Source organism: Synechococcus sp. LTW-G (assembly GCF_054459035.1).
Genome location: NZ_JBTKYW010000001.1, coordinates 272,223 through 327,377, shown reverse-complemented (window position 1 = coordinate 327,377; position 55,155 = coordinate 272,223). Strand labels below are relative to the sequence as shown.

54 protein-coding genes, 1 tRNA gene and 1 pseudogene (2 of these 56 running past the window's edge) are annotated in these 55,155 nt (G+C 62.6%); 30 read left to right on the top strand and 26 right to left on the bottom strand.

Annotated features, from left to right (window positions below):
- The 4 genes from trpS to ACXIQ9_RS01755 all read right to left on the bottom strand — a co-directional run.
- Positions 1–924: the 5' portion of a tryptophan--tRNA ligase gene (gene trpS, locus ACXIQ9_RS01770; RefSeq protein WP_459015215.1), read on the bottom strand. The gene continues 105 nt to the left of window position 1, outside the view; 924 of the gene's 1,029 nt are visible here — the first part of the coding sequence; it begins with the start codon at positions 922–924; its stop codon lies off the left edge, out of view.
- A 61-nt stretch (positions 925–985) separates the two neighbouring features.
- Positions 986–1,429, bottom strand: coding sequence for a hypothetical protein (locus ACXIQ9_RS01765; protein WP_459015213.1), 444 nt, complete (start codon positions 1,427–1,429; stop codon positions 986–988).
- Between the two features lie 19 nt (positions 1,430–1,448).
- The gene (locus ACXIQ9_RS01760) at positions 1,449–1,961 is read right to left on the bottom strand and encodes a hypothetical protein (RefSeq protein WP_247478085.1); all 513 of its coding nucleotides are present in this window, start codon (positions 1,959–1,961) and stop codon (positions 1,449–1,451) included.
- Positions 1,954–2,883 carry a cation diffusion facilitator family transporter gene (locus ACXIQ9_RS01755; RefSeq protein ID WP_010316761.1) on the bottom strand — a complete coding sequence of 310 codons (930 nt, stop codon included), beginning with the start codon at positions 2,881–2,883 and terminating at the stop codon, positions 1,954–1,956. Before ACXIQ9_RS01755 ends, ACXIQ9_RS01760 begins: the two co-directional genes overlap by 8 nt.
- A gap of 191 nt (positions 2,884–3,074) precedes the next feature.
- Here ACXIQ9_RS01755 and ACXIQ9_RS01750 point away from each other — a divergent pair, with 191 nt between their 5' ends.
- The 3 genes from ACXIQ9_RS01750 to ACXIQ9_RS01740 all read left to right on the top strand — a co-directional run bounded on the left by ACXIQ9_RS01750 (position 3,075) and on the right by ACXIQ9_RS01740 (position 6,593).
- Entirely contained in the window at positions 3,075–4,394 is a 1,320-nt protein-coding gene (locus tag ACXIQ9_RS01750) for a YcjF family protein (RefSeq protein ID WP_459015211.1), read from the top strand.
- Positions 4,395–4,580: 186 nt separating this feature from the next.
- Positions 4,581–5,657, top strand: a complete 1,077-nt coding sequence (psbA, locus tag ACXIQ9_RS01745) for a photosystem II q(b) protein (RefSeq protein WP_010316763.1) — start codon at positions 4,581–4,583, stop codon at positions 5,655–5,657.
- 102 nt (positions 5,658–5,759) lie between these two features.
- A complete protein-coding gene (locus ACXIQ9_RS01740) occupies positions 5,760–6,593 on the top strand; it encodes a PfkB family carbohydrate kinase (RefSeq protein ID WP_459015781.1) in 834 nt (277 codons plus the stop codon).
- Positions 6,594–6,734: 141 nt separating this feature from the next.
- Here the strand turns inward: ACXIQ9_RS01740 and ACXIQ9_RS01735 are convergent, their stop codons facing one another.
- Entirely contained in the window at positions 6,735–7,028 is a 294-nt protein-coding gene (locus tag ACXIQ9_RS01735; RefSeq protein ID WP_010316767.1) for a cell division protein SepF, read from the bottom strand.
- A gap of 87 nt (positions 7,029–7,115) precedes the next feature.
- Between ACXIQ9_RS01735 and zupT the strand changes: the two genes are divergently transcribed.
- Positions 7,116–7,991 carry a zinc transporter ZupT gene (gene zupT / locus ACXIQ9_RS01730; RefSeq protein ID WP_459015208.1) on the top strand — a complete coding sequence of 292 codons (876 nt, stop codon included), beginning with the start codon at positions 7,116–7,118 and terminating at the stop codon, positions 7,989–7,991.
- Between the two features lie 269 nt (positions 7,992–8,260).
- On the opposite strand, the gene ACXIQ9_RS01725 is transcribed toward zupT, so the two are convergent.
- Positions 8,261–13,519: an Ig-like domain-containing protein gene (locus tag ACXIQ9_RS01725; RefSeq protein WP_459015206.1), complete on the bottom strand. Its 5,259-nt coding sequence runs from the start codon at positions 13,517–13,519 to the stop codon at positions 8,261–8,263.
- 296 nt (positions 13,520–13,815) lie between these two features.
- On the opposite strand from ACXIQ9_RS01725, the gene ACXIQ9_RS01720 reads away from it, so the two are divergent.
- Positions 13,816–15,003, top strand: coding sequence for a DUF4336 domain-containing protein (locus tag ACXIQ9_RS01720; protein WP_459015204.1), 1,188 nt, complete (start codon positions 13,816–13,818; stop codon positions 15,001–15,003).
- Here the strand turns inward: ACXIQ9_RS01720 and ACXIQ9_RS01715 are convergent.
- A complete protein-coding gene (locus ACXIQ9_RS01715; protein ID WP_010316770.1) occupies positions 15,000–15,347 on the bottom strand; it encodes a DUF760 domain-containing protein in 348 nt (115 codons plus the stop codon). The genes ACXIQ9_RS01720 and ACXIQ9_RS01715 overlap by 4 nt on opposite strands.
- 29 nt (positions 15,348–15,376) lie before the next feature.
- Positions 15,377–15,958, bottom strand: a complete 582-nt coding sequence (lepB, locus tag ACXIQ9_RS01710; protein WP_459015202.1) for a signal peptidase I — start codon at positions 15,956–15,958, stop codon at positions 15,377–15,379.
- 53 nt (positions 15,959–16,011) lie between these two features.
- Between lepB and menD the strand changes: the two genes are divergently transcribed.
- The 6 genes from menD to ACXIQ9_RS01680 all read left to right on the top strand — a co-directional run bounded on the left by menD (position 16,012) and on the right by ACXIQ9_RS01680 (position 22,963).
- On the top strand, positions 16,012–17,790 hold the full coding sequence (menD, locus tag ACXIQ9_RS01705; protein ID WP_459015200.1) for a 2-succinyl-5-enolpyruvyl-6-hydroxy-3-cyclohexene-1-carboxylic-acid synthase: 1,779 nt from the start codon (positions 16,012–16,014) through the stop codon (positions 17,788–17,790).
- 7 nt (positions 17,791–17,797) lie between these two features.
- Positions 17,798–18,628, top strand: coding sequence for a 1,4-dihydroxy-2-naphthoyl-CoA synthase (menB, locus tag ACXIQ9_RS01700; RefSeq protein ID WP_459015198.1), 831 nt, complete (start codon positions 17,798–17,800; stop codon positions 18,626–18,628).
- A gap of 49 nt (positions 18,629–18,677) precedes the next feature.
- Positions 18,678–19,283 carry a L,D-transpeptidase gene (locus tag ACXIQ9_RS01695; RefSeq protein ID WP_247478096.1) on the top strand — a complete coding sequence of 202 codons (606 nt, stop codon included), beginning with the start codon at positions 18,678–18,680 and terminating at the stop codon, positions 19,281–19,283.
- 41 nt (positions 19,284–19,324) lie between these two features.
- Positions 19,325–20,851 (top strand): glycogen synthase GlgA, encoded by a 1,527-nt coding sequence (glgA, locus tag ACXIQ9_RS01690; RefSeq protein ID WP_459015195.1) that lies wholly within the window; start codon positions 19,325–19,327, stop codon positions 20,849–20,851.
- A 101-nt stretch (positions 20,852–20,952) separates the two neighbouring features.
- A complete protein-coding gene (locus ACXIQ9_RS01685) occupies positions 20,953–21,600 on the top strand; it encodes a hypothetical protein (RefSeq protein WP_459015193.1) in 648 nt (215 codons plus the stop codon).
- A gap of 4 nt (positions 21,601–21,604) precedes the next feature.
- Complete coding sequence (locus ACXIQ9_RS01680) at positions 21,605–22,963, top strand: UDP-N-acetylmuramoyl-tripeptide--D-alanyl-D-alanine ligase (protein ID WP_459015191.1); 1,359 nt, start codon at positions 21,605–21,607, stop codon at positions 22,961–22,963.
- A 19-nt stretch (positions 22,964–22,982) separates the two neighbouring features.
- Here the strand turns inward: ACXIQ9_RS01680 and glmU are convergent, their stop codons facing one another.
- The 3 genes and pseudogenes from glmU to aroA all read right to left on the bottom strand — a co-directional run bounded on the left by glmU (position 22,983) and on the right by aroA (position 26,535).
- The gene (gene glmU / locus ACXIQ9_RS01675; RefSeq protein ID WP_296420509.1) at positions 22,983–24,323 is read right to left on the bottom strand and encodes a bifunctional UDP-N-acetylglucosamine diphosphorylase/glucosamine-1-phosphate N-acetyltransferase GlmU; all 1,341 of its coding nucleotides are present in this window, start codon (positions 24,321–24,323) and stop codon (positions 22,983–22,985) included.
- Positions 24,324–24,656: 333 nt separating this feature from the next.
- Positions 24,657–24,875, bottom strand: a pseudogene (locus ACXIQ9_RS01670) (MnmC family methyltransferase); the annotation flags it as partial.
- Positions 24,876–25,227: 352 nt separating this feature from the next.
- Positions 25,228–26,535, bottom strand: coding sequence for a 3-phosphoshikimate 1-carboxyvinyltransferase (gene aroA / locus ACXIQ9_RS01665; protein WP_459015189.1), 1,308 nt, complete (start codon positions 26,533–26,535; stop codon positions 25,228–25,230).
- An 87-nt stretch (positions 26,536–26,622) separates the two neighbouring features.
- Here aroA and ACXIQ9_RS01660 point away from each other — a divergent pair, with 87 nt between their 5' ends.
- Positions 26,623–26,874: a Nif11-like leader peptide family natural product precursor gene (locus ACXIQ9_RS01660; protein WP_010316784.1), complete on the top strand. Its 252-nt coding sequence runs from the start codon at positions 26,623–26,625 to the stop codon at positions 26,872–26,874.
- Here the strand turns inward: ACXIQ9_RS01660 and ACXIQ9_RS01655 are convergent.
- Positions 26,871–27,305, bottom strand: coding sequence for an Rrf2 family transcriptional regulator (locus ACXIQ9_RS01655; protein WP_010316786.1), 435 nt, complete (start codon positions 27,303–27,305; stop codon positions 26,871–26,873). The genes ACXIQ9_RS01660 and ACXIQ9_RS01655 overlap by 4 nt on opposite strands.
- A gap of 3 nt (positions 27,306–27,308) precedes the next feature.
- Positions 27,309–28,874, bottom strand: a complete 1,566-nt coding sequence (locus ACXIQ9_RS01650; protein WP_459015187.1) for a UbiD family decarboxylase — start codon at positions 28,872–28,874, stop codon at positions 27,309–27,311.
- 63 nt (positions 28,875–28,937) lie between these two features.
- On the opposite strand from ACXIQ9_RS01650, the gene ACXIQ9_RS01645 reads away from it, so the two are divergent.
- Genes ACXIQ9_RS01645 through sds form a run of 5 tightly spaced genes read left to right on the top strand, consistent with a single transcriptional unit; the run spans position 28,938 to position 33,529 of the window.
- Positions 28,938–29,693, top strand: a complete 756-nt coding sequence (locus ACXIQ9_RS01645) for a 2-phosphosulfolactate phosphatase family protein (RefSeq protein WP_010316788.1) — start codon at positions 28,938–28,940, stop codon at positions 29,691–29,693.
- Between the two features lie 36 nt (positions 29,694–29,729).
- Entirely contained in the window at positions 29,730–30,548 is an 819-nt protein-coding gene (locus ACXIQ9_RS01640; protein ID WP_296420504.1) for a carbon-nitrogen hydrolase family protein, read from the top strand.
- A 46-nt stretch (positions 30,549–30,594) separates the two neighbouring features.
- Positions 30,595–31,674: an N-acetylmuramoyl-L-alanine amidase gene (locus ACXIQ9_RS01635; RefSeq protein WP_459015184.1), complete on the top strand. Its 1,080-nt coding sequence runs from the start codon at positions 30,595–30,597 to the stop codon at positions 31,672–31,674.
- Positions 31,671–32,507 (top strand): glutamate racemase, encoded by an 837-nt coding sequence (gene murI / locus ACXIQ9_RS01630; RefSeq protein WP_459015182.1) that lies wholly within the window; start codon positions 31,671–31,673, stop codon positions 32,505–32,507. The genes ACXIQ9_RS01635 and murI overlap by 4 nt, the downstream gene beginning before the upstream one ends.
- Positions 32,508–32,557: 50 nt before the next feature.
- Complete coding sequence (sds, locus tag ACXIQ9_RS01625; RefSeq protein WP_010316792.1) at positions 32,558–33,529, top strand: solanesyl diphosphate synthase; 972 nt, start codon at positions 32,558–32,560, stop codon at positions 33,527–33,529.
- A 3-nt stretch (positions 33,530–33,532) separates the two neighbouring features.
- Here sds and ACXIQ9_RS01620 read toward each other — a convergent pair whose 3' ends face one another.
- On the bottom strand, positions 33,533–34,195 hold the full coding sequence (locus ACXIQ9_RS01620; RefSeq protein ID WP_296415868.1) for an HAD family hydrolase: 663 nt from the start codon (positions 34,193–34,195) through the stop codon (positions 33,533–33,535).
- A gap of 90 nt (positions 34,196–34,285) precedes the next feature.
- Here ACXIQ9_RS01620 and acs point away from each other — a divergent pair, with 90 nt between their 5' ends.
- Positions 34,286–36,256, top strand: coding sequence for an acetate--CoA ligase (gene acs / locus ACXIQ9_RS01615; protein WP_459015179.1), 1,971 nt, complete (start codon positions 34,286–34,288; stop codon positions 36,254–36,256).
- Here acs and ACXIQ9_RS01610 read toward each other — a convergent pair.
- Both ACXIQ9_RS01610 and ACXIQ9_RS01605 read right to left on the bottom strand, forming a co-directional pair.
- Entirely contained in the window at positions 36,241–36,966 is a 726-nt protein-coding gene (locus tag ACXIQ9_RS01610; RefSeq protein ID WP_459015177.1) for a DUF1350 family protein, read from the bottom strand. The genes acs and ACXIQ9_RS01610 overlap by 16 nt on opposite strands.
- Positions 36,963–37,427, bottom strand: a complete 465-nt coding sequence (locus ACXIQ9_RS01605) for a peroxiredoxin (protein WP_247478151.1) — start codon at positions 37,425–37,427, stop codon at positions 36,963–36,965. Before ACXIQ9_RS01605 ends, ACXIQ9_RS01610 begins: the two co-directional genes overlap by 4 nt.
- Before the next feature lie 77 nt (positions 37,428–37,504).
- Between ACXIQ9_RS01605 and ACXIQ9_RS01600 the strand changes: the two genes are divergently transcribed.
- Both ACXIQ9_RS01600 and ACXIQ9_RS01595 read left to right on the top strand, forming a co-directional pair.
- Positions 37,505–38,413: a 3'-5' exonuclease gene (locus ACXIQ9_RS01600; protein WP_459015174.1), complete on the top strand. Its 909-nt coding sequence runs from the start codon at positions 37,505–37,507 to the stop codon at positions 38,411–38,413.
- A gap of 89 nt (positions 38,414–38,502) precedes the next feature.
- Positions 38,503–38,766 (top strand): hypothetical protein, encoded by a 264-nt coding sequence (locus tag ACXIQ9_RS01595; RefSeq protein ID WP_010316799.1) that lies wholly within the window; start codon positions 38,503–38,505, stop codon positions 38,764–38,766.
- Between the two features lie 77 nt (positions 38,767–38,843).
- Here the strand turns inward: ACXIQ9_RS01595 and ACXIQ9_RS01590 are convergent.
- The 7 genes from ACXIQ9_RS01590 to ACXIQ9_RS01560 form a co-directional block, all read right to left on the bottom strand.
- Positions 38,844–38,917, bottom strand: a tRNA-Pro gene (locus ACXIQ9_RS01590).
- A gap of 15 nt (positions 38,918–38,932) precedes the next feature.
- Positions 38,933–39,319, bottom strand: coding sequence for a hypothetical protein (locus ACXIQ9_RS01585; protein ID WP_363155066.1), 387 nt, complete (start codon positions 39,317–39,319; stop codon positions 38,933–38,935).
- A 42-nt stretch (positions 39,320–39,361) separates the two neighbouring features.
- Positions 39,362–39,544: a hypothetical protein gene (locus tag ACXIQ9_RS01580; RefSeq protein WP_247478182.1), complete on the bottom strand. Its 183-nt coding sequence runs from the start codon at positions 39,542–39,544 to the stop codon at positions 39,362–39,364.
- Positions 39,544–39,804, bottom strand: a complete 261-nt coding sequence (locus tag ACXIQ9_RS01575; RefSeq protein WP_459015171.1) for a hypothetical protein — start codon at positions 39,802–39,804, stop codon at positions 39,544–39,546. Before ACXIQ9_RS01575 ends, ACXIQ9_RS01580 begins: the two co-directional genes overlap by 1 nt.
- A 32-nt stretch (positions 39,805–39,836) precedes the next feature.
- Positions 39,837–40,574 (bottom strand): peptide-methionine (S)-S-oxide reductase MsrA, encoded by a 738-nt coding sequence (msrA, locus tag ACXIQ9_RS01570; protein ID WP_371820546.1) that lies wholly within the window; start codon positions 40,572–40,574, stop codon positions 39,837–39,839.
- A gap of 55 nt (positions 40,575–40,629) precedes the next feature.
- On the bottom strand, positions 40,630–40,884 hold the full coding sequence (locus tag ACXIQ9_RS01565) for a hypothetical protein (RefSeq protein WP_010316804.1): 255 nt from the start codon (positions 40,882–40,884) through the stop codon (positions 40,630–40,632).
- A gap of 83 nt (positions 40,885–40,967) precedes the next feature.
- The gene (locus ACXIQ9_RS01560; RefSeq protein WP_296415860.1) at positions 40,968–42,728 is read right to left on the bottom strand and encodes an ABC transporter ATP-binding protein; all 1,761 of its coding nucleotides are present in this window, start codon (positions 42,726–42,728) and stop codon (positions 40,968–40,970) included.
- Between the two features lie 89 nt (positions 42,729–42,817).
- On the opposite strand from ACXIQ9_RS01560, the gene ACXIQ9_RS01555 reads away from it, so the two are divergent.
- From ACXIQ9_RS01555 to ACXIQ9_RS01515, 9 genes are all read left to right on the top strand, one after another.
- On the top strand, positions 42,818–43,132 hold the full coding sequence (locus tag ACXIQ9_RS01555; RefSeq protein WP_010316806.1) for a DUF3288 family protein: 315 nt from the start codon (positions 42,818–42,820) through the stop codon (positions 43,130–43,132).
- A gap of 41 nt (positions 43,133–43,173) precedes the next feature.
- Positions 43,174–44,202 carry an anthranilate phosphoribosyltransferase gene (gene trpD, locus ACXIQ9_RS01550; protein WP_459015168.1) on the top strand — a complete coding sequence of 343 codons (1,029 nt, stop codon included), beginning with the start codon at positions 43,174–43,176 and terminating at the stop codon, positions 44,200–44,202.
- A gap of 25 nt (positions 44,203–44,227) precedes the next feature.
- Positions 44,228–45,373 (top strand): glutamine-hydrolyzing carbamoyl-phosphate synthase small subunit, encoded by a 1,146-nt coding sequence (gene carA / locus ACXIQ9_RS01545; protein WP_459015166.1) that lies wholly within the window; start codon positions 44,228–44,230, stop codon positions 45,371–45,373.
- 101 nt (positions 45,374–45,474) lie between these two features.
- Positions 45,475–45,822 (top strand): STAS domain-containing protein, encoded by a 348-nt coding sequence (locus tag ACXIQ9_RS01540; RefSeq protein WP_010316811.1) that lies wholly within the window; start codon positions 45,475–45,477, stop codon positions 45,820–45,822.
- A 49-nt stretch (positions 45,823–45,871) separates the two neighbouring features.
- Entirely contained in the window at positions 45,872–46,228 is a 357-nt protein-coding gene (locus tag ACXIQ9_RS01535; protein ID WP_010316812.1) for a Mini-ribonuclease 3, read from the top strand.
- Between the two features lie 18 nt (positions 46,229–46,246).
- Positions 46,247–47,896, top strand: coding sequence for a 23S rRNA (guanosine(2251)-2'-O)-methyltransferase RlmB (gene rlmB, locus ACXIQ9_RS01530; protein WP_459015163.1), 1,650 nt, complete (start codon positions 46,247–46,249; stop codon positions 47,894–47,896).
- A gap of 53 nt (positions 47,897–47,949) precedes the next feature.
- On the top strand, positions 47,950–48,195 hold the full coding sequence (locus tag ACXIQ9_RS01525) for a DUF1816 domain-containing protein (RefSeq protein WP_459015161.1): 246 nt from the start codon (positions 47,950–47,952) through the stop codon (positions 48,193–48,195).
- Positions 48,196–48,243: 48 nt separating this feature from the next.
- Entirely contained in the window at positions 48,244–49,704 is a 1,461-nt protein-coding gene (gene gatA / locus ACXIQ9_RS01520; RefSeq protein ID WP_459015159.1) for an Asp-tRNA(Asn)/Glu-tRNA(Gln) amidotransferase subunit GatA, read from the top strand.
- 106 nt (positions 49,705–49,810) lie between these two features.
- Positions 49,811–53,350, top strand: coding sequence for a DNA polymerase III subunit alpha (locus ACXIQ9_RS01515; RefSeq protein WP_459015157.1), 3,540 nt, complete (start codon positions 49,811–49,813; stop codon positions 53,348–53,350).
- Here ACXIQ9_RS01515 and ACXIQ9_RS01510 read toward each other — a convergent pair.
- The 3 genes from ACXIQ9_RS01510 to ruvA all read right to left on the bottom strand — a co-directional run bounded on the left by ACXIQ9_RS01510 (position 53,325) and on the right by ruvA (position 54,743).
- Entirely contained in the window at positions 53,325–53,756 is a 432-nt protein-coding gene (locus tag ACXIQ9_RS01510; RefSeq protein ID WP_247478217.1) for a PAM68 family protein, read from the bottom strand. The two genes, ACXIQ9_RS01515 and ACXIQ9_RS01510, sit on opposite strands and share 26 nt — an antisense overlap.
- Position 53,757: 1 nt before the next feature.
- On the bottom strand, positions 53,758–54,027 hold the full coding sequence (rpsO, locus tag ACXIQ9_RS01505; protein ID WP_010316819.1) for a 30S ribosomal protein S15: 270 nt from the start codon (positions 54,025–54,027) through the stop codon (positions 53,758–53,760).
- Between the two features lie 62 nt (positions 54,028–54,089).
- Positions 54,090–54,743 (bottom strand): Holliday junction branch migration protein RuvA, encoded by a 654-nt coding sequence (ruvA, locus tag ACXIQ9_RS01500; RefSeq protein WP_029626278.1) that lies wholly within the window; start codon positions 54,741–54,743, stop codon positions 54,090–54,092.
- 22 nt (positions 54,744–54,765) lie between these two features.
- On the opposite strand from ruvA, the gene ACXIQ9_RS01495 reads away from it, so the two are divergent.
- On the top strand, positions 54,766–55,155 hold the 5' portion of the coding sequence (locus ACXIQ9_RS01495; protein WP_296415852.1) for a hypothetical protein. 90 nt of this gene lie beyond the right edge of the window; only the first 390 of its 480 coding nucleotides appear in the window; it begins with the start codon at positions 54,766–54,768; its stop codon lies off the right edge, out of view.

Sequence of the window (55,155 nt, the reverse complement as noted above, 5' to 3'; positions counted from 1 at the left end):
GGCGGGATCAGCGCTCAGGTCGTTGTAGCGCTCTTGAATGGGGCGCAGCGCTTCGACCAGCGTCTCGGCCAGTAGGGGCTTGAAGGTTCCCCAGCCCATCGCGGCACACTCAGTCGCGGCGGCCTCACGACCTTTGCCGCTCAGCAGGGCATAGAGCCCCAAGAGGTTGTCGGTTTCGGGGCGCTCTGGGTTGCCAAATTCGAGGCCCATCACGGGATCGGTTTTGGCGCGCTTGACCTTCTTGGTGATCACCTCAGGCGAATCCAGCAAATTGACGCGGGATCCTTCGTTGGGGTCGCTCTTGCTCATCTTGCTGCGCCCGTCGGTCAGGCTCATTACGCGGGCACCCTCCTTGAGGATGAGCGGCTCGGGCACCTTCAGGACGGGGATGGGCTCGCCTTCGGCATCCCGCGGGGCAAAGCGAGCGTTGATTCGCTGCTGGGCGATGTCTCGGGCCAGCTCCAGGTGCTGTTTCTGGTCCTCGCCAACGGGCACGAGGTCAGCGTCATACAGAAGGATGTCCGCCGCCATCAACACGGGGTAGTCCAGAAGGCCAACGGAGACTTGGTCCCCCTGTTTGACGGCCTTCTCCTTGAACTGGATCATCCGCTCCAACCAGTTGAGCGGTGTGACGCAGTTCAGGAGCCAACAGAGCTCGCTGTGGGCTGAGACATGGCTCTGGACAAAAACCGTCGCTTTCTCAGGATCGATTCCGCAGGCGAGATAGAGGGCGGCGGTGTTGCGCGTGTCATGGGCCAGGGCGGCCGCGTCATGGGGCACGGTGATCGCGTGCAGGTCCACGACACAGAAAAAGGTGTCGTGGGTCTCCTGCAGTCCGACCCAGTTGCGGATGGCTCCGAGCCAATTGCCCAAATGCAAGGCGCCAGTGGGCTGAACTCCGGACAGGACCCTGGCGCGTTGCATGCGAGCTGGCGAAATGTTCGCCGGATTCTGCCTGGAGGCAGGACCCGGCAGCGGCCTCGAATCAGGCCTCGGTGGTCTCTTCGGTGGTGGTTTGCTCTGCTGCCACTTCGGTGGTTTCCGACGAGGCTTCCTCGCTCACGGTCTCCTCTTGAGGGACGGCGGCTGCTGGTTTGGCGGGACGGGCAAACGGATTGGGGCGGTTGCCAGGGCGCTCATTGCGCTCGCCACGACGGTCACCGCGCTCGCCCCGTCCCCGGGAACCGGCACTGGCCTTCTGCTGGGCAACGATGTCGTCAATCCGGCCCTCTTCGATCAGCTGGGCCACGGTGCGCAGGGACAGGCCCAGGGCTGCCACGGTGGAACGGACGCCAAAAGCCTCTTGCACGGCGCGGGCGGCGCGCATCTCGTTATCGCTCAGGCGAATGCGGAACCCGCCACCTTCGCGAGGACCGGGGTTGCCTTGGGACTGCTCGCCCGAATTCCGCTGGAAATCACCGTCGGCCATGGCCGCACACCTGAAGAAGTCAGCGGCAAGTGTGCCCTACCGACAGTGAGGCCGGCCAGTGCCAAATCAGGCGATGGTGTTCTGGACTGCCTGCTCGTGCCAAGACCAGTACCGGCAAAGGATTTGGTCCCTCCGATTCGATGCTGCTTCGGTAGCGCGAGAGCAGGTCGAGGTAGGCCTGCAGCGTCCAGCCATGGCAACCCTGATCTTGTGCGGCCCAAAAGCGTTGGAGCGCCTCGGAGCAGGCCACCTTCCCGAACTCATCCCAACATTGCTCTTCCGCTTCTGCGCTCGAGAAACCGGCGCGGATCAGGTTGCGGAAGCGAATTAACTCTGGGGCTTCACCACTGTTGTCGGGTGGTAAAACCGCGCTGAGCCTGCTGATGGGCAGGATCTGCAGCCGCAACCAGCAGCGCTCGAGCAGGGCAATGGGCCGATCGCCATCCCAGCGAGCCAACAGTTGTTGGCGGTCACTGAGATCGGCCAAGAGCTGCTGCTGATGGGGGGTCAGCCAGCGCAGGAGCTCAGCCATGGGTCCCCTGGAAGGTGATGGTGGATTCCGCGTACTCCCGTGGTTCCAGGTGGATTGTGCAGCGAACGGGTCCAAAGCGCCGCTCGAGATGCTCCTCCACGAGCTCGGTAATCCGATGGGCTTTTGGCAGGTCATCGGCATCCACCACCATGTGGAGCTCAATGAACACGCGCTGACCCAGAACCCCGCGGCTGGCGATGTCATGGACGTTGAGGACTCCAGGGACGCCCATCGCCGTCTCGTGGATGGATTCCGGTGCAATGGCGATTTGATCGACCAACCAGGGCAAGTTGGTCTTCAGCACCTGCCAGCAGACACGGATCAAGAGGACGCAGAGCGGGATGGCCATCGCCACGTCCAGCCAGGTCTGCTTGAACAGAACGACCCCACAGAGACCGACCAGGACCACAACGGTGGTCCAGATGTCGCTGGTGGTGTGTTTGGCATCGGCTAACAGCAGCTGGTTGCCCAGGCGTCTGCCCTCACTGCGCTCGTATCCGGCAAGCAGCAGATTGCAGCCCAGGACGATGAGGAGCAGCAGCAGCTCCTGGCCATCCAGGCGGATTGGTGGCAGGCCCGAGCTGATGCGCTCGAGGGCTGTGCGCACGATCTCAAAGGCCGTCAAGCAAATGAAGCCCGCAATCGCTAGGGCTCCGACCGCTTCGTATTTGTCATGGCCGTAGGGGTGATCGCGGTCCGGCTTGGGGTCCGAGAGGCCATTGGTGATCAGCCCCAGGAGGCTGGACAAGCCATCGGTGGCGCTGTGCATGGCATCCGCCAAGAGCGCAAGGGATCCGCTCAAGAGACCAATGATCAGCTTGAGCAGCGTCATCGCCACGTTGACCCCGAGGGCCACCAGCAGGACCCTCTGGACCTCGGACCGGCGGTCGGCCCGCTCGTTGGTTTGGCCAGCAAGACCCATGGCCAAGAAGGCTCATTGAGTTCCTCCCACGCTATTGGGTCTGGGCATGGGTTAATAGCTGAGCTAAAGAGTTGGCGCGGCCGCCGAATTCAGGCTCCCCATTGACGGTTCCTCAGGTCTCAGCTGAATCCCCATCGCCGAGGCCCGTCTCACTGGGGGAGGAGCTCAAAGCGCAGGTTCTGCGCCAGGGAATGCGGCATTGGCCCTGGCTTGCGGCAGCAGGCGGCGGCTGGATGGTGCTGGAGTCCCTCCATGGGCCCCTCTCCTCGCTGATGGGCTTGGGTGCCGCAGGGGTCGGCCTCTGGTTGCTTGGCGGGCGCATGCATCCAAGCGGTCAGCACCTGCCTCAGTCCTCCGAGGGTTGGCTTGAGCGCTGTGAGGCGGTTCTTGAGCAGTTCCAAGTGCTGCAGGCAGCCAGCACTGAGGAGGGTCGTGCTCAGGCCAAGACCTTTGAGCTCCACCAGACTCAGCGCCGCTCTCAGCTGGAGCTGTTGCGTCAGCGCCAAGAGGAGACCTGCATTCAGCTGGCCCTGGTGGGGACCGCAGCGTGGAGCGCTTCCGAGCAGGAGCAGCTGTTGTGTCACTGCCCCTCTGTGCATCCACTTCGGGTGCATCGCAGTCACGCCCTGCCCTTGTCTCCTCAGTCCTGGCAGTGGCCGGAGGTGTTTCGCCACTGCGAGCTGCTGCTGTATCGACTCGATCTGCCCCTGACGGCGGCTGACTTGCGCTGGCTTGAAGCCCTGCCAGAGCAGCAACGGGTGGGAATTCTGGTGCGCACGAAACTGGAGCTCGAGAGTTCCGCCCAGCTCCAGCAACTCGAGCAGCAGCTTCCCGTTCATCTGCGCGGGCGCTGTTGGCCGCTTGCGGCCCAGGAGGCCAGTGGCTGGCGAGACCTCACCTCCTGGTTCGCGGAATCCACACCGCTGAGCCGGGAGCGCAACCAACAACGCTGCCTGCAGGAGTTGCATGCGTCTTGGCAGCTTGAACTCGAGGGCCTGCGCCGCCAGCACTGGTCCCGTTTGCTGCAACGCACCCAGTGGACCGTGGCGGCGGGCGTCGTTGTGGCGCCGCTTCCCAGCTTGGATCTGTTGGTGCTGGCCGCTGCCAATGGCTTGATGCTGCAGGAGATGGCCAGGCTTTGGAATTGCCCTTGGTCCCTTGAGCAACTGCAAGCCTCGGCGTCTGAGTTGGGCAAGGCGGCGCTGAGTCTGGGGGTTGTCGAGTGGAGCTCTCAAGCCATGGCGTCGGTGGTGAAGTGGCACGGTCCGACATGGCTTGTGGGGGGTGCCATGCAGGCCCTCAGTGCCGCCTATCTGACCAGGGTTGTGGGCCGGGCGATGGCTGACTACATGGCTTTGGCCGCCGGCGTTCCCGAAGCGGAGTTGGATGCTCTCTTGCAGCGCCAAGCTCCCCTGTTGGTTGCCCGCGCGGCGGACGAGGAGAAACTGGACTGGAGCGCGTTTTTGGTATCTGCGCAGCAGTGGCTCAAAGAACAATCGGCCCCCGCCTAATCGCCAGGCCGCACAGACTCGAGCGCTATACATAGCTTCATGAAGCCTTCATGAAGCTCTTCATGAACATTTTGGTTCTTTCCTGAATTTAATTTTTGCTCCAGGAAATGTTTTCTAGGGGCTCCTAGGTTTTGCAGGCTGCATCTGCGGCATTCGTACTCATTTGGCTCGATTGGGCCTTCCCCTATGACCACTGCTCTTCGTAAGAGCGGCTCCAGTTCTTGGACGCAGTTTTGCGAGTGGGTCACCAGCACCGACAACCGCATTTATGTGGGTTGGTTCGGCGTCCTGATGATTCCCTGCCTGCTGGCCGCCACCATTTGCTTCATCGTTGCCTTCATCGCCGCCCCGACGGTGGATATCGATGGCATCCGTGAACCTGTTGCCGGATCCCTGATCTACGGCAACAACATCATCTCTGGCGCTGTCATCCCCAGCAGCAATGCCATTGGTCTGCACTTCTATCCCATCTGGGAAGCCGCCAGCCTCGACGAGTGGCTGTACAACGGCGGTCCGTATCAGTTGGTGGTTTTTCACTTCCTGATCGGCATCTCCTGCTACATGGGCCGTCAGTGGGAACTCTCCTACCGCCTCGGCATGCGCCCCTGGATCTGCGTGGCCTATAGCGCTCCGCTGTCTGCTGCTTTTGCAGTGTTCCTGGTGTATCCCTTCGGTCAGGGCTCCTTCTCCGATGGCATGCCCCTGGGCATTTCTGGAACCTTCAACTTCATGTTGGTGTTCCAGGCTGAGCACAACATCCTGATGCACCCCTTCCACATGCTTGGTGTGGCTGGTGTCTTCGGTGGTTCCCTGTTCTCCGCCATGCACGGCTCCCTGGTGACCTCCTCCCTGGTGCGTGAAACCACCGAGAGCGAGTCCCAGAACTACGGCTACAAGTTCGGCCAAGAGGAAGAGACCTACAACATCGTGGCTGCCCACGGTTACTTCGGTCGCCTGATCTTCCAATACGCCTCCTTCAACAACAGCCGCAGCCTCCACTTCTTCCTGGGTGCTTGGCCTGTTGTCGGCATCTGGTTTACGTCCATGGGCGTGAGCACCATGGCCTTCAACCTGAACGGCTTCAACTTCAACCAGTCGATCCTGGATTCCCAGGGTCGTGTGCTGAACACCTGGGCTGACGTGCTGAACCGCGCCAACCTCGGTATGGAAGTGATGCACGAGCGCAACGCTCACAACTTCCCCCTCGACCTGGCTGCGTCCGAGATCACCCCGGTGGCTCTGACTGCACCGTCGATTGGTTGATCTCAACCACTGGCTGATTTCAGCCAAACCTGGAGCCCCCGCTTTGGCGGGGGCTTTTTCGTTGCCGTTGAGGGGTTTTGATGGGACAGCAGCTGTCTTGGACTGCCGTTGTCTTCCTCTTCAGCCCTGCCTCCCCTCCGCCTAGCCGTGGTCGGCCACGTCGAGTGGGTGCAATTCCTGGCGGTTGATCAACTACCTCGACCGGGTGCCATTGGCCATGCGCTCCGCAGCCTGGAGGAGCCCGCCGGTGGTGGCGCGGTCGTGGCGGTCCAGATGGCGCGGCTGACCCAACAACCCGTTCAGTTCTTCACGGCCCTGGGGCGGGATGCGGTTGGGGAGGCCTGCGTGCAACGCCTCCAAGCCTTGGGTCTTGAGCTTCATGTGGCCTGGAGGGATGCTCCGACCCGGCGGGGCCTGAGCCTGGTGGATCTCGGAGGGGATCGGGCGATCACGGTGATCGGAGACCGCCTGAGCCCGTCCCTCAGTGATCCGTTGCCGTGGGAGGACCTGGCGGACTGCGATGGACTCTTCGTCACGGCGGCTGATGCGCTGCTCCTGCGCGCCTGCCGCGCCTCCAAGGTTCTGGCGGCCACACCGCGGGTCCGTCTACCCGTGCTGCAGGAGGCCGCTGTTCCCTTGGATGCCCTCATTGGCAGTGGCCTGGATCCTGGAGAGGCGGTGGATCCCACACAACTCACACCCGCGCCCCGGGCCTTGATCCGCACCGAGGGAGCCGCCGGAGGCCACAGCGTTCCAGGCGGCCGGTACGACGCGGCTCCGCTTCCAGGGCCCCTGGTGGAGAGCTATGGCTGCGGCGATAGTTTTGCGGCAGGTGTCGTCACGGGCCTTGCGGCCCAGCGGTCGCTGGCTGATTCCATCAGGCTGGGCGCCCAGTGCGGAGCAGCTTGTGCCACACGCTTTGGTCCCTATGGCTAACCGACTTGGTCGCCTGGCCCTGCGGGTCCTCAGGGTGACGGCAAGCACCGCCTCGATCATTGAGCTTCTGCGCTCTGATTGGACCGGAGGTGTCTCGGCTGGGCTGGCCTGGCTGTTGTTCGTGCAGTTGGAGCGCCGGGTTCAGGCCGGTTCGACGCATGATTCCGAGGAGCCGCTGAGCTGACTGACGCCGACCCCGGCCGGTGCACAGAGGTAGGTCCCATCACCCACACGCTCCATTTGGCCGTCCAGGGCATGGACGGCGCCGGCCACGAAATCGAGGATTCTCTGCGCTTCGCTGGGCTCCATTCCTTCGAGTTGCAGCACGACGCATTGGCGCTCCCGCACCGCTTCGACGGCATCGCTGGCCTGCTCGAACTGCCGGCAGCGCAGCACCGTGACCTGCGGGAGCCAGATCCCAAATGGCGTCTGCATGGCCCGCTCGTGCAGCGATGTCTGTGTTCTGCCCCATGTGGGGGCATCTGTCTAGGCGTTGCGGGTCGAGCCCGGGATTGTTGAAACGTGCCTGGATCGGCCGATTCGCCCACCAAGGGCCTCCTGGCCTGCGATTATCGAACTACCTTTGCCGAGGAGCCGGGCTTGGAAGCGCTGGACCACCAGGTACTGCCGGCCTTCCTGCTGACCCTCGGCGCAGGCCTCTCGACAGGGATCGGCAGTTGGCTTGGCGTGCTCAGCCGGCGCTTTAGCCCGGGATTACTGACGAGTGCCCTGAGCTTTTCTGCCGGGGTCATGATCTTTGTCTCCTTCGTGGAGATCTTCCCGAAGGCCCGCCAGTCCCTGACGCCTGCCCTGGGCACCAGCACGGCCTATCTCGTCACGGTTCTGGCCTTTTTTGCCGGGATGCTGGCTCTGGCGCTGATTGATCGCTTGCTCCCTTCGCACGAGTTGGCGATTTTGCCTTTGCGCGAAGGCTCCGATTCCTCTGCACTGATGCGCACTGGGCTGTTTTCGGCCCTGGCCATCGCGATTCACAACTTTCCCGAGGGGTTGGCGACCTTTGTGGCGGCGCTTTCTGAACCCCGGCTTGGCATTGGGATTGCCATCGCCATTGCCATTCACAACATCCCGGAGGGGCTCGCGGTCTCAGCGCCCGTCTATTACGCCACCGGTAGCCGAAGCAAGGCGTTCTGGATTTCCTTTGCCTCGGGCTTGGCGGAACCACTCGGAGCGCTGATCGGCTACGTCTTTCTGCGGACCTTTCTCAATGACGTGGTTCTGGGCCTGGTGTTTTCCAGCGTCGGCGGAATCATGGTCTACATCTGCTTCGACGAGTTGCTCCCGGCGGCCCAACGCACGGGCGCTAAGCACCACCTGATGATGTTTGGGGTCACTGCGGGGATGCTCGTGATGAGCATCAGCCTGGTGCTGCTGACCTGAAGCGCTCGATGGTTTCCGCTTCCGACCAGCGCTGGTGTTGTGGTCGCGGTTTCTTACAAGTCTCAGTGGCTACAATTGGTTTGAAGTGCCTCCCTTACCAGTTATTCCCTTGTATGTTGTGATCGCTGGGGTCGCTATAATTGGAATTGACCAGAGTGATACTTAGCAAAGGAAGCGTGAGTTTTCCCGAAAAGGTTATCTCGTTGACGTGATTAATCCTCAGCTGAGCGTGGTCTGATTTCGGTTTTCTTGATCGCTGAGAAATGAGATCATGTGGTGAACATATTCTTGAATGTAAATCCTATAATAAGGTCATCATAGTCGAGGTCCCCACCGCCGATGGTGTCCTCTAGGCCGAATAAATTGTCGCCTAAAGTTTTGAAGTGTGAGAGCCCATCGGGATTGGCGCCGGGATAGGCGAAAAATATGTTGCCGTTTACTTTTGTGTATGGCGCTAGATGGCTAAACTCGGTGAGTTCAAAGTCAGCGGTTTTAACTTGATTGTCGGCAACAGTTATATTGTCTATCGTGGTTACTATATTGGAGTCGAGCAATGCGGCCGCTGCATATCCGTCTTCGCCTGGAGCGATGATTGAGCCATAAGCATCAAGAACGCTGCCCTCAGTGTCAACCGTGCGATAGAAGCCAGTCAGCGAATCAAGGTCTGCTTCTCTTGCTGTGTAGAGGGTTCCTGAGACGGTTTGCTCTTCTGTAAATGTCGTGAAATCTAAGCTGCATGCGATGTCTTGCTGTTTTGCAATCAGGGCCCCTATTCCTGGATCTACATCGTGCTGGGTGAGCAAAAAATCTATTTCGTCTTCACCGCTTATGGAGATGCTGCCATCGGTATTTATCTTGTGATCGAGCCAGGAAAAGCGTGGATCACTGAGGCTGCTCAGATCACTGAGGCTTGAGTTAGCTGTGGAGAAGAATCGAATGCTCTGGCCGTTAAGCAGTAGGAGCGATCGGTTGAGAGAATGGGCTTCATGCATTGTGACGTCGGTCGCCTCGAGGCTGTGGAAGAGGCTGACAGCTTTGTTCTTGAGTTGATCAAGATTTGCAGGGATGGCATCTGCCTTCCTTTCCTCCCCAGCCGACACGATGATGTAGCCGATGGAGTGAGTGGTGCTGCTTCTCGATGTGAGTGAGGCTTGGAGGTACAGTACGGCTGCGACCGTGCTGTTTTCTGGATCCGCGAGGGTGAGTAACCCATTATCTTGTGAGGAGAAGATGGGATCCAGGCCAACGGTTGCAGCGGTAGTTTGCAGGCTCAGGTAGCCATTGCTCCGGCTATCGAGGTCACCTGTGCCTCCATCGCGATAGCTGATCGAGAGGACATCGCCAAGGCCATCTCCATCAATGTCGTAGAGGGAGCCGCCGGTTCTGGTGATGGGGTTGTAATTAAAAGGGGAGAGAGCCCCTTGATCGTCGATGTTATAAAGAGTGAATTTAGTGTTAGAACTGCGTTTGTTATTGTCGGCAAGAGTGATTTCGGGGGCTACGCTCGCAAGGTCGAGAGTGATGTTGACTTCTGTTTCCTGTCTTGAGCTATCTAATCTTTGATCCAGTTGCATAAGCCTGCTAGCGAGCGTTATTCCTTTCTTGGCTAGTTCTGCGAGTTCGGAAGCGGAGGTGGCGACTGATGTGGTGGCGAGTGTAATGGCAGTCTTGAGTCTTTTGAGTCTTGACTGAAGATGTAGATAGACTTTGTCTGAACTTGTATCGATGGAGAGTGTGAGGGAGTTATTGGAGTCGGAACCATCAATATTGGTGTTGCCAGCAGAATCAGAAAAGACGCCTGAGGCGACTGAAATCACGCCGTCTTGTGTGCTGTTGGTGTTTGGAATGAAGGTAGCGGAATAGGAGGTGCCGGAACCTGAGAAGTTAGAGAGGGATCCGCCGGAGATTGATAGGTCGGATGCGGAGAAGTCAGTCGAAGATTTCGAGAGGGTGAAGTAAACGGTTGCGGTTTGGCCTGCTTTAAGCGATGTGAGATCGGAGGAGAGCGCAATGCTGGGCCGTATGGTGTCGATGAAGAGTGTGAGGAAGTTATTGGATTCAGAACCATCAATATTGGTGTTGCCAGCAGAATCAGAAAAGACGCCTGAGGCGACTGAAATCACGCCGTCTTGTGTGCTGTTGGTGTTTGGAATGAAGGTAGCGGAATAGGAGGTGCCGGAACCTGAGAAGTTGGAGAGGGATCCGCCGGAGATTGATAGGTCGGAAGCGGAGAAGTCAGTCGAAGATTTCGAGAGGGTGAAGTAAACGGTTGCGGTTTGGCCTGCTTTAAGCGATGTGAGATCGGAGGAGAGAGCGATGCTGGGCCGTACGGTATCGATGGAGAGGGTGATGGAGTTGTTCCAGTCGTCGCCATCCTCATTAAAAATCCCAGAACTGGAGAAAGCATTATTTCCAACGCTAATGACACCATTGGCTGCGCTGTTGGCTGTGGGTATGAAAGTGGCGGTATAGGTGGATCCTGATCCGGCGAAACTGTCGACTAAACCACCGCTGATGGAAAGATCATCAGCGGTGAAATCCACAACTACGTCTGAGAGGATGAACGTCAGTGTGGCTGTCTCACCTGCTTTCAGTGATGTTGAGCTGGTGAAGAGAGCAATGCTTGGACGGCCGTTTTCATCTCTGAGTCCGATAATGCCAGCTGATTGGCGACTGGTCAGAACCTCAGCGGCTGAGCCGCTCAGCGATGTTATGGATGAAGCATTGATGATTCCTGATGTGTTGCCATCGAGGGTGTTGAGAACAGAGGCTGCGAGAGTGGTGTCGCTGAGAGTGACGGCCTCATTGCCAAGGCCAGTGATTCCAGAGCCATTGGCGGAGTAGGCGGAATTGATGTCGGCTGCAGCACCAGTCAGTGTTGTTATCGATGTGGCATCGATGGTGCCTGAGGTATTGGAATCGAGAGTGTTGAGAACAGAGGCTGCGAGGGTGGTGTCGCTGAGAGTGACGGCCTCATTGCCAAGGCCAGTGATTCCAGAGCCATTGGCGGAGTAGGCGGAATTGACGTCTGCTGCAGCACCTGTGAGTGTTGTTATGGATGTGGCATTGATGGTGCCTGAGGTGTGGGCATCGAGGGTGTTGAGAACAGAAGCACTGAGGGATGTGTCGGTGAGGATTGCGTTCGCATTGCCGAGGCCGGTTATTCCTATTGAGTTGAGAGCTGTACTGATGTCTGCAGCCGTACCAGTTATTGACTCAATGCCTGAGCCATCGATGATGCGTGTCGTGGCATTGTCGATTTCATTCAGATCGACCGCTTCAATGTTTGCAATGGTGAAAATCAGTAATTCGTTCCCAAGTCCACTAATCCCGATTGATGTGTATAGGTTTGCGATTTCACTGACGGAGCCTCTGATGGTCGTGATCGATTGTGCATCGATATCTACAGTTGTCGTCTGATTGAGGATATTGAGATCGTCAGCATCAACGGTTGTATCCGTGATGGTGATGTTGTAGGCGTTACCGGTTTCAGTGAGTGCAGCAAGAGTTGCGAGATCGCCATCGGAGAGTGTGGCGGTGACGATGCCAATGGTTGCTGCTGCGAGTGTGTTGGCCTCTGCGGTTGTTGCAACACCGCCGTTGACATGGACGGAAGCACTGTTAAGGCCCGAAATACTAGTTGATGCATAGACACTAATCAGATCGGCTGCAGTGCCAGTAAGTGTCGTTATGGAGGAGGCGTCGATCGCTCCCGACGTGTTGCTATCGAGTGTGTTGAGTGCAGAAGCATCGAGTGACGTATCGGTTAGAGTGATGTCTTCATCACCGAGGCTTGTTATCTCACCGGAGGAGTGGGCGGCGTAGGCGGTAATGAGATCATCAGCGTTGCCGCTGAGTGTTGTTACGGAGCCGGCATTAATGATTCCTGTGGTGTTGGTATTAAGGGTGTTAAGAACAGAAGCACTGAGGGATGTATCGGTGAGGGTGACGTCTTCATCGCTAAGGCCAGAGATGCTGCCAGAGCTGTTGGAGGCGTATGCGGTATTGATGTCATCGGCGGTGCCGTTGAGGGTGGTGATATTGCTGGCATCGATGATTCCTGTGGTGTTGGCATCAAGGCTGTTAAGAACCGAAGCATTCAGGGATGTATCGCTGAGGGTGATGTCTTCATTGCCAAGGCCAGAGATGCTGCCAGAGCTGTTGGAGGCGTATGCGGTATTGATGTCATCGGCGTTGCCGTTGAGGGTGGTGATATTGCTGGCATCGATCGTTCCTGTCGTGTTGCTATCGAGTGTGTTTAGAACTGAGGCCTCTAGGGTGGTGTTGCTTAGGGTTATATCTTCATCACCGAGTCCAGTGATGCCTGAGCCATTCGCGAGGTAGGCGGTACTGATGTCTGCTGCATCTCCTTCAAGAGTCGTAATGTTGGTTGCATCTATTGTCGCTGCTGTGTTGTTATTAAGGGTATTGAGATCAGATGCGTTAATCGTGTCTTCAGTGAGTGTTATGCTGGTGATATTAAGGCCAATTATTCCGGTTGCTGAGAGTGCAATGTTGCGTTCTTCTGTTGTTCCGGAAAGTGTTGTTATCCTTGAGGCATCGATTGTTCCGGTCGTTCTCTTGTCTAGTTCATTGAGAATAGATGCATTTAAAGTGGTGTCTGACAGAGTGATGTCTTCATTGCCAAGGCCCGTGATTTCACCGGAGGAGTGGGCGGCGTAGGCGGTAATGAGATCATCAGCGTTGCCGCTGAGTGTTGTTACGGAGCCGGCATTAATGATTCCTGTGGTGTTGGTATTAAGGGTGTTAAGAACAGAAGCACTGAGGGAAGAATCAGTAAGGGTGACGTCTTCATCGCTAAGGCCAGAGATGCTGCCAGAGCTGTTGGACGCGTAGGCGGTATTGATGTCATCGGCAGTGCCGTTGAGAGTGGTGATATTGCTGGCATCGATGATTCCTGTTGTGTTCCCCTCGAGGGTGTTGAGAACAGAAGCATTGAGGGATGTATCGGTGAGGGTGACGTCTTCATCGCTAAGGCCAGAGATGCTGCCAGAGCTGTTGGAGGCGTATGCGGTATTGATGTCATCGGCGGTGCCGTTGAGGGTGGTGATATTGCTGGCATCGATGATACCTGTGGTGTTGGTATTAAGGGTGTTAAGAATAGAAGCACTGAGAGAAGAATCAGTAAGGGTGACGTCTTCATTGCCAAAGCCTGAGATGCGTCCAGAGCTGTTGGCGGCGTAAACGGAATTGATGTCCGCTGCCGCACCGGTGACTGTCGTCACCGAAGGCGCATCAATTGTCCCTGTTGTGAAGCTAATTAGGCTGTCTAGTTCAGCCGTACTCAGCGATGTGTCTTCGACCGATATGCTTTCGTCGCCAAGTCCAGTTATTCCTGGGAGCTCATATAGAGATTTGATGTCGGCGTAAATGCCAGTGATGCGAGTTGCAAAAGACGCATCAAAACTGTTGTTGTTGCTTGCAAGTATTATATAGGTCGCTGCTACAGTAGCCATCTTATTCTTGCTTTGCTGCTCCTCGAGTGTGTCTGTGAGCCTTCGCTCCACGCTTTTGTTGACTATATAGCCTCGAGTCGGTTTCTAGTTGCACGTCCTTGCGCAATCCTTGAATGGCGAAACGTTTCTTAGCGTTCCCTTTTTGGGGCTCTTCTTTGAGTGATCTCGGCTGGATCTTTACTGCTTCCACCGGTAGAGTTCGTGTATAACTATGGAATGCGGTTAGGGGGTGGCGTCATTCTTGGCGGCTTTCTCGTCTAGATTGTGACGAACGTCTTCACTGCTTTACCAGCATCTAGTCGCGACTAGTTGTTTCATAAGACACAAGCAGGCGGCTATTCCCATCCATGGCCAGAGACCTGATTGCAGTTGAAGTCGTCTCGCGAGGAGATCAGCGCTGGACTTGGTGGCCGTTGCTGCCCCTCTATCCCTACGGGCGCAAGCGCACGCTGGTGCGTGAGCTGATCCCAGACCAGCTCTGGAGTTTTGAGCAGCTTCAGGGTGTCTTTTACGTGGCGGTGCCCATCCGAATGACGGTGGTCCGTGTTCGTGGTGGCCTGATGCTCTATGCCCCAGTCGCGCCTACCGTCGAGGTCCGTCAGGCCCTTCGCTCCTTGGAGGAGCGTTTTGGAGCGGTCCAAACGATTGTGTTGCCGACTGCCTCAGGGTTGGAGCACAAGCTTCCTGTCCCGCCGATGGCACGGGCTTTTCCCAAGGCGGAGGTCTGGGTCACCCCCGGTCAGTGGAGCTTCCCGATCAACCTGCCGGCTAGCTGGTTGGGCTTCCCGCGGGCGCGAACCCGGGTTCTTCAGGAGGATGGCTATCCCCACAGCGACGAGCTGGTGTGGTCGTCCTTGGGTCCGCTTGACCTTGGGCTGGGTCGCTTTCAGGAATTTGCCTGCCTGCATCAGGCCAGTGGCTCGCTGCTGCTAACGGATGCCTTGGTGGCCATTAACCCAGAGCCACCAACCATTTTTGATTTCGATCCCACCCCTCTGCTCTTCCATGCCCGTGACAGCGGCGATCAACCCCTGACGGACACGCCGGAACTGCGCCAAAAAGGTTGGGAGCGTCTGGCTTTGTTTGCTTCGTTTTTGCGGCCGGAGGCCCTGGAGGTACCACCCCTCCGCGAGCTGTTGTCCAAGGCGTTTCAGCCGGGCTGTCGCTCAGCCCGGAGTTATTTCGGCCTCTTCCCATTTCAGTGGCGCTCGAGTTCCCGTACTGCCTTTGCAGCGTTAACCCAGCCGAGCGGCTCGCTTCTGGTGGCACCCGTGCTGGAGCGCCTGGTTTTTCCTCGTTCCAGGCCCGTGGTGATTCGCTGGTTGCGGGAATTGGCGCAACTGCCCCAGGTGCGCTGGGTCGTGCCGGCCCATTACGACGCTCCTGTGCCCTGTTCCAACGAACAGTTGGCCCAGTTGGCCGATGCGTTCGAGCGCAGGGAGTGGGCCCCAAACGAGGGGAACTGGGACTACCTCGCCTCGATCGATCAGTTGTTGGTGCGCTCCGGTGTTGTTCCGGGTGAAGACTCGGCCTAGAGCCTGAGTTCGCCGGGGTCTGCGTCGGCGCCGCCGTCGTCGAACAGCGTTGCTTCCAATTCCATGCGCTGCTCCATTTGGCGCAGGAAATACCCCGTCATCATCGCCGAGGCGAGAAGGCCAGCCAGATGGTCACGGCTGGCGGTGATCTTCACGTCGAATTGCTCACCGGGAATCATCCCGAGCAGGCCTTGGACGTTGTGCCGAATGATGTCTTGAATGTCGCCGCTGGCGGAGCGAGCCACGCGTTGCAACACGTCCGGAGACTGTTCCTGCAGGTACTGAATCAGGGAGTTGCCGCTGATCGGTTCGCTGTCGCTGGTCAGGAACTCCGGGTTGAACATTCCGGGGTGATCCACGTCAGGCTTGCACCCTACCCCAGCTGATTCTCTGGCTCTGGGGCGGGGAACCGAATCAAACCGGCCCGCCTGAGGGGCCAGTAACGCAGAACAGCGGTGCCAATCAGATCCTGCTCGGGCAGTGGTCCCCAGACGTGGGAATCGAGGCTGGCATTGCGGTTGTCCCCAAGAACCAAGAGGTGGTGATCGGGGACGGTGACGGGGCCAAAGCTGTAGTCGATCGCCTCAGTGCGCCAGGGTTCCGCGACGGCTTCACCGTTGCGGAGCAGCTCACCTCCGCGGATTTCCACGACATCGCCGGGTTGGCCGATCACCCGTTTGATCAGAGCTGCCGCTGGGTCATAGCCAGCGGCGACGAGCTGCTCAGGGGCACGGAAGACCACGACGCTTCCTGTTGGAACGCCAGAGCCCAGTTTGGGCCGGATTTTCTCCACAAGAATCCTGTCCTGCAGTTGCAGGGTGGGGAGCATGGAACCGGAGGGAATCCAGCGCGGTTCGATCACTGCCCAGCGCAGCACCAGGGCCAATGCCAGCCACAGCAGGATCGATCTCCAGCCCTTCACCGCTGACTCGGGTGCTTGTCGCGGAGTCTGCATCGATTCAGCGTGGGCCGGCATGATCGCCACATCCTGATCAATGGCCCGCCCCGGTGCCTCTGCCCCCTCCCCACCCCTGCAGTGCTGAGGCGAATCTTCAGGCGGCGCTTGCGTTGTTGCTTGAGCTCCAGCGCCAGGGGCTGAGGCGTCTGGTGCTCTGCCCTGGGAGCCGTTCGGCTCCCTTGGCCTTGGCCGCTGGACTGCTGGCGGAGCAAGGGTTGGAGTTGTTCTGCGGCGTGGACGAGCGCTCAGCGGCCTTTCTTGCCCTCGGTTTGAGTCGCGGGGACGGTCGTCCTGCGGCCCTGGTGACCACCTCGGGAACTGCGGTGGCGAATCTGCTTCCTGCCGTCGTGGAGGCCGATTTCGGTGCGATTCCGCTGCTGGTGCTGAGCGCCGATCGCCCCGCCCGCTTGAAGGGCTGTGGGGCGAATCAGACGGTGAATCAAGAGTCGTTTCTTGCCTCCTCTTGCCGCTGTTTGCTTCAGGGGGATCCCCGGGGTCTGGCGGCGATGGAGCGCTCGGAACTGCGGGTGTTTGCCCAGCAGGCCTGGGCGAAGGCGCTGCTTCCCCCCTGGGGCCCGGTGCACTGCAATCTCCCCTTTGAAGAACCCCTGCATGCCCCGGCCGAGAGCATCAGCCGCCTGCAGAGCGAACTCAAGGCGCAGCCCCCTGAGGCGGCCAGTGCCGAAGACCTGATTCCCTCTCTTGCGGCCGGGGCTGGAGAGGGTCTTCCCTTCGATCTCGATCGCCCAGGGGTGGTGATCGCCGGTCCCTGGCGTGGTCGCGCGGAGGACTTGCCGGGCTTTGCCGCTGCCCTGCAGCGCTGGCAGGCGCGGACGGGGTGGCCGGTCTTGGCTGATCCGCTTTCCGGGCTGCGGGGTTGGCCTGGCCTGAGCTGTGTTCTCAGCTACGACCTGTTCCTGGCAGAGGGCCATCAGCTGCCTTCTGCGCCACAACTGTTGCGCCTGGGGCCGGTGCCAGCGAGCCGTCGTCTGCAGGCCTGGATTCAGCGAAGCGCCGGCGTTCAGTTGTTGGTGAGTGAACAGGATCCGCGCAACTTCGATGCCTTGGGCACGGCCAGCCAGCATTGGCCCCATGGACTGGAGGCCTGGCTCGCTCAGCACCCCGCGTCCCGCTGGGACGCTCCAGTGGCTGCTGGTAACCAGCGGTGGCGCGACCTCTGGTGGGCGGCTGAGCAGCAGGTGCAGCAGCGTCTGGACCAGCTGCTCCCGGCGCAGGGGCTCTCGGAGCCAGGCTTGGCCCGGAACCTCAGTCGCGTTCTGCCAGCCGATTGGGGCTTGATGCTCGCCAGCAGCAGTCCGGTGCGGGACTGGGAGAGCTTCTCGGCCCCGGATGCCCCTTGCCGCAGCATTGATGGCTTCCGCGGTGCCTCGGGCATCGATGGGACGTTGTCCCTCGCTGCCGGTTTGGCCATCAGCAGAGGCCCCCTGGTGCTCTTGAGCGGTGACTTGGCCCTGCTGCACGACGCCAATGGCTGGCTTTGGCTGCAGCAGCTGCGAGAGCGTGGCGCCCAGCTAACGGTCGTGATGGTCGATAACGGCGGCGGCGGCATCTTTGAGCAATTGCCGATCCGTCCGGCCCTGGATTTCGAGCGCCTGTTCGCGATGCCACAAGCTATGGACCACCTGCGCTGGGCCGAGGGCTATGGCATCCCCGCCCAGCGCGTAGAGAGCCTGGAGGCGTTGCCCCCGGCCTTGGCTTGGGCGCATGGGCAGACGCTCAGCCTTCTGGTGGTGCAAACCGATCGCCAGGCGGATGCGCAGTTGCGGCAAAGCCTGCGCCGCACAATGGTCGAACTCGCCACCCGCTGAAGCCGCTGTGCAGTGGATTCCCCAGGGCTCCTACGACGACATCCTGTTTGATCTCAGTGAGGAGGGCATCGCCCGGATTCAGATCAATCGCCCGGAAAAGCGCAACGCCTTTCGTCCAAAGACCGTCAGCGAACTCTTTGATGCGTTTTCACGGGTGCGGGATAACCCGCGGGTTGGGGTGGTCCTCTTCGGCGGGGTCGGCCCTGCCCCCGATGGTGGTTATGCCTTTTGTGCCGGCGGTGATCAGAGCGTCCGCGGTGACGGGGGCTACGTCGGTGATGACGGCCTGCCGCGGCTGAATGTTCTTGATCTTCAGCGCCTGATCCGCAGCCTGCCCAAGGTGGTGATTGCCCTGGTGGCCGGCTACGCCATCGGTGGCGGACAGGTGTTGCACCTGCTCTGTGACCTGAGCCTGGCGGCTGAGAACGCTCGCTTCGGCCAGACCGGTCCGCGGGTGGGCAGTTTTGACGGGGGCTTTGGCGCTGGTTATCTCGCCCGCGTGGTCGGCCAGCGCAAGGCGCGGGAGATCTGGTTCCTCTGCCGCCAGTACGGCGCCCAGGAGGCGTTGGAGATGGGCTTGGTCAATGCCGTTGTTCCCCTTGATCAGCTCGAGCTGGAGGGGATGCGTTGGGCGCGGGAGGTGATGCAGCACAGCCCGACGGCGATCCGTTGCCTGAAGGCGGCGTTTAATGCGGAGACCGATGGTCTTGCGGGCATCCAAGAACTGGCCGGGCAAGCCACCCATCTCTTTTATCGAACGGAAGAGGGGCAGGAGGGCAGAAATGCATTCCTGGAGAAACGGTCTCCCGATTTTTCTGGCTCCGACTGGCTGCCGTAGCACAACTGAAGTCTCGTAGCTAGTCCTAGGTGAGACTGCTGCTTGGCTTGTGACCTTCTCCCGCTCGACTGGCCTCGCCCTCCTGGCGCCTTTGGCCTTGGCCCTGCTTCCGCAGATCGCTGAGGCACGCCAACCCGACCCCATTCCACCTCCGGCACCGGTCATTAGTGATGCGGTGGCCCTCTCCCGCATCCCGACCTCGCTGATGAATCAGGAGGGACTCCACCTGGTGCTCGATCGCCAGACGCGGCAGTTGATGGTGATCAAGGACGGCCGGATGCTGCATCGCTACCCCGCCGCCGTTGGTACGGACGGTTGGGAAACGCCTGCCGGCAGCCATCGGGTTCTCGAGAAGGTGGCCAAGCCCGTTTGGCAGCATCCAGGCAATGGCTCCCAGGTCCCTCAGGGCCCGAAGAATCCCCTGGGTTCACGCTGGATTGGCTTCCATCGCAACTGCACCCCCAAAGAGAATGCCTGGGACGGTGAGCGCTATCTCAGCGTCAATGGCTGCACGGTGGCGGGCTTCCATGGCACGCCCCACCGCTGGACCGTTGGACGTGCGGTCTCCCATGGCTGCGTACGTCTTTACGAAGAAAACGTCCAGGAAGTGTTTGAGCTGGTCGAGGTCGGCACGTTGGTGACGGTCCTTCCCTAGAGACTGCCCGTAAAGTTGCGCCCACTTGCGATCCCATCGCCATGCGGGTGCTCTTTGCTGCGGCTGAATGTGCACCGATGGTGAAGGTCGGCGGGATGGGCGACGTGGTCGGCTCCCTCCCCCCGGCCCTGGCACCCCTGGGCCACGACGTACGGCTGATCATGCCGGGCTATGGCCGCCTCTGGAGCCTTCTGCAGATCCCGGCTGATCCCATCTGGCGTGGCCACACGATGGGCACCGATTTTGCGGTGTTCGAAACCCGTCATCCGACGAATGGCTTGCCCCTGTACCTGGTCGGCCACCCTGTCTTCGATCCCGAGCGGATCTACGGCGGCGAGGACGAGGACTGGCGTTTCACCTTCTTTGCCAGTGCCGTCTCGGAATTTGCCTGGCACCACTGGAAGCCCGACATCCTGCATTGCCATGACTGGCATACCGGGATGATTCCGGTGTGGATGCACCAGGACGCGGAGATCAGCACCGTCTTCACCATCCACAACCTCAAGTACCAGGGCCCCTGGCGCTGGAAGCTCGATCGGATGACCTGGTGCCCCTGGTACATGCAGGGTGACCACACGATGGCGGCGGCATTGCTTTACGCCGACCGGGTCAATGCGGTCTCACCGACCTACGCCCAGGAGATCCGCACGCCTGAGTACGGCGAGAAGCTCGACGGCCTGTTGAATTTCGTTAGCGGCAAGTTGCGCGGCATCCTCAACGGCATCGACCAAGACGCCTGGAACCCGGCCACCGATTCCACCCTGCCCGCGACCTTCTCCGCCGATGACCTCTCAGGCCGCGCCGTGTGCAAACGGGCCCTGCAGGAGCGCATGGGCTTAGCGGTCAATCCCGACACTTATCTCATGGGTGTGGTCAGCCGTCTGGTGGACCAAAAAGGCATTGATCTTCTGCTGCAGGTGGCGGACCGGGTCCTGGCCTATTCCGACAGCCAGATCGTGGTCTTGGGGACCGGGGACCGGCACCTCGAGGCGGGGCTCTGGCAGATGGCTTCCCGCTATCCGGGGCGTTTTGCGGTCTTCCTGACCTATGACGACGCCCTCTCGCGCTTGATCTACGCCGGTAGTGATTCGTTCTTGATGCCGAGTCGGTTTGAGCCGTGTGGCATCAGTCAGCTCCTGGCGATGCGCTACGGCTCCATTCCGGTGGTTCGCCGCGTCGGTGGTCTGGTCGACACCGTCCCGCCCCACGACCCAAATGGCCACACCGGCACGGGGTTTGGCTTCGACCGCTACGAACCACTCGACTTCTACACCTCGATCGTCCGCTCCTGGGAGGCTTATCGCCATCGCCAGAGTTGGACGGAGCTGCAGCGCCGTGCCATGCAGGCCAATTTCAGCTGGGATCGCTCCGCCCTGGAGTACGACCGGATGTACAAGGAGGTCAAAGGGGTCAAAGAACCGACCCCCGATGCCCAGGCGGTGGAGCAGTTCTCCCAGGGTCAGCAGGCCGATCCGAGCCGCCAGGGCCTTGACCAAGCCTCTGAGGCCGAGGCTGGTTCTGGTCTGCGCAATCCCCTCTCGCTTCTGCGTCGCCGGAGCAGCCGCTGAGTTCTCCTCCGCCCACAGAACGGCGCAGCAATCTGCCGGCGCCCTACAAGAACCCTTGGCTTTCCCTGGCCGAGGACCTTGGCGCCGTCCGCGGCGACCTTGTGCTCCGCTTCCGGGAACTTTGGCGACGCAATCGCCAGGGAAGCCTCTGGTCGCCGTCCTGGTGGCCGTCGGATCTCGCTCCCCTGTTCTGGCCGGCTTTAGCCCTGCTCTTAGCGGCACTGCTCGGGTCGGTCCTGGTCCTGCTGCTGCGGGTCTGGCCCTCTGCCCCTGATCCAGCCGCACCAGCCGCCGTGGTGCAGAGCGCACCTGAGCTGCAGCAATCCTCCGAGCCGCTCAGCGATCCGGAGGTGGCCCAAGCACCTGCTTTGGTTGAGGAGCCGCCTGTTCAGCCGATTGAGCCGATCGAACCGAGCGATGCCGACGCTGTTGATTTGGAACCTGAGGGATTCGAGGGGCCCTATGCCCCCGACCCTTTGCTTGAGCTGGTGCAGCGACCCGAGGCCGATGGACTGCTGGTCCAGGCCGAGGGCGTTGCCGACCAGTCCCTCTTAATCCTGCAGGTGCGGCCAGCCTTCCCGGCACTGACCCCGCAGGAGCAGCAGCGGCGCGCTGAGGTTTGGCAGCTGTGGGCCAATCAGCTCGGCTACGAACACCTGGAGCTACGCGATTCCCGCTCTGGCCTCATCGCTCGAGATGCCCTGGTCGGTGAGGGCATGATCGTGCTCAGCGAATCTCCGTCCACCTGATCCGATGCAGCTCGGCGCTCTGATGGCCCTCTGGGGAGCCCCCAAAGGTGCCTCAACCGATTGGGATCCCGAGGCTGCCGTCGGCGAGATCTGCACCGACACCCGGACGCTCTCGGCTGGTCAACTGTTCGTTCCCCTGGTGGGTGAGCGCTTCGATGGCCATGTGTTCCTGCCCCAGGCGTTGGCCGTTGGAGCCCAGGCTGCCCTTGTGCAACGGAATCGACGTCAGCTAGTTCCAGAGGGTCTGCTCCATTGGCTCGTCGATGACAGCCTTGATGCCTACCAGCAGTTGGCGTTGCTCCATCGCCGGCAGTTGCATTGCCCCGTGGTGGCCGTGACCGGTTCGGCGGGGAAGACCACAACCCGTGAATTGATTCGCTCAGCCCTGCTGCCCTTGGGTCCTGTTCAAGCGAGCCGTGGCAATGAGAACAACGACATCGGTGTTCCACTCACCCTCCTCAACGCCAGCGACGAACACCGGGCTGTGGTCGTCGAGATGGGCATGCGTGGCCTCGGTGAAATTGAACGCTTGAGCCGCGCCGCTGCCCCAGACGTGGCGGTGGTCACCAACATCGGGACCGCCCATATCGGACGTCTGGGAAGCCGGGAGGCAATCGCCCAGGCCAAGTTGGAAATCACGGCCGCCCTGCGGGAGGACGGTCTGCTCGTTGTGCCGGCGGGCGATCCACTGCTCGAGGCGGCTGTGGCTCAGGTTTGGTCGGGTCGGGTCGCACGGGTTGCTCTGTCTGATGAAGCCGGCGCCGATCAGGCCGATTGGATCGGTGAGCTCGATGAGCACACTGGGGTGATGCGCGTGGGCGGATTGCGTATTCACTTGCCCTTGGAGGGGCGCCATAACGCCCGCAATCTGCTGTTGGCCCTGGCCGTTGCTGCCGAGCTCGGGGTGTCAGCAGGCGCATTGACCCAGATGAGTGTTGCGGTCCCGGGGGGGCGCAACCGGCGCCTGCAGATGGGCGGCTTGACGCTGTTGGATGAGACCTACAACGCCTCCCCAGAAGCCGTCTTGGCGGCCTTGGATCTACTGGCGCGCCAGCCCGGCCGCCGCTTTGCGGTCCTGGGCACCATGCTGGAGCTCGGTGAGCAGAGTGTTGCCCTGCACCGCCAGGTAGCCGAGCGCGCCGCTGCGCTGGATCTCAATGGTTTGGTGATCGTGGCCAGTGGGAGCGAGGCTGAGGCGATGGCCCAGGCGGCTGCGCCCTTGCCTCGGGTGTTGGTCGTCGAGCGGCCAGAGGCCGCTGCCGCAGCGCTTCAGCAATGGCTCTTGGCTGGAGATGTGCTGTTGCTGAAGGCCAGCCGCGGTGTTGCCCTTGAGCGTTTGATTCCGCTGCTTCCAGAGGTCTGAGCCAATCTGGCCTGCTCGCCTAGGACCAGTTCTCCTTGATCAGTTGCTTGGCGCGGCCGAGCGCTAGGGCACCAGCGGGGACATCCTTGGTCAAGGTCGATCCGGCTCCCACCGTCACGTTGGCCCCCAGGGTGATCGGCGCGACCAGCACGGAGTTGGCTCCGGTTTTGCTGCCAGCACCAATCACGGTCCGGTGTTTGTTGACCCCGTCGTAGTTGGCGGTGATGGTGCCCGCGCCAACGTTCACCTGTTCACCGAGCTGCGCATCGCCGATGTAGCTGAGGTGGTTGACCTTGCTCCCGGCGGCGATTTGGCTCTTCTTGATTTCGACGAAGTTGCCGATCCGGCAGTCCCGGGCCAGTTCGGTCCCAGGCCGGAGCTGGGCGTAGGGGCCAATCGTGCAGCCATCAGCGACGACCGCATCACGCACGACGGAGTAGAGGACCTCCACCTCTTCGCCAACGCTGGCGTTCTCGAGGAAGCTTCCAGGGCCGATGCGGCAGCCACGGCCCACGTTGGTGTTTCCGCGGAAATGGCATTGCGGTTCCACGACGACATCTCGGCCGAAACGGGTGCCATCGCTGAGGGTGCAGCTCTCGGGGTCGACAAAGGTCACGCCCTCGGCCATCCAGTGGCGACGCAGGCGCTGCTGGATCACCGCTTCGCATTGCGCCAGTTGGTAGCGGTCATTGATGCCATTGATCTCATCGGCATCGGCCACCTCCACGTGCATGGCGGGGCTGAGCATCGCCACGGTGTCCGTGAGATACAGCTCCCCTTGGTCGTTATCGGTGCTCAGTTGGGGGAGGACCGCAGCGAGCTTGCTCCAGTTGAAGCAGTAGATCCCGGCGTTGGTGAGGTTGTTGGCTCGCTGCTCCTCGCTGCAATCGCGGTGTTCGACGATGGCGGAGACATGGCCACTGGCATCGGCGAAGACGCGCCCGTAGCCGGTTGGGTCATCCAGCCTCGCGGTCAACAGGGTCACGGCCGCCTGGGAGGTGCGGTGGCGCTCGAGCAGTGCCGTGATCGTCTCCTCCCGCAGCAGCGGTACGTCCCCATTGAGGACCAGAAGCTCACCCTCAAAGTCCGCCAGGGGCGCCAGCAATTGCTGGACCGCATGGCCAGTGCCGTTCTGGGGCTGCTGCAGCACAAATTCCAACCCCCCGTGCTGGCTCAGGGACTGCTCGACGCGCTCGGCCTGGTGCCCGACGATCAGGATCTGGCGCTGGGGGTCCAGGGCGCGGCAGCTGCCGAGCACGCGCTCCACCAGGGTTGCTCCCGCCAGTGGCTGCAGCACCTTGGGCAGGTCGCTTTTCATGCGGGTGCCCTTTCCGGCGGCCAACACGGCAACGGCGAGCATCGGCAGGGGCGGGTAGCTGAGCGGGAATCTACTGGTGGTTCCCGCAAGTCCCCAGCGCCGGCGCCAGGCACTCGTGCCTTCCACGTTCCCCTCGCGCATGGCCTTGGCCTGCGCCTGTTGCCGCTGTTGAAGAATCGTTTTGCGGTCCAGGCAGAAGCCCGGGTCGCGGTAGGGCTCGGCGGCGTTCGTGCCGAGATGCTCCATCTCCATCGGTGTGAGCGACCGAAGTCTTGGGCCTGGTGTCAGGGGGGAGGGGCTGGCCGCGGTGCCGCCGCTCCAATCCTGTTTGTGCTGCTGCAGTCCGCAGGGTGCCTCGATCGCCGCGACCTCGAGGCCGGCCAGGCGCAGGGCCTGACGTACGGCCGCCGCACTGCAATAGGTCAGCAACCGGCCCTCGGGCTTGAGCAGGGAACCCAGGGCACCGAGAAATTCAACGCTCCAGAGCTGGGGGCAGCGACTGGGCGAGAACGCATCCAACAGCAACAGATCGAACTGCCCCTTCTGCTCTTCGACCAGCGGCTGGACCGCCAGCCTGGCGTCTCCCCAGAGCATGCCTGGGCTGCTGCAGAGTTCCTGAAGCCGCGCCACCGTGCCGGGTTGCCACTGCGCGCGAAAGACAGGGCTCGTCAGGGCTTGGGCCAAGGGTTCGCGGTCGAGCTCGAGTCCCCACCAGTGCAGTTCCAGCCCTCGGCTGGCGCAGGCCTCAATCAGCGCAGCGGTGTTGCAGCCGGTGCCGACGCAGACATCCAGGACCCGAAGGCTGCTGCCCCGCCCCAGGCGCTCCAGCCCTGCAGGTTCCACGAATTTCTCGCGTGCTTCCGTTAGGGCGCCGCGGCTGCTGTGGAAGGCCTCGCCGAACTCCGGACTGAACAGGCTGAAGCTGCCGTCGCCGGTGCTGCGGACCTCAAGCTTGAAGCCGTTCGAGGTCATCCCAGAAGCCCGGGTAGGAGACGGCGGCCGCTTCCGGTCGCGCGATCGTGGTCACGCCCGAGGCGATCTGGGCGGCGACGGCCAGGCTCATGGCGACCCGGTGATCGGTTTCGCTATCGACTTCGGCGCCGTGCAGCATCACGCCGCCCTGGATGGTCATCCCGTCGGGGAACTCCTCGATCTGGGCACCCATGGCTCCGAGTTGACGGGCCATGACCGCCAGACGATCGGTTTCCTTGACCCTCAACTCCTCGGCCCCCGTGACCCGGCTGGGACCTTCGGCGCAGCAGGCGGCCACGGCCAGAACAGGGATCTCATCCACCAGCCGGGGGATCAGATCGGCGCCAATGCTGAAGCCCTTCAGGGGGCCATGCACGACCCGCAGATCACCCACGGGCTCGCCTGCGACGTCCCGGGCATTGAGCACCTCGATGCGGGCTCCCATCTGCTCGAGAACATCCAGAATGCCGGTGCGGCTTGGGTTGAGGCCGACGTTTTCGATCGTCAGGTCCGCCCCGGGGGTGATCGCTCCAGCAACCAACCAGAAGGCGGCGGAGCTGATGTCACCAGGCACAACCACGTCCTGCCCTTTGAGGCTCGAGCCCGGCACCACGGTCACTTCCGTTTGGCCTGGACCTCCAACGCTGAGGTCGGCGCCGAAGGCGCGCAGCATCCTCTCGCTGTGGTCCCGGCTCTGGACTGGCTCGATCACCGTCGTCGGTCCGTCCGCGGTGAGCGCCGCCAGAAGGATCGCGCTTTTGACCTGGGCGGAGGCCACGGGGGTGCGAATCGTGGCCCCTCTCAATTGACGGCCTTCGATCGCCAGGGGGGCGAGGTTTCCGCCTGCGCGCCCATGGATCGTGGCTCCCATCTCGGAGAGGGGACCGCCCACCCGCTTCATCGGCCGGCGCCGCAGGGAGTCGTCACCAGTCACAACGAAATGGCGACCACTGCGGCCCGCCAGCAGACCCAGCATCAGGCGCATGGTGGTACCCGAGTTGCCGCAATCCAGCACGCTCTCGGGTTCTTGAAAGCCATCGAGGCCGACGCCTTCGACGACCACGGTTTTGCCGGCTTCGATCGCTGAGACTTGAACACCCATCGCCCGCAGGCAGGCGGCGGTGCTCAGCGGATCCTCCGCGGGAAGCAGTCCTTCAATCCGTGTTGTGCCCTCGGCGATCGCGCCAAAGAGCAGGGCGCGGTGGGAGATCGACTTGTCGCCTGGGACCCGAACGTGGCCCTTCAGGCTGCGGCCGTTGCTGGTGCCCAGGGCGAGGGACATGGAGGAGGACTTGGTTTCAGCGAGCGTAGGAACTGATCGAAAACAGGCTCAACTCGCCAAACTGAGCACACCCCCGATCAAGGGTCCATGGCCGAGCAACTTCAGGCAGTCTTTGGCTTCCTCGCTCTGATTCAGGGCGACGCTGAGCTGCGGGCGCGACTCAATGAGGTCTGTACCGCCGATGAGGTGGCAGCGATCGCCAGCGCGATGGGGCACCCCTTTGAGGCCTCCACCTTGCTGGGGCTGTTTGAGCGCTGCAACGAAGCCCCCGTCGCTCGCTCCGGGCTGATGGATGAAAAGCTGATCCGCGTTTATCTCCAGCGGGACGCCCTGGCTTAACCCAGCATCAGGCCGCCCTCGTTGCTTAGGCATTCCTGCCAGCTCTGAAGGTCAAACAGGAGTTCTTGAAGGGTGAGCTGCTTGAGCTCGCGATCCAGGGCGGATTGCAGCCGCCGGCCCATGCTCTTGAGCACGTCCTGCTCGGCGCGGCTGCTGTCCCCGGGGGCGTCGAGCACCAGGGGGGCACCGACGGCCTTGAGGACCTCTCCTACGGGAATGGCCTCGGCGGGGCGGCTGAGGCGGTAGCCCCCCTGGCGACCTCGCTTCGCCTCGACGAGTGCTGCGCGCCGCAGCTGCAGGAGCAACTGCTCGAGCATTGGGGCGGGCAGTCCCTGGGCCTCGGCAATCTCGCTAACGGAACACCACTGGGGGTTGACCATGGCGAGGTGCAGTAACGCCTGGAGTGCCTGCAGAGCGCTGCGCCGCAACATCGTTCAGGCCGGCCGTTGCAGCCGCTCGAGAACCTGCTCGAGCACATAGCCAAACAGCGCAGGGTCGGGTTCCTGTTGACCGACGTCGCCCAGGCCCAATTCCTCCCAGCGTTGATCTACAAGGCGCTCGAGTTCGGCGGGCCGTTGCAGTGGCTCGCCCCAGGGGTGGTTGCGCTCGGGGCCCACTTTGGTGGTGGCGTCGATCGCTAGCCGTCCCCCCAGTCCCAGCTGTTCGCTGGCGAAGTCAAGCGTGTCGAAAGGGGTGTTCTCCAGGACGAAAAGATCGCGCTGTGGATCCACCAGGGCACTGATCGCCCAGATCACCTGCCTTGGATCGCGAATGTTGATCGACTTATCGACGACGACGACGAACTTGGTGTAGGTGAATTGGGGTAGGGCACTCCAGAAGGCCATGGCGGCCCGCTTGGCCTGCCCCGGGTAGGCCTTGTCGATGGCGATCACGGCCAGCTTGTAGCTGAGCCCTTCCATGGGCAGGAAGAAATCAACGATCTCCGGAATTTGCTGGCGCAGGATCGGCGTGTAGATCCGGTTCAGGGCGATGGCGAGCATCGCGTCTTCTTTGGGGGGCCGTCCGCTGAAGGTCGTGAAGTACGTGGGATTGCGCCGTTGGGTGACGCACTGGATGCGCACCAGCGGTGAGGGTTCAACGCCTCCGTAGAAGCCCATGTGATCGCCAAAGGGGCCATCGGCCAGCTCCTCCCCTGGGGTGATCGTTCCCTCCAGAACGATTTCGCTGTGGCTGGGCACCTCCAGATCCAGGGTTTTGCACTTCGCCAGGCGAACCCCCTCACCGGCGTAGAGACCCGCGAAGAGCCACTCACTGAGTTGAACCGGGATCGGGGTCGCAGCGGCCATCACCAGCAGCGGGTGAACGCCAATCGCGATGGCGATCTCCAGGGGTTTGCCCAGGGCAGCGGCTTTGCGCAGGTGGCGGGCGCCGCCACGGACGCTCAGCCAGTGCACGGTCATCGTGCTGATCGACTGCTGTTGCAGCCGGTAGACACCGACGTTGGGGGTGCCGGTCTCCGGGTCCTTGGTGATCACCAGGCCGAGGGTGATGATCCGGCCGGCATCACCGGGCCAGGGACGCAGCAGGGGCAGGCGATCGAGGTTGACGGCATCACCCTGAAACACCTCCTGCCGGCAGGGGGGCAGCAGGTCGAGGTCGGGTTTCGCCTTCAGGACATCCAGCAGGACCGAACCAAAGCGCAGGGCTTCCCTCGGTCCCTTGGGGGGCTTGGGCTGTTGCAGCAGGGCCAGGCGCTCGCCGAGGGCTTCGAGCTCCTCGGGTCGCTCCATCCCCATTGACCAGAGCACCCGCTCCAGGGTCCCCAGCAGATTGACGGCGACGGGGATGCTCGAGCCCTTGACGTTCTCGAACAGCAGGGCGGGACCGCCGCAGCCGAGCACCCGATCGGCAATAGCCGCCAGCTCGAGGTCCGGGTCCACCGGAGCGCTGATGCGGCGCAACTGACCCCGAGCCTCCAGCAGCTCCAAAAAGCCCCTCAGATCGCGTTGGGATCCAATGGCGTTGGCCGCAGATCCCATGGCGCTCTCAACTTTTCAACAGGTTCTGCCTACTGTGACGCACCCCCTTGAGTCACTGCGGCCGTGCAGATCTCCTATTTCCACACGTCGGAGAACGTTCCCAGCCTGCGCCCCGTGGCTGAGGGCGGCCCCGACGCGGCCGTTGTGATTGATGTCCTGCGGGCGACCACCACCATTGCCTGCGCCCTGCAAAGCGGTGCCGAGGCCATTCAGGCCTTCGCCGAGCTTGAGGCCCTGAATCAAGCGGCCGATGCCTGGGTCCCTGAGCGTTGCCTGCGCGCGGGTGAGCGCGGTGGTCAGCGGGTGGAGGGCTACGACTTGGGCAACTCTCCCCTGGCGGTGACCCCTGAGGTGGTCGGGGGCAAGCGCATCTTCATGAGCACGACCAATGGCACCCGCTCCCTGGAGGCTGTGAAGCCCGTGCCGCTCTTGGTGACGGCCTGTCTGCCCAACCGCACGGCGGTCGCCAAGCGCTTAATCGACCATGGGGTCGAGCGGGTTTGGGTCGTCGGCAGTGGTTGGGAAGGGGACTACTCCCTGGAGGACAGCCTGGCTGCCGGTGCCGTGATTTCAGCTGCGATGGAGTGTGCCGTCTCGCCCCATGTGGGGGTGCGCTGCGCCAATGATGAGGCCCTGGCGGCCCTGGCCCTTTGGCAGCAATGGCGCCATGACACCGAAACCTGCCTGCGGGCCGCAAGCCATGGCCAGCGTCTGATCGGTCTGGGTAACCATGACGCCGATTTCGCCTGTTGCGCGGCCGTCGACACGATGACCATGGTTCCCACCCAAACCAGCCCAGGGGTGTTGCAGGCCGCTTGATCCCCTTACAGTGGCCGCGGTGGCAAAACTCCAGCGTTGACAAGCTTTCTGGCGTCGGCAATCCAGCTCAACAGCAGCGCTGATCTCACCGCCAATTTCGCCGCCGCTGAAGAGCAGATTGAGCTGGCCGTTCGCCGCGGTGCCGAGTTGGTTGGCCTGCCGGAGAACTTCGCCTTCATGGGTGAGGACAGCCAGCGCCTCGAGCAGGCCGCGCTCATTGCTGAGCAGGCGCAGCGCTTCCTCATCACCATGGCGCGCCGCTACCAGGTGACCCTGATGGGTGGTGGTTACCCGGTGCCGGCGGGGGCAGGTCTGACGAGCAACCGTGCCCAGCTCGTGGCCAAGGACGGTCAAATTCTGGCCACCTACGACAAGATCCACCTCTTTGACGTCGATCTGCCCGACGGCAATACCTATCAGGAGTCAGCAACGGTTCAGCCCGGCAATACCCTGCCGCCTGTCGTCGAGGTTCCTGGCCTGTGCCGCGTTGGACTCTCCATTTGCTACGACGTTCGTTTCCCTGAGCTCTACCGGCACCTGGCGGCTGAGGGTGCCGATCTGCTCTTCATTCCGGCGGCCTTCACAGCCTTTACCGGCAAGGATCACTGGAATGTCCTGCTGCAGGCCCGGGCGATTGAAAACACTGCCTATGTGGTCGCACCGGCGCAAACGGGTCATCACGGTGGTCGTCGCCAAACCCATGGCCACGCCCTGGTGATCGATCCCTGGGGCACCGTGCTCTCCGATGCCGGGACCTCGGTGGGCCAGGCCGTCGCACCGATCGATGTGGGCCATCGCCAGCGGATCCAGGCCCAGATGCCGAGCCTTCAGCACCGCAAGCCAGCGCTCTTTTAAGGCGAGAGTTGTGTCGTTGCTGACGCTGCAACACCAAGTCAGGCGGTTGTCCCGTCTTGGGTTTGCCCTGTTGCTTCCCTGCGTCACGATCCTCTCCGCCCTGCCGGCGAGGGCGTGGAGTGCCCTCTCGGCCTGGGGGATTAGTCGGGACGGTGTCCTGGAGCTGCGGACGCCGCCGGCCACCCGTCTCCAGGCCTTTTTTGAGGAGGGCAATGGCCCTGTTGGCCCTCGCATTTGGGTGGATCTACCCGGTGCGCCTCAACGGTCCAGAACCCTGGTTGGCAATGGCGCGATTCGGGAGGTTCGGATTGGCCGACCCACCGATAACGCCACCCGTCTGGTCATTGAGTTCCAGCCGGGCACACGTCTCGATCCCCGCCAGATCAAGTTGGTCGGCACCGATGTCGATCGCTGGTCGATGGACTTCGGCCCCAGCGTCCGCGGGCTTCGGGCCATTGGAGAGGGCAGCCTTGAGCGGCCCCAGGGCCCCAGTTGGCGGGCGCTTCCGCCTCCCTCCTTGCAGCTTCCGCGCGGACCGATTCCCAAGCTTGGTGATCTCCCCTCGGTTCCCCAAGGGCGCTACACCGTGGTGCTCGATCCAGGCCACGGCGGACCGGACCCTGGGGCGATTGGGATTAACAACCTGCGGGAGACCGATGTCGTTCTTGATGTGAGCCTCCAGGTGGCTCAGGTCCTTCAGGCCAAAGGCGTTCGAGTCCTGCTCACCCGCTCCTCGGAAGTGGATGTGGATCTCCCCCCACGGGTGGCCTTGGCCAACAACAACCGAGCGGATGTTTTCGTGAGCATTCACGCCAACGCTCTGCGCATGGACCGGCCGGACGTCAATGGCGTTGAGACCTTCTATTTCCAAGGTGGCCGCTCCCTGAGCCTGGCTCAATCGCTGCAGAACCAAATGCTGGCGGCTTCGCCTGGAACCCCGGATCGTGGTGCTCGCTCCGGCCGCTTCTTTGTGATTCGCCGCACGGTGATGCCTGCGGCCCTTGTTGAAATGGGCTTTGTGACCGGGCAGCTGGATGCTCCGCGTTTGGCCGATCCGAGTTTCCGGCGGCGCCTGGCCGTTGCTATCGCTATGGGCATCCTCAACTACCTCGTGGCTTATCCATGAGCGGGGCCCCCATCGGTCTCTTTGATTCCGGCGTTGGTGGTTTAAGCATCTGGCGGCAGGTGGTTCACGCCTTGCCGTCGGAGTCGCTTCTCTATGTCGCCGATCAGGCGAATGTCCCCTACGGCCATCGCTCCGCTGACGAGATTCAGGCCAACAGCCTGGGAATTGCGGACTATCTCGTCGCCCAGGGCTGCAAGGCGATTGTGGTGGCCTGCAACACCGCATCGGCGGTGGCACTGGAGCCCCTGCGGCAGCGCTTTCCCCAGCTGCCCATCCTTGGCCTGGAGCCGGCGGTGAAGCCAGCGGTCCAGCTCACCCGTTCGGGGGTGGTGGGGGTGATGGCGACACCGGCCACCTTTCAAGGGCAGCTCTATCGCGCCACCGTTGGGCGCTATGCCACAGCCGTACAGGTGGTGGAGCAGGTTTGTGTGGGCCTGGCTGAGTTGGTCGAGCAGGGGGATCTTGAGGGCCCGGATTGTGATGCCCGCTTGATGGGCTACCTCCAGCCGATGCTGGACGCAGGTGCCGACACGATTGTTCTGGGCTGCACCCACTACCCCTTCGTGATCGAGTCCATTCGCCGCCTGGTGGGACCGGCGATGGCGGTGCTGGATCCAGCGCCTTCCGTTGCGCGCCATCTCGCCGATGTGCTCGGCCAGGCCGGGCTGCTGGCCACGGATTCAGCCGGGGTCTTGGCGCCGCGCTTCGCCACAACGGCCGATCCCTTGGCCTTCAATCGGGCCCTTTCGCGTCTGGTGGGGGTGAGCAGCTCCAGTCAGGCACTGACTTGGCAGCTCGGACCCGATCAAACCCGCTGTCTGACCCCCGCTTAGGCAGCGGTCGGAGGCAGGCGCCTTCTAGGATCTCCCCACCGCTGGGGGTCATGGCCACCGTTGCAGAGCTGCTACAGCCCGTCGAGTCCGATCTCGAGGCTCTGCTGAGTGATCTCCGCAGTCTGATCGGTGCTGGGCACCCGATTCTTCAGGCCGCTGCGGAACACCTCTTCAGCGCCGGTGGCAAACGGTTGCGCCCCGGCATCGTTCTCCTGATTTCAAGGGCCCTCGCGCCCCAGGGTGAGCTCACGAGCCGCCATCGCCGGCTGGCCGAGATCACCGAGATGATCCATACCGCCTCCCTCGTCCATGACGATGTGGTGGATGAAGCCTCCACCCGACGTGGCGTCGATACGGTCCACAGCCGTTTCAACCACCGGGTTGCGGTTCTTGCTGGCGATTTCCTCTTCGCCCAGGCCAGCTGGCACCTGGCCAACCTCGACAACCTTGAGGTGGTCAAGCTGCTCTCGCGCGTGATCATGGATCTCGCCGACGGTGAGGTGAAGCAAGGGCTTTACCGCTATGACACGGGCCAGAGCTTCGAGACCTATCTCGAAAAGAGCTACTGCAAGACGGCGTCCCTGATTGCCAACAGCGCCCGCGCGGCTGGCGTGCTCAGCGGTCTGCCGGAGGACCAACTCGATTGCCTCTATCGCTTCGGCCGCCAGCTCGGATTGGCCTTCCAAGTGGTCGATGACATCCTCGATTTCACTGGCAGCGACCAACAGCTCGGCAAGCCCGCGGCCAGTGACCTAGCCAGTGGCTACCTGACGGCTCCTGCCCTCTATGCATTGGAGGAACGTCCTGCCTTGGCGGGCTTGATTGAGCGCGAGTTCAACCAAGACGGGGATCTGGCTCAAGCCCTGGAGTTGGTCCGCGGCAGCGAGGCCATCCAGCGCTCCCGCACCCTGGCGGAAACGTTTGCGAATGAGGCCTACGAGGCCCTGAGCTTCCTGCCCCCGTCGGATTGCCGTACGGCACTGCTTGAACTGCCGGAATTCGTGCTGAGCCGGTTGTACTGAGCTTCAGTTCAGCAGCGGTAAGACCTGGTCGAGGGAGCTGATCCTGTCAGTGATTTGGGCTGGGTAGAGCACTGGGTCTGCATCCGGTGCAGGCACGACGAACACGCGGCAGCCCGCAGCGAGGGCTGCATGGGCCCCTGCCGGTGAATCCTCGAAGGCCCAGCTGTCCTTGCAATTCACCCCAAGTCGCTGGGCGGCGAGCTGAAAGACATCTGGATGCGGTTTGCCGCGTCTGAGCTCAGGGTCGTCTCCGTGGACCCGTTCTTCAATGGCCGCCAGCCAAGGGTGGGGCTTGGCTTTCAAGTTCACCGCCTCTTTTGAGCTGCTAGTGGCCAGGGCCATCGGTAGGCCCAACTCCAGGCAGCGACGGATCAGCGCCTGGGCGCCGGCCATAGGTGGCGCCTGAATCAAGAGGGCCTCGGCAATGGGCTGGCGAATGGCCAACAGCTCATCAACGCTTGGAACCAGCAGCTGGCTCGCGCGGATCCACTCACGCACCTGCTCAGCGCAATCCAGGCGCCGGCGTCCCCGCAGTTGCATTAGTTCTGGATCGGCCAGGGGGCGTCCGAAGTGATGGGCCGCCTGCTGCCAGGCCTGCGCATGCAGGGGTTCGGTGTCGAGCAGCAGCCCGTCCAGGTCAAACAGGCAGGCGGCGGGATGAGCCATGTCCCCATCCTGAACCCTGCAACAGCGTTACAGCGCTTCAGAGCAGCCTTTTTCCTCGCTTGAATGGCTCCATTGCGTTGTCGATGGGCCATGGCTGAGACCGGGATTGAGTCGGTGCTCAATGAGGCGCGGGTGTTTGATCCGCCGGCCGCCCTGTCGGCATCCGCTCGGATCGGCTCCTTGCAGGCCTACCGGGACCTGGCCGCCCAAGCTGAAGCCGATCCCGATGGGTTCTGGTGTGAAGCGGCTCGGCGGGAGCTGCATTGGTTTAAGCCGTTCGAGACGGTCCTCGACTGGAGTAACCCACCCTTTGCCCGCTGGTTTGAAGGGGGCCAAACCAACCTGTCGTTTAACTGCCTGGATCGCCATCTCGATGGTCCCCGGGCCGACAAGACGGCCCTGATCTGGGAGGGGGAACCAGGTGATGTGCGGCGCTTCAGCTACCGCGAACTACACGCGGAAGTCTGCAAAGCGGCCAATGCCCTGAAGGCCCTTGGCGTTGGTAAGGGCGACTTGGTGGCCCTGTACATGCCGATGGTTCCGGAGGCCGCCATCGCGATGTTGGCCTGTGCCCGTATTGGTGCGCCCCATTCCGTGGTCTTTGGTGGTTTCTCCGCCGATGCGCTGCGCGATCGCCTGATCGATGGTCAGGTCAAGCTCGTTGTGACGGCGGATGGGGGCTTCCGCAAGGACAAGCCGGTTCCCCTCAAGCCCGCCGTGGATGAAGCGCTTGCGGCAAAGGGTGGTGCTCCGAGTGTGGAGAAGGTTCTGGTCGTCCAGCGCATCGATTCGGGCTGTGCCATGGAGTCGGGTCGTGACCACTGGTGGCATGAGCTCGTGGATGGTCAGAGCAGCGATTGCGCGGCGGAGCCGATGGAGAGCGAGGACCGCCTCTTCGTCCTCTACACCTCCGGTTCCACCGGTAAGCCCAAGGGGGTGGTGCACACCACGGCTGGCTACAACCTCTGGGCTCACCTGACCTTCCAGTGGATCTTCGACATCCGTGAAGACGACGTCCACTGGTGTACAGCGGATGTCGGCTGGATCACCGGCCACAGCTACATCGTCTACGGCCCTCTCTCCAATGGCGCGACGACGGTGATGTACGAAGGGGCTCCTCGCCCCAGCAACCCCGGGGCCTTCTGGGAGCTGATCCAGAAACACCGTTGCACCATCTTCTACACGGCGCCCACGGCGATCCGCGCCTTCATGAAGAGCGGCCGGGAGGTGCCGGATCAGTACGACATGAGCTCCCTGCGGATCCTCGGCACAGTGGGGGAGCCGATCAATCCAGAGGCCTGGATCTGGTATCGCGATGTGATCGGCGGTGGTCGCTGCCCGATCGTCGACACCTGGTGGCAGACGGAGACCGGTGGGGTGATGATCAGCCCCCTTCCTGGGGCGACGCCGACCAAGCCGGGCTCGGCGACCCTTCCACTCCCCGGCATCCAAGCCGACATCGTCGACCACGACGGCAACTCCCAAGGAGCGGATCAAGGTGGCTACCTCGCGGTGCGTCGTCCCTGGCCGGGAATGATGCGCACGGTCCACGGCGATCCCGACCGTTTCCGTAAGAGCTACTGGGAGGAGATTCGCCCGGCCGATGGCTCCCACATCTACTTCGCCGGAGACGGCGCCCGCCGCGATGCCGACGGTTACTTCTGGGTGATGGGCCGGGTCGACGACGTGATCAACGTCAGTGGCCACCGTCTGGGGACGATGGAAATTGAAAGTGCTCTGGTCAGTCATCCCGCCGTGGCGGAATCCGCTGTGGTGGGTCGCCCGGATGACCTCAAGGGTGAGGGCATCGTTGCGTTTGTGACCCTTGAGGCTGGCCGCAGTGGTGATGACGCCTTGGTGGCCGAACTGCGCAGCCATGTGGGCAAGGAGATCGGTCCGATTGCCCGCCCAGATGTGATCAAGTTCAGCGACGCCCTACCGAAGACCCGCAGTGGCAAGATCATGCGCCGGATCCTGCGCTCCCTCGCCGCCGGTCAGGAGGTCAGCGGTGACACCTCAACCCTGGAGGATCGCTCCGTTCTTGATCAGCTGCGGGTCTGATTCGGGCTCGTCCACCACTGCAGCAGCTGATCGGCCAGTTGATCCAGTTCCCTCTGTCGGGCTGGATCATCGGCCCATCCCCCGAGCAGGTTCTGGCGTAGCCCTGCGCTGGCTGGGGTTAGGTGATCCCCGGCGCGCTCGAGCAACCGGGAGCGGTCTTGGCTGCGGTTTTGAAGCACCTGCATCAGCCGAGGGCTTTGATCAAGTTGGTCGCTTTTGAAGCGCACCAGCAGGTTGTTGGCTTGTCTGTAATTTTTGGCGATCAGTCGCAGGGTCTCCTCGGGGGAGGGGCTGAACTCGCTCGTGACCCCGAGGGCCCCCCCGAGCTCGGCGAGTAGGGGAACACTCCTCTCGGCGGAGAAGTTGTTGAAGCTCATCGCTGCCAAGGCGCTGCAGCCTCGACCGTTATCGGGCGCCAGGAGGTGCAGCTTGCAGCCCAGGCTGTGGCCCAGCCTCAGCGGCGGGGGCTGATCGGGGTCCCTGCGCTGGCGGAAGGTCCTCCAGGCGTCATTGGCCTGTGCCTGATGGTCAAAGCCGGGTACATAGCTCCAGGCGTGGATGGCCATGCCCCGGCGCGCCAAGGCCTCGAGAAGCCGCCGATAGCTGATCTGCGGTGTCGCAGCGAGATAGCTGCCGCCAATGAACTCGATCAGCCCCCGCGGTTGGGGAGGGGTCCAGCACCAGAGGCTTCCGCGCTGGCGCCAGCTCATGCGGCCTGAAGGCGCTTGAGGCAGTCCAGAGCTTCACGGCGATGGGCCGGGCCATCGAGCAGGTTGTTGAACACGTGACGAACGACCCCGCTCGCGTCGATCACGTAGGTCACGCGGCCCGGCAGCAGTCCAAGGACGCCGGGCACCCCAAAGGCCTTGCGCAACTGGTTGTTTTGATCCACCAGCAGGGGATAGGGCAGGTTGTGGCGGCTGGCAAAGCGCTGATGACTGCTGGCGTTGTCGCCACTGACGCCCCAGACCTCCGCCCCTAAGGCCTGCAGGTCGGCATAGCTATCGCGGAAGGCGCAGGCCTCCATGGTGCAGCCAGGGGTGTCGTCCTTGGGATAGAAGAACAGCACCAGAGCCTTGCCCGCGAGTTGATCGCTGCGGCGCTCCACGCCGTTCTGATCCTGCAGCGCGATCAGGGGAGCGCGATCACCGCTTTTCAGGGCTTGGGCCAAGGCCGGTACAAGAGCTGCGCAAACCCTAGGGAGGGGCTGGCCAGGGCTGGGATTATGGGGCGACTGCAGAGGTGGGGATGACCAGGGGCGACGCGGAGATGGACGAACAACAGCCCCGTGCTGGCTGGGAGCAGGTCGATCTGCTCAGCCTGGTCAGTGGATCCGCCGCGGCGCCAGTCCTGCCTGAGCCTGTGCCGCAGCCCGCTGCGGAGACGGCTGTTGTTGTCGACCGGCCTGAGGAACCTGAGCCATCGCCTGCCGCGCGTCTCTCTGGTCCCAGTGGCCCCGAGCTGCTGTTGATCCTCGACACGGAGACCACCGGCCTCTCCCCGGCGGAGCATCGCTGCATTGAGGTCGGCGCGGTTCTTTTTTCGGTGCCGGATCGCTCGGTGTTGAGCCAGGTTTCGTTTTTGATGCCTTGCACCAGCAATGCCGCTGAAGCGGTGAATGGCATCGCCCCGGCCCTGACGCAACGCCCTCAGCCATGGCAGGCGGGTCTGGCCTGCTTCGAGGCCATGGTTGAAGCCGCTGACGTCCTCCTGGCCCATAACGCCGCCTTCGATCAGCAGTGGTTTGGTCTGGGCTCCCTGCCGGCACTCAGCAAGCCCTGGCTTTGCTCCATGGAGGACATTCGCTGGCCCCAGGAGCGTCAGCTGCGCTCTACGCCCTCGGTACGTGATCTGGCCTTGGCCTATGGCGTGCCGGTTTGGGCGGCCCATCGGGCCCTCACCGATTGCATCTACCTGGCGCAGGTCTTTGAGCGTTGCGAGGACTTGGAGGACCTCCTTCTCCAGGCGATGGAGCCGCGCCGCCTCTACCGCGCTCGTCTCTCCTATGAAGAACGCCATAAGGCCCGCGAGGCGGGCTTCCGCTGGAATCAACCGGTGAGCGGAGCCTGGAGCCGGCGCCTGTCTGAACGGGAGGTGGCCCTATTGCCATTCCCTGTCGTTCCGGTCGATGAGGCTGCGGAATTGCGCAGCGCCTGATTTGCTTCAACAAGAGGAAGCGGATCCACTCATTTCAAGGAGCAGCTGAGCCTTCTCTCCATCGTGGTGGGTGAGCTCTAGTCAGTTCCATGTCTGTGCATGCTCGCGGTCATCCCTCTAGGCCCTGCGCCCTGAGCAAGGTTCAGCGCTGGCAGCGCAGCCGCACTTGGGCCCGCTTAATTCGCGAAGCAGAAGCCCTCTGGCACGTGGATGTGCGCGAACTCCATCGTCTGGCCGCGCTGGAGTTGTCGCAGCTGCTGGAGGAGGTGCCGCCGGGATTGCGTCCCAGGGTGAACCGGTGGCTGCAGGGGTATCACGTGCACACGCGACTGGAGCCCGATTCGAGGGAGTAAAGCCTCAGCTTTGTGGACCAAACACAAAAAAACCACCTCTGGGGGAGGTGGTTTTGCGGAAGTTGCCGGTGATCAAATCGGAGCGGCGGGATTTGAACCCACGACCCCCACTACCCCAAAGTGGTGCGCTACCAAGCTGCGCTACGCCCCGGCGAGAAAGAAGCTATCACAGCGCTTTGCCGCGTTTCGAGCGGATTTTTCGCAGCATTCGCCGGGTCAGTTGATCGCGGTTCAGGCCCGCGTAGCCCCAGAGGCGCAGGGCGCGAGCGAGCTCCCTTAATTCCCGCAGATTCATCGAGGCCAGGCGCAATTCAGGCACCTTCTGCCAGGCGGTGGCGGTCGGCGGCAGAGCACTGCCCACGCCGCCCGGCTTCAGGCTTGAGAGGGCACCGTCGGCCATCCACTCAGGCACCAGCACAAACAGAACGGCCAGCAGCCCGTAGAGCTCCACCAATCCGCGGGGAAGGGGGTGCAATTGCCGAGGGGCGTTGTTCTCAGCCGATTCGGTAATGGGTCTTGGCTCCGCGTCAGCGCCGGCGCCATTGTTCCGCAAGCCAGGCGTTCCCCCAAGGGGGGCAGAGCCAGAGCTGTCTGCCTAGATCAGGTCAGCCGGGCGCGCCTGAAGCGGTTTGGGGCGCTCCAGGGCGGGCTGCTCTTTCCAGAGCATCGGTGGCTCGGTGCTGGGCGCTAGGCGGACATACCAAAACACCAGGGCAAAGACCAGCCCAAGGGTGGCCAGGATGCCAATGATCACGGTTCGATCCGGTAAGGGGCTCATCAGACCTGATCCACCCGTAGGCACTGCATCCGCATCGGCAGTTGCTCGAGCGTGAGCTCATCGCCACGCAGGATCATCTCCATGCCGTCACTGCTGTAGCGAACGCCAGGTTCGTTGCTTTGCAGCCGAAAAAAGGTTCTGCGGTATCCACCGCTGATGAGGGAGGCCTGGGATTGATTGCGCTCGATCACCAGCATTCCCTTGTCATGGCAGAGGTAGCGATCCTTGATCGCGTAGTCCTCCCACCAGGGGGACTGCATGGCCTGAGCCATCAGCAAGGCAAGTCCGAACATCAAAGGCGAATTGGGCTGTTGTCTCCCCGCAGAACGCAGTGGCTGATGCTCCAGTCGTAGTTCTGCCAGACCGCAGCCGGGAGTTGGTAGTGACAGCCCTCCCACTGCTCATCGAGCAAGACCCCCTGGGGTTGTGCGGAGCAGTAGGGGCGGCTGCCTGGACGGGCCAGGTACTGCTGGTGATAGCCCTCGGCGAAGAAAAAGGGTTTGCCCAGGGCAATTTCCGTGGTGATGGCTCCTTTGCCGGAGCCATTCAGCAGCTGCTGGTAGCGATCAGATGAGGCCTTGGCGACCGCCAGGAGCTTGGGCTCGTTGACGTAGATCGATGAGCGGTACTGGGTACCGGTGTCGTTGCCCTGGGCCATCCCCTGGGTTGGGTTGTGGCATTCCCAGAAGAGCTTCAAGAGATCACTGAAATCAATGGCGTTGACATCCCAAACCACACGCACGACTTCGGTGTGACCGGTTCGGCCGGAGCAGACCTCCTCATAGGTCGGGTTCGGGGTGTAGCCACCGGCGTAGCCCACCGCGGTCGTGATCACCCCGGGCAAGCGCCAGAACCCCTTTTCGGCGCCCCAGAAGCATCCGCAGCCAAACAGGGCTTCCTGCTGACTGGTGCTCAACGGAGCCTTCAGCGCTGTACCCAGGACCACGTGGCGATCCGCCGTCGCGATCGGATCGGAGCGTCCTGGTAGGGCCGCTTCTGGTGCAATCAGGTTTGTCTTTGATCCACCCATGCCCTGAAACAGTCCGAACACCACAACAGCCTTTGCTGGCCAGAGCCTAGGGAGTTCAACCCTCGCTCGAAGTCGATTCCAGGGCGATGTGATTCAGCAGGGTTGTGGTGAAGGTGAAGAGCAAAAACGGCAGGGACAGCACCAGGATCAGCCCAACGCCCACCAGGGCCACGATCGGTTTGCTGGCGCCCATGAGCGCGAGTCCGGCCGCCAGGCTGACAAAGATGACCAGCATCCAAATCAGGATCTGGCCGTAGATATCGCCAAAGGTCAGGGTGCAGCGCAGGCGGTAGGCAGAGCTGGTGAGCATGGGGGCGCTCAGCGGAGGCGTCCCTCCAGCTAAGCGAGCTCAAGCGGGCTTGTCCTGGGATGTTGCAAGAACGATGCTGTCCTTCAAGCCACGCGCGTGAGTTGTTCCTCCGCCTGTTCCCGCTCCCAGAGCCTGCGGTAGGTGCCGGCTTCCTCGAGGAGCGCGTTGTGGTGTCCCTGCTGCACCAGGCGCCCCTCATCCAGGACAAGGATTCGATCACAGGCCGCTGCCGCTGAGAGTTGGTGGCTGATCATCAAGATCGTTCGGTCCCGCTGGGCGCGAATCGAGCTCAGGATGTCGGCGGCCGTGTTGTTGTCCACGCTGGCCAGGGCGTCATCGAGCACCAAGAGCGGGGCTTGAACCAGCAGGGCACGACCCAGGGCTGTGCGTTGGCGCTGTCCGCCACTCAGGGTGATGCCGCGCTCACCTACGAGGGTTTCGTAGCGATCGGGGAAGCCCCGCACATCAGCGGCTAGTCGCGCCTGCTCGGCTGCTTGCTCGATCCGCGCTTGATCCGCGTCTGGTTCTCCATAGCGGAGGTTGTCGGCGAGGCTCGCAGTGAAGAGGTAGCCCTCCTGGGGGACCAGGGCGACCTGTTGGCGGAGCTGCTCGAGGTCGAGGGCTGTGATGTCAGTCCCATCGAGGTACAACTGCCCTTCAGGCACGTCCACCATCCGGCCCAGGGCCCTGGCCAAGGTGGTTTTGCCGCATCCCACGGGTCCGACAACGGCCACGAGCTCCCCTGGGGCAAGGCGGAAGCTGACGTCCTCAAGGGTGTTGCGCTCCGCGTCGGGGTAACGCAGGGTGAGGCCTCGGGCTTCGATCCCAGCTGCTTGGCTGCCCGTCCGTTGGGGGACCGGCTTTGGTGCCTCAGGGGATTGGATGCGCGGCGTCCGGCGCAGCAGCTCTTCGACGCGTTCCAGGCTCACCTGGCCGGTCTGGAAGGTATTCAGCGTGAATCCCAGAAGGGCCGTAGGGAAAACCAGTCGCTCGACATAAAGGATCAAGGCCACCAAATCCCCGATGGAGAGGCGACCGCTCTCCAGTTGCCCGCTGCCGAGGGCGAGCAGCAACAGCAAACTGACCGACGAGATGCCCTCCAGGAGAGGGAAGAGCGTGCTGCGGGTGCGGGCTAACTGGAGAGCGTCATCCCGGTAACGCTTGTTGCGCCGCTCGAAGGCCTCCCGCTCGGTGCGTTCTTGGCCATAAATCTTGATGGCGCTGATGCCGGAGAGGTCCTCCTGGATCAGGTCGCTCAATTCCCCGAGCGCTTCCTGCTGACGGCGCTGTTGCCGCATCATCCGGCCGCCGAAGAGTCGAACGGTGGTCAACATCAAGGGGTAGAGCCCCACCGCCGCCAGGCTGAGCAGTGGGTCGATGGCGAGCATCGCCGGCAGCGTCAGGGCGTAGGCGAGGGCGGTGTTCGTGAGGCTGAGCACCGCAAAGCCCAGCAGGCGCCGCACGTTCTCCACATCACTGGTGGCTCGGCTGATCACTTCGCCGCTGCCGGTGCTCTGCACCCAACCGGGCTCCTGGCGGAGCATGTGATCGAAGATCTTCTGCTTCAGCTGGGCCTCCACCTGCCGGCCCACTCCGAAGACCAGCATTCGCGAGACCAGCCGGACGCCCCCCATGAGAGTCGCCAGCACGACGATGATTCCCGCCTGCCGCAGCACGTCGCTGTAGGTGAAGCCGTCCTGGAGGTCATCGATGACGCCCCGCACCATCAGCGGGATCGTGACGCTCAAGAGGTTGACGACCACTAGGGCGGCGACGCCCAGAAGCACCGTGCGCCGATAGGGCCGCAGGTAGCGCTGGATCAGTCCGAAGCGGATCGCCGCCATGGATCAAGGCAAGGTTTCGCCAACCTAGGCAGCGACCCCAGAACAGCGTTGTTGAGCGATGCTGTGCCGGCGCACCCTCAGTCGGCTCGATGGACGAGAACCAGCAGTCTCATCCTCTTTATGGAACCGAACGCGACCTGGTGGACCGGTTGTTGGCCACTGAGGCCCCTGCTGATGCTGATCTGGTGGAGCTGGGTCGCCTGTTGATGCGTTACGAGGGATTTCCCGGGGCCCTGGATCTTCAGGAGGATCTCCAGAAGACCCTGCGTCTGTGGGGCTTAAGCCGCGAGCAACTGCATCAGCGCACGCGGGCGATCTGGGCTGGCGGCTATCGGCCGGGGGCTGAAGCGGCACCTCAGGCCGTCGGATCTGGTTTTGACACGTCCGATCAGGACAGTCCCTGAGCCTTGTTTTTGCTAAAGACCACCTTCGTTCTTGCGTTTTGATGACAGCCCCCCAGTCCTGGTCGGCCCTTCTTGATCAACTCCTGCGCGGTGAGTCGTTGCAGGGATCGCAGGCACGCGACCTGATGGAGGCCTGGCTGTCTGAACAGCTCGAGCCCGTTCAAACGGGCGCCTTCCTCGCGGCCCTTCGCTCCAAGGGGATGAACGGTGAGGAGCTGGCGGCCATGGCTGAGGTCCTGCGCGCTGCTGCACCCCTGCCCTGTGCCCGGCCTGACCTTGAACTGGTGGATACCTGTGGCACCGGTGGGGATGGGGCCAACACGTTCAACATCTCGACGGCCGTTGCTTTTGTGGCCGCCGCCTGTGGGGCCCAGGTCGCGAAGCACGGAAACCGCAGTGCCAGCGGCAAGGTCGGCTCTGCCGATGTTCTGGAAGCGGTTGGACTGAATCTCAAAGCTCCAACCGACGTGGTGGTTCAGGCACTCAATGCCGCCGGCGTCACCTTCTTATTTGCTCCGGGCTGGCATCCCGCCTTGGTTGGACTGGCCCCCCTGCGCCGGGCCCTGGGGGTGAGAACGGTGTTCAACCTGCTGGGTCCCCTGGTCAATCCCCTCAGGCCGGACTATCAGGTCCTCGGTGTCGGAGCAGCAGAGTTGCTCGATCCCATGGCCGATGCCTTAGCCCGCTTGGGCTGCCGCCGTGCCGTCGTGGTCTTTGGCCATGGCGGGCTCGATGAAGCATCCCTTTCTGGCCCGAGTGAGTTGCGTCTGATCCATGACGGACAGGTGGAACGCCAGCTCTTGGATCCCCAGACGCTGGGCTTGAGCCTCGCTCCGATGGAGGCCCTCCGCGGTGGAGAACTGGAGGACAACGCTCGGATCCTGGAGGCTGTGCTCCAGGGCCAGGGGAGCCAGGCGCAACAAGATGTGGTGGCCCTGAACGCGGCCCTGGTGATCTGGGCCGCTGGCTTGGCTGACTCCGTTGCGGCAGTCCTGCCTCTGGCGCAGGCCGCCATGGAGAGTGGAGCCGCCTACGCGCGGCTGCGCAGCCTCAGTCAGGCCCTGGCTTAGAACTCCCTTAAGGGAAGATGTCGGCATGAGCAGCTCACCCACCCCTCAACCAGCCCTTCTTGTGTTGGCTGACGGCCTGGTGTTGCGTGGTGAAGCCTTTGGCGCCAGAGCGACGGCCTTCGGTGAAGTGGTCTTCAACACCGGTATGACCGGTTACCAGGAGGTCATGACCGACCCCAGCTATTCCGGGCAGTTGGTCACCTTCACCTATCCCGAACTGGGCAATACCGGGGTCAACGGCAGTGATCAAGAGGCCGATGTCCCCCATGTTCGCGGTGTGATCGCCCGTCAGTTGGCTCCCACCCAGAGCAGCTGGCGCAGTGAAGGCAGCCTCGAGGCCTGGTTAGAGCAACACGGCGTGGTCGGCATCTCCGGCATTGATACCCGCTCCCTGGTGCGCCACCTGCGCGAGGGCGGTGCCATGAACGGTGCCATCAGTACTGACGGCAGCACGCCCCTGCAGTTGCTGGAGCGGGTCCAGGCGATGCCCTCAATGGCTGGTTTGAACCTGGCGAAGGACGTCTCCACCAGGGAGCCCTACACCTGGTCATCCCTTTGCCCTGCTGCCTTCGATCAACGCCTCCAGGACAATCCCGCGACCCCGTACAAGGTCGTGGCGATCGACTTCGGCATCAAACGGGCCATCCTCGAACGGTTGGTGGCCCATGGCTGCGATGTCACGGTGCTGCCGGCCGACGCCACCTTGGAGCAGGTGCTCGAGCGCCAGCCTGAAGGTGTTTTCCTCTCCAACGGCCCTGGCGACCCCTCGGCTGTGACCAGTGGGATCAACCTGGCGAAGTCGTTGGTTGAGCAGGAGGCACTGCCCCTGTTCGGGATCTGCCTGGGGCACCAGATCCTGGGCCTAGCCCTTGGTGGAAGCACGTTCAAGCTTGGCTATGGCCACCGCGGTCTGAACCACCCCTGCGGGACCACCGGTGTGGTGGAAATCACCAGCCAAAACCACGGTTTCGCCTTGGACGCTGACTCGCTCCCGGCCGATCAGATGGAGGTCACCCATCTGAATCTCAACGATCGAACCGTGGCGGCCTTTGCCCATCGCCAGAAGCCGATCTTCGGGGTGCAGTACCACCCAGAGGCCAGTCCTGGCCCCCACGATGCCGACCATCACTTCGGGCGTTTCGCCGCGCTCATGAGCGAGCGACGGGGCTGATCGATCGCAGTTTGTTGCGGTCGTGCTCGTTTCGAAAACCCTCACTACACTGCGATCGCCAGTGACGTCAGAGGTCAGCAGCCATCACTGATCTGCAGCGATTGACCGTCTCTCTACGCGGTGGTTTTGAACAGCAGGACGGATGTCTCCTGTTCAGCTTCACCGGGCAGTTGGATGCTTACTCCGAGAAGCAATTTCTCGCCTTTATCAACGACCACCTCACCAGCACCCCGCAGCCGCTGGTGCTGGACCTGAGCAAGATCGATTTCATCGATTCCTCGGGTCTCGGTGCCCTGGTGCAGTTCGCCAAACACTGCAACGACCAGAAGATCCAGTTCTTGGTGGTCGGCAATGCCAGGGTCGTCCAGACGGTGAAACTGGTAAGGCTTGAGGAGTTTCTCCATCTCCAGCCAGACCTCAACACCGCCCTCGGAGCCATCGCCGCCTAATTCGGCAGCCTGGCTGACCCAACTCCAAGCACCGGGATGGCCCGGGGAGTTGGGTCCGCTTCAGCTGGCCTGGCTAGGGGATGCGGTCTGGGAGTTGCACCAGCGCATGCGCCGCTGCCGCCAGCCGGGACGCAGTTCCGATTTGCATCGAGCCGTTGTGGCGGATGTCCGCGCAGATGCCCAGGCGGAGGCCCTCGATCGCCTGCAGGAGAAGGGATTGCTCCAGGAGGCCGAACTGGAGTGGGTGCGGCGTGGACGCAATAAAGCGGGTCGTGGGCCCCGCAAGGGAGAGGCTGGTGTCTATGGCAAGGCCACGGGATTTGAGACAATGGTGGGCTGGCTCTTTCTGCAGAACCCCAGCCGCCTTGCACAGCTGCTGGCAGAACTCGAGGACGCCGACCGATAACCCCTTTGCCTGACAACCATGAGCCCCCGTTTTGATCGTCGTAAGGACCAGCGCTCGGGCCCAGGCGGAGGGAAGCCACCCCGCGGCGGCGGACGGTTTGCCGATGATCGATCCGGTGGCGAGCGTCGCGGCGACCGTTTTGGCGGCGAGCGTTTCGGATCGGATCGGGGTGGCAACCGTTTTGGCGGGGACGAGGCCGGCGGTGGACGTCCGGGATACCGCTCCGGTGGCCGTCCTGGAGGTCGTCCTGGCGACCGATCTGGCTTCCGTGGCGGCTCGTCCCGTCCGTTTTCTCCCCGCGGTGAATGGCGTCCCGACGGAGAGCAGCGCGGTGGTGGTGGCGAGAGACGTGAGCGCTTCTCCCGTTCGGAGGGCCGCCCCGATAGCCGGGGTGAGGCCTCCAGTCGGCCCGAGCGCCGCGGCCCGCGACCCCAGGGCCGCCCGTTTTTTAAGGGACGCTCCTCTGATCGCTTCCGCGACGAGGCTCAAGAGTCCGGCCGGGACGGTTACCGCCCTGGCGGCAAGGGGCGTTTTGGCGCTCGTCGCGACGAGCAGGGTGGCGGGCCCAAGCCGTTCTCCCGTGATCGCGACCAGGCCAAGCCCATCGCCGTCGAGGTTCCCGTTGGTGAGGCCGAACGGTTCAACGCCTATCCCGCCGATGATTTGATCTGGGGGCGCCATGCGGCCCAGGCGGCCCTGGAGAGCGGCCGTCCCGTGCACCGCATCTGGTGCACCCCGGAAATGCGTTTTCAGCCCCGTTTCCTTCAGTTGCTGCGGGAAGCCAAGTCCGGCGGCGTGCTGGTGGAGGAGGTCACCTGGTCGCGTCTCGGCCAGCTGACCAATGGGGCGGTGCACCAGGGCATCGTCATGCAGGCTGCGGCCGCCGACACCCTGGATCTGGGCACCCTGATCGATGGCTGCCGCGACCTGGGTGAGCCCCCGCTGCTGATGGCCCTCGACGGCATCACCGATCCCCACAACCTTGGGGCCATCGTCCGCAGCGCAGAAGCCCTCGGCGCCCATGGACTGGTGTTGCCCCAACGCCGCAGTGCCGGTCTGACCGGTTCCGTCGCCAAGGTGGCTGCTGGAGCCCTGGAGCATCTGCCCGTGGCCCGAGTGGTCAATCTGAACCGCGCCCTCGACAGTCTGAAGAACGAGGGCTATCGGGTGATTGGCCTGGCGGGAGAGGGCAGTGTTGCCCTGAGTGAGGCTGACCTGGACGGTCCCCTGGTGGTGGTGACTGGCTCGGAAGGGGATGGTCTCTCGATGCTGACCCGCAAGCACTGCGATCAGCTGGTGCGGATCCCGATCCGTGGCGCCACCCCCAGCCTGAACGCCTCGGTCGCCACCGCGATGGTTCTTTATGAGGTGGCCCGTCGCGGCTGGATGAAGCAAATCTCGGGGGCCGCGCCGGCCCCGCGGATCGTGCGTCCTCAGTTGCCAACGCCTGCCCCCCTGGAGCTGCCGGAAGAAGGCAGTGCAGAAGCGACCTCCGCCGTTCCCGAGGACGACATCGTTCTCAGTCCCGCTGAAGAGGCCCGTGCCGATCAGCTGGTGGCCGATGTGATGGCTGAGTTCCAGGGGGATTCAGCTGCGGTTGTCGAACAGACCGATGGGGCCGATGGGACGGATCCAACCGCGACGTTCTCCTCCGACATCAAGCTCTGAATGCTGCGCTTGCCCATTCCGGAGCCAGAATGGTGTTATCGCCTCCCGTCTGGATGACGCCCCTTCTTCGGCCTCTGCGCAGCATTGCCAATGGGTTTGGTCTGGCTTGGTGGGCCCGCGTTGAAACGAGGCGACCGGATGTGACCTACTGGTTTGGTCCCTACATCAGGCGCAGCAGCCTTGAGACTGCGTTGCCTCCTTTTCTGGCTGACCTCCGCAGCGAAGGAGCTGCTGAGGTCAACCACTCCCTGATCAAGACCCGGCGCGCCGAGCCCCTGACCATTGCGGCCGAGGGTTAGCTCACGGGTTGGCTGATAGCGTCAACCCTTGGTTTGGACCTGGGTTTGATGGGTATCGCCGAGTGGCGCGACCAGCTCAAAAGCGGCGACGTGTCCGCCCGTGAGCTCACGGACCATCACCTCAGCCGCATCGAGGCGGTTGAGCCCAGCGTTAAGGCCTACACCGAGGTCACGGCTGAACGGGCCCGTGCCGATGCCGACCGGATCGATGCCCTGAGGGCCTCTGGTGCTGAGCTCCCGCCGTTGGCGGGTGTTCCCCTGGCGATCAAGGACAACCTCTGCACCCGTGGGATCCGAACGACCTGCTCCAGCCGGATGCTGGAGAACTTCGTTCCCCCCTATGAGTCCACGGTGACCGATCGGCTCTGGGGTGCCGGCGCAGTCCTGCTTGGCAAAACCAATCTCGACGAGTTCGCCATGGGCAGCTCGACCGAGACCTCAGTCTTCGGCCCAAGCCGCAACCCCTGGAACACCGACAAGGTTCCCGGTGGCAGTTCCGGTGGCAGTGCCGCCGCCGTGGCAGCTGGTGAGTGTGCTGGTTCCCTGGGATCAGACACCGGCGGCTCCATTCGCCAGCCCGCCTCCTTCTGTGGGGTGGTGGGTCTCAAACCCACCTACGGCCGTGTCAGCCGCTATGGCTTGGTGGCTTTCGCCAGCTCCCTGGATCAGGTGGGGCCCTTCGCTAACAGCGTCTCGGATGCCGCCGAGTTGCTCCAGGTGATCGCCGGTGAGGATCCCCGCGATTCGACCTGTCTGAAGGCTCCCGTACCCGATTACAGGGCGGCCTTGACCCAACCGGTGGCGGGGCTGCGTGTGGGCATCGTGCGGGAGTGTTTTGAAGCCGAGGGCCTGCACCCTGAGGTCAAGGCCTCGGTGATGGCCGCTGCGGCCCAACTCGAGGCCCTGGGCTGTGACCTCGTTGATGTCAGCTGCCCCCGCTTCAACGACGGCATTGCCACCTACTACGTGATTGCCCCCTCGGAGGCGTCCGCCAACCTGGCCCGCTACGACGGCGTGAAGTACGGCTACCGGGCTGAGGATGCCGCGAGCCTGGCGGAGATGACCTCCCGCAGCCGGGCCGAAGGCTTCGGTGACGAGGTCAAGCGCCGGATCCTGATTGGCACCTATGCCCTCTCGGCCGGCTACGTGGATGCCTACTACAAGAAGGCGCAGCAGGTCCGTACCCTGATCCGCCGTGACTTCGACGCCGCCTTTGGTCAGGTGGATGTGTTGCTCACCCCCACCTCACCCACCACTGCCTTTGGCTTCGGCGCCCACGCTGAAGACCCCCTGGCGATGTACTTGGCTGACCTGTTGACGATTCCGGCCAACATGGCCGGTCTCCCGGCCATCAGCCTCCCCTGCGGTTTTGATGGGGCCGGCCTGCCCATTGGCGTGCAGCTCATCACCGGTGTTCTTCAAGAGGAGCGCCTGCTCCAGGTCGCTTATCACTACGAGCAGGCCGCGCGCGTGATGGACAAGCGTCCCCAGGCGTCCTTGGTGCCCTGATCCCTAGTGGTGGGGTGCCGGGCTGAAGAAGTGGTGGCTTAGACCCTGAATCTGGTGTTACCGGCTTAGCCTGGACTCAGCCTCGGCTCCACCGCTTTCTTCGCGCTTGGCCTTCGTCCCCCTCCATAACCACAGCGACTACAGCCTTCTCGATGGGGCAAGTCAGCTGCCGGCCATGGTGAAGCGGGCTGAGGAGCTGGGAATGCCGGCGATCGCCCTGACCGATCACGGTGTGATGTACGGCGCGATTGAGCTGCTGAAGCTCTGCCGCGGCAGTTCCGTGAAGCCGATCATCGGCAACGAGATGTATGTCATCAATGGCTCCATTGATGACCCCAACCCACCGAAGAAGGAGCGCCGCTACCACCTGGTTGTCCTGGCCAAGAACGCGGTGGGCTATCGCAACTTGGTCAAGCTCACCAGCATCAGCCACCTGCGGGGCATGCGCGGGCGGGGCATTTTCTCCAGAGCTTGCATCGATAAGCCGACCCTCGAGCGCCATAGCGAGGGCCTGATCATTGCCACGGCCTGTCTGGGCGGTGAAATTCCCCAGGCGATCCTGCGGGACCGCCCCGATGTGGCCCGGGATGTGGCCCGTTGGTACCAGGGGGTCTTTGGTGACGACTTCTACCTCGAGATTCAAGACCACGGCTCCCCGGAAGATCGGATCGTCAATGTGGAGATGGTGAAGATCTCCAAGGAATTGGGGATTCCGTTGGTGGCGACCAACGATGCCCATTACCTCACCAGCAATGACGCCGAGGCCCACGACGCCCTGCTGTGCGTGCTGACGGGCAAGTTGGTCACCGATGAGAAGCGTCTTCGCTACACGGGGACGGAGTTCATTAAGAGCGAGCAGGAAATGCTCGGACTCTTCGCGGACCACCTGGAGCCCGAGGTGGTGGCCGAGGCCGTTGCCAATACGGCCCTGGTGGCAGAGAAGGTCGAGGACTACGACATCCTTGGGCGCTATCAAATGCCCCGCTTCCCAATCCCCGAGGGGCACACCCCGGTGAGTTATCTGCGGGAGGTGACCGAGCAGGGACTACGCGCGCGCCTGGGGCTTCCGGAGGGCAGCGGTTTCGAGGCCACCTATGGCGAACGCCTCGATTTCGAGCTCCAGGTGATGGAGCAAATGGGCTTCCCGACCTATTTCCTGGTGGTTTGGGACTACATCCGCTTTGCCCGAGACAACGGCATCCCGGTGGGCCCTGGTCGCGGTTCCGCCGCCGGCTCCTTGGTGGCCTACGCCCTCGGCATCACCAACATTGATCCGGTCACTAACGGTCTGCTCTTCGAGCGCTTCTTGAATCCAGAGCGCAAGTCGATGCCTGATATCGACACGGACTTCTGCATCGAGCGACGCGGTGAGGTGATCGACTACGTCACCGAGCGCTATGGCGAAGACAAGGTCGCCCAGATCATCACCTTCAACCGGATGACCTCCAAGGCCGTCCTCAAGGATGTGGCCCGGGTGCTGGATATCCCCTACGGCGATGCCGATCGTCTCGCCAAGTTGATTCCGGTGGTGCGCGGCAAACCCGCCAAGCTCAAGGAGATGATCGGTGAGGAATCACCCGCCCCTGAGTTCCGCGAGAAGTACCTCGGCGATCCCGCAGTGAAGCGCTGGGTCGACATGGCGATGCGCATTGAGGGAACCAACAAAACCTTTGGCGTCCACGCTGCGGGTGTGGTGATCGCCGCCGATCCCCTCGATGAAGTCGTTCCGCTGCAACGCAACAACGACGGTCAGGTGATCACCCAGTATTTCATGGAAGACGTGGAGTCCATGGGTCTGTTGAAGATGGACTTCCTGGGGTTGAAAAACCTCACGATGATCGACAAAACCGTCGATCTGGTGCAGCAGAGCACAGGGGTCAGCATCGATCCCGATGCCCTTCCCTTGGATGACGAAGGCACCTTTGGCCTGCTGGCGCGCGGAGACCTGGAGGGCATTTTTCAGCTGGAATCCAGTGGGATGCGCCAGATCGTGCGGGACCTCAAGCCCTCGTCCCTGGAGGACATCTCCTCGATCCTGGCCCTCTACCGACCGGGCCCGCTCGACGCGGGGCTGATTCCCAAATTCATCAACCGCAAGCACGGCCGCGAGGCGATTGATTTCGCCCACGCCAAGTTGGAGCCGATCCTGCAGGAGACCTACGGGATCATGGTTTACCAGGAGCAGATCATGAAGATCGCTCAGGATCTGGCGGGCTATTCCCTTGGAGAGGCGGATCTTCTCCGCCGGGCCATGGGTAAGAAGAAAGTCTCGGAGATGCAGAAGCACCGAGACATCTTTGTCAAAGGTGCAAGTGAGCGCGGTGTCGACGCCAAGATCGCCGATGAGCTCTTCGACCAGATGGTGCTCTTCGCGGAGTACTGCTTCAACAAGAGCCATTCCACCGCCTATGGCGCGGTGACGTATCAGACCGCCTACCTCAAGGCCCACTACCCCGTTGCCTATATGGCGGCGCTGCTCACGGTGAATGCCGGCAGCACCGACAAAGTGCAGCGCTACATCTCCAATTGCAATGCAATGGGGATCGAGGTCATGCCCCCCGATGTGAATGCCTCCGGGATTGACTTCACCCCCGTCGGCGATCGCATCTTGTTTGGCCTCTCGGCCGTGCGCAATCTCGGCGAGGGTGCGATTCGTGCCCTGCTGGAGGCCCGCAGCAGTGACGGTCCCTTCCAGTCCCTTGCCGATCTCTGTGATCGCATTCCCGGCACCACCTTGAACCGCCGCTCCCTGGAAGCGTTAATCCATTGCGGTGCCATGGACGCCCTCGAGCCGGAGGCCAACCGGGCTCAGCTGATGGCCGATCTGGATTTGATCGTTGATTGGGCCTCGTCCCGCGCCCGCGACCGCGCCAGTGGCCAGGGCAATCTCTTTGACCTGTTTGCGGCTCCAGCCAGCGGGGATGCAGAGGAGACCCAGGGGGGTGGATCTGACCTGAGCACCGCCCCCAAGGCGGCACCGGTCAAGGACTATCCGCCCACCGAAAAGCTCAGGCTCGAGAAGGAATTGGTGGGTTTCTATCTGTCTGATCACCCGCTCAAGCAGCTGACCCGACCGGTCCAGTTGCTTTCACCCGTCGGCCTGGGTGGCCTCGAGGAGCAGGCCGATAAGGCGCGGGTCAGCGTCGTTGGCATGGTCTCAGGCCTACGCCCGGTGACCACGCGCAAGGGGGACCGGATGGCGGTCCTGCAGCTGGAGGATCTCAGCGGCAGTTGTGAAGCGGTGGTCTTCCCCAAGACCTACGCCCGCCTTTCGGATCACCTAATGGTCGATGCCCGGCTGCTGGTCTGGGCCTCCGTCGACCGGCGCGACGAACAGGTCCAGCTGATCGTGGACGACTGCCGTGTCATCGACGAGCTCCAGTTTCTTGTGGTGGAACTGGATGGACCGCAGGCCAGCGACATCGCCATTCAGCACAAGCTGCGGGAATGCCTGAACCAGCACCGCACCGAGAAAGACGAGGGAGGTGTTCGTGTCCCCGTCGTGGCGATGGTCAAGGACCAAAGCCAGGTGCGCTATGTGCGCCTGGGCCACCAGTTCTGCGTGCGCGACAGTCGTGCCGCCCTCAGCAGTCTGGAGGCCCAGGCCTTCCGGGCTCGGCTCAGCTCGAAGCTGGTGGCCGCTTAACGGAGTTGCGCAGCCGGCTGATGTTCACGCCGATCTGCTCGAATCCCAGCAGGGTTCCTGCTGAGGTTTCCCAACTGGCTGACAAGACCCCGTAGCTCAATCCGAGCAGGCCCAACAGGAAAAATCCCCCAGACGTCACCAGGGTGGCGGCGGGGGGAATGTCCAGAATTCCACGGCTGACCACCACATAGCTCACGATGAAGGTGGCCATGCCCATCACCGTGGGAATGCCGGTGGCGATGCCCACCCGTCGCGCCATTCGATTGGCGACGGCCGGTGGGATGGCTTGTGGGTTGGTCGGCTTGGAGCGACCCTGGGCTGCTTTGGATTGGCTCGGGGGAACGCTTGGCGCGAGTCCGCCGCCGCCCTTCTGCGGGCGGGAGCGGTTTTTCCCCTCGTTTGCCATCTCAGCCGCGGATGCCGAGCTTTTTGATCAGGTCGGAATAGCGCTGCTCGCTGTTGCTGCGCAGGTAGCTGAGGAGGCGCTTGCGGCGGCCGATCATCTTCAGCAGACCCTGGCGGGACGAGAAGTCATGGATGTTGCCCTGCAGGTGACCACTCAGCTTGCTGATGCGCTCGCTCAGCATCGCCACCTGAACTTCCACGGAACCGGTGTCGGTGCCATGGGTCTGGTGAGCGTTGATTAGTTCCTGCTTCTTGGTGGTGTCGAGCGGCATGCGCGGCGTCTGGCCCTGACGGTGCAAACAACCAACTTACTGCCCCATGGGACACCCAGGTCTCAGGCCACGTCCCGGGAGAGATAGCGCAGGCTTTCCCGCAGCCAGGCGTCGCCGTCCTCCCCAAGTTCAGGGCCCTGTGGGCTGATCGCCCGCAGGGCCCGGTTGATCTCCAGGGCTTCGTAGCCGAGCGCCGAAAGGGTGAGCTGAACCTCTTCCCGAACGCCCGCGGCCGGCCCCTCTCCGCTGTCGCTGACCTGCAGATCGTCCGACTGGCTCAACTGCAGGCTTTCCCCGTAGCGTTGCTGGAGCCGGGTGCGCAGTTCCACCGAGAGCCGCTCGGCGGTGCGCTTCCCCACCCCCGGCGCCTGGCAGAGCTGGCGAAGATCGGCCTGCACAATGGCGCGCACCAGCTCCTCGCAACTCAGTTGCCCAAGCAGCCCCAGGGCCATCTGGGGGCCGACGCCGCTGACGGCCACCAGTTCGCGGAAGAGATCGCGCTCATGGCGTGCACAGAAGCCATAGAGCGTCCAGCTGTCCTCGCGGATGACCTGGTGGACATGCAGGGCGGCCTCGGTGCCGTTTCCCCCGAGCTGATCCCAGTGGCGACGGGGCATCTGGACCTCGTAGCCCACCCCTGAGCAGACGAGCAGGACCCCGAATCGGTTGTTCAGGTGCCAGCGATCGGCGAGTTGCCCTTGCAGCCAGCCGATCATGGGGAGACGCTTACTGCCCGCCATGCTGCCCGGTCTGACCGCCCAGGCTGATCGCCTTGCACCACTTTCTCGCCTGTTGACCTGGGCTTTGGCCCTGCTGTTGTCAGCCGTGTTGGCCCTCGGGCTGGGTGGATGTGGCGGTTCTGGTCAGCCCCCCCAGAAGGTGCTGCTGTCGGCCCTTGCGCTGCAGATCGATCTCACCCAGCGCTCCATCGCCGATGCCCTGACCCTGGATGCTTCTGGCCCACCCCAGGTCAGCCGGGTGCGGGTGGAATCCCAGGAGAGCCTCCCCATTGGCGGCGGCAAAGGCATCCATCTCACGGGGCGGTTTGATTGGCGCCTGGCCGGGGATCCCATTCGCGTCGACAGCGCTTTTGATCTGTATCTGCAGCGCGGTGAGCGGGGTCAGAGC

What these genes read in the sequence shown, in the direction of transcription:
- ACXIQ9_RS01765 (WP_459015213.1), bottom strand. Translation starts at nt 1,429, where the DNA reads ATGGCCGACGGTGATTTCCAGCGGAATTCGGGCGAGCAGTCCCAAGGC.
- ACXIQ9_RS01760 (WP_247478085.1), bottom strand. Translation starts at nt 1,961, where the DNA reads ATGGCTGAGCTCCTGCGCTGGCTGACCCCCCATCAGCAGCAGCTCTTG.
- ACXIQ9_RS01755 (WP_010316761.1), bottom strand. Translation starts at nt 2,883, where the DNA reads ATGGGTCTTGCTGGCCAAACCAACGAGCGGGCCGACCGCCGGTCCGAG.
- ACXIQ9_RS01750 (WP_459015211.1), top strand. Translation starts at nt 3,075, where the DNA reads ATGCGGCATTGGCCCTGGCTTGCGGCAGCAGGCGGCGGCTGGATGGTG.
- psbA (WP_010316763.1), top strand. Translation starts at nt 4,581, where the DNA reads ATGACCACTGCTCTTCGTAAGAGCGGCTCCAGTTCTTGGACGCAGTTT.
- ACXIQ9_RS01735 (WP_010316767.1), bottom strand. Translation starts at nt 7,028, where the DNA reads ATGCAGACGCCATTTGGGATCTGGCTCCCGCAGGTCACGGTGCTGCGC.
- ACXIQ9_RS01720 (WP_459015204.1), top strand. Translation starts at nt 13,816, where the DNA reads ATGGCCAGAGACCTGATTGCAGTTGAAGTCGTCTCGCGAGGAGATCAG.
- ACXIQ9_RS01715 (WP_010316770.1), bottom strand. Translation starts at nt 15,347, where the DNA reads ATGTTCAACCCGGAGTTCCTGACCAGCGACAGCGAACCGATCAGCGGC.
- lepB (WP_459015202.1), bottom strand. Translation starts at nt 15,958, where the DNA reads ATGCAGACTCCGCGACAAGCACCCGAGTCAGCGGTGAAGGGCTGGAGA.
- glgA (WP_459015195.1), top strand. Translation starts at nt 19,325, where the DNA reads ATGCGGGTGCTCTTTGCTGCGGCTGAATGTGCACCGATGGTGAAGGTC.
- ACXIQ9_RS01680 (WP_459015191.1), top strand. Translation starts at nt 21,605, where the DNA reads ATGCAGCTCGGCGCTCTGATGGCCCTCTGGGGAGCCCCCAAAGGTGCC.
- glmU (WP_296420509.1), bottom strand. Translation starts at nt 24,323, where the DNA reads ATGCTCGCCGTTGCCGTGTTGGCCGCCGGAAAGGGCACCCGCATGAAA.
- aroA (WP_459015189.1), bottom strand. Translation starts at nt 26,535, where the DNA reads ATGTCCCTCGCCCTGGGCACCAGCAACGGCCGCAGCCTGAAGGGCCAC.
- ACXIQ9_RS01660 (WP_010316784.1), top strand. Translation starts at nt 26,623, where the DNA reads ATGGCCGAGCAACTTCAGGCAGTCTTTGGCTTCCTCGCTCTGATTCAG.
- ACXIQ9_RS01655 (WP_010316786.1), bottom strand. Translation starts at nt 27,305, where the DNA reads ATGTTGCGGCGCAGCGCTCTGCAGGCACTCCAGGCGTTACTGCACCTC.
- ACXIQ9_RS01650 (WP_459015187.1), bottom strand. Translation starts at nt 28,874, where the DNA reads ATGGGATCTGCGGCCAACGCCATTGGATCCCAACGCGATCTGAGGGGC.
- murI (WP_459015182.1), top strand. Translation starts at nt 31,671, where the DNA reads ATGAGCGGGGCCCCCATCGGTCTCTTTGATTCCGGCGTTGGTGGTTTA.
- sds (WP_010316792.1), top strand. Translation starts at nt 32,558, where the DNA reads ATGGCCACCGTTGCAGAGCTGCTACAGCCCGTCGAGTCCGATCTCGAG.
- ACXIQ9_RS01620 (WP_296415868.1), bottom strand. Translation starts at nt 34,195, where the DNA reads ATGGCTCATCCCGCCGCCTGCCTGTTTGACCTGGACGGGCTGCTGCTC.
- acs (WP_459015179.1), top strand. Translation starts at nt 34,286, where the DNA reads ATGGCTGAGACCGGGATTGAGTCGGTGCTCAATGAGGCGCGGGTGTTT.
- ACXIQ9_RS01610 (WP_459015177.1), bottom strand. Translation starts at nt 36,966, where the DNA reads ATGAGCTGGCGCCAGCGCGGAAGCCTCTGGTGCTGGACCCCTCCCCAA.
- ACXIQ9_RS01600 (WP_459015174.1), top strand. Translation starts at nt 37,505, where the DNA reads ATGACCAGGGGCGACGCGGAGATGGACGAACAACAGCCCCGTGCTGGC.
- ACXIQ9_RS01595 (WP_010316799.1), top strand. Translation starts at nt 38,503, where the DNA reads ATGTCTGTGCATGCTCGCGGTCATCCCTCTAGGCCCTGCGCCCTGAGC.
- ACXIQ9_RS01580 (WP_247478182.1), bottom strand. Translation starts at nt 39,544, where the DNA reads ATGAGCCCCTTACCGGATCGAACCGTGATCATTGGCATCCTGGCCACC.
- ACXIQ9_RS01575 (WP_459015171.1), bottom strand. Translation starts at nt 39,804, where the DNA reads ATGCAGTCCCCCTGGTGGGAGGACTACGCGATCAAGGATCGCTACCTC.
- msrA (WP_371820546.1), bottom strand. Translation starts at nt 40,574, where the DNA reads ATGGGTGGATCAAAGACAAACCTGATTGCACCAGAAGCGGCCCTACCA.
- ACXIQ9_RS01565 (WP_010316804.1), bottom strand. Translation starts at nt 40,884, where the DNA reads ATGCTCACCAGCTCTGCCTACCGCCTGCGCTGCACCCTGACCTTTGGC.
- ACXIQ9_RS01560 (WP_296415860.1), bottom strand. Translation starts at nt 42,728, where the DNA reads ATGGCGGCGATCCGCTTCGGACTGATCCAGCGCTACCTGCGGCCCTAT.
- ACXIQ9_RS01555 (WP_010316806.1), top strand. Translation starts at nt 42,818, where the DNA reads ATGGACGAGAACCAGCAGTCTCATCCTCTTTATGGAACCGAACGCGAC.
- trpD (WP_459015168.1), top strand. Translation starts at nt 43,174, where the DNA reads ATGACAGCCCCCCAGTCCTGGTCGGCCCTTCTTGATCAACTCCTGCGC.
- carA (WP_459015166.1), top strand. Translation starts at nt 44,228, where the DNA reads ATGAGCAGCTCACCCACCCCTCAACCAGCCCTTCTTGTGTTGGCTGAC.
- rlmB (WP_459015163.1), top strand. Translation starts at nt 46,247, where the DNA reads ATGAGCCCCCGTTTTGATCGTCGTAAGGACCAGCGCTCGGGCCCAGGC.
- ACXIQ9_RS01525 (WP_459015161.1), top strand. Translation starts at nt 47,950, where the DNA reads ATGACGCCCCTTCTTCGGCCTCTGCGCAGCATTGCCAATGGGTTTGGT.
- gatA (WP_459015159.1), top strand. Translation starts at nt 48,244, where the DNA reads ATGGGTATCGCCGAGTGGCGCGACCAGCTCAAAAGCGGCGACGTGTCC.
- ACXIQ9_RS01510 (WP_247478217.1), bottom strand. Translation starts at nt 53,756, where the DNA reads ATGGCAAACGAGGGGAAAAACCGCTCCCGCCCGCAGAAGGGCGGCGGC.
- rpsO (WP_010316819.1), bottom strand. Translation starts at nt 54,027, where the DNA reads ATGCCGCTCGACACCACCAAGAAGCAGGAACTAATCAACGCTCACCAG.
- ruvA (WP_029626278.1), bottom strand. Translation starts at nt 54,743, where the DNA reads ATGATCGGCTGGCTGCAAGGGCAACTCGCCGATCGCTGGCACCTGAAC.